This window comes from Nonomuraea turkmeniaca (assembly GCF_005889735.1).
In the GTDB taxonomy this organism is placed as follows: Bacteria; Actinomycetota; Actinomycetes; order Streptosporangiales; family Streptosporangiaceae; genus Nonomuraea; species Nonomuraea turkmeniaca.
This window is the reverse complement of record NZ_VCKY01000026.1, coordinates 1-56,979: the sequence shown is the minus strand read 5'-3', so window position 1 is coordinate 56,979 and position 56,979 is coordinate 1. Positions and strand designations below refer to the sequence as shown.

Here is a 56,979-nt window from a genome sequence, read left to right as displayed (position 1 = left end):
GCCGAAATAGTGGGTGTCCATCTCCAGGCGGATGTCGTCCAGGTCGCCTGCGAGCAGGTCGCTGCCGGTGGCTGAGCCGGCGTTGTTGATCAGGACCGTCACGTCGCCTGTGGCTTGGGCGGCGGCCGCCACGGAGGCGGGGTCGGTGACGTCGAGCGCGATCGGCTTGGCGCCCGGCAGGTCGACCTGGCCGGGGTTACGGGCGCCGACGTAGACGGAGGCGCCGCGGCCGAGCAGCTCGGCAGCGAGCGCGCGGCCAAACCCCCGGTTGGCTCCGGTGACAAGAACGGTGCTGGTGGACAGATCCATGGAAGGCTCCTGGTGAAAATGAGATGGTGTCGGTGGCGTAGGCGAGGTCAGGCGGCGAGGAAGTGGGTCACCTCGGTGGCGAATGTTTTGGCGTGCTGGAACAGGAAGGCGTGGCCGGCGTCGCTGTAGAGGATGAGAGTGCCCGAGTCGAGGTGCTGGACCGCGACGTAGGAAGCGTCTGCGGGCAGCATCACGTCATGCACGCCGTTGGCGTAAAGGACGGGCTGCTTGATGGCTTCCAGTTCTGCTCGCGCCTGTTCGAAGGGGCGCTCCAGGAGCTTGGCCACCGCGGTGAGCAGGCCCTTGGCCGCTGCCTCGGAGATGCCGGGGCCGCCGGCGGCAAGCCGGGTCGAGACGTGGGCGAAATGCTCGCGTGCGGCGACGCGGCCCGCGTCGGTTTCGGGATAGAACAGGTACGTCGTGTCGTCAAGGTCGCCGCCGTCGGGCTTGGACATGATGCCCAGGACCTTCTCGCTCATGGGCGGCGCCCCGGGCACCCAGGCGGCCGGGCTGCTGCCCGCCACGATGAGCTTGCGCACCAACTCGGGGCGTCGCAGGGCCACGTGCTGGGCCACAATGCCACCCAGCGACCAGCCGAGCAGGTCGGCCTGCGCAAGACCGAGTGCCTCGATGAACTCGATGGCGCCCTCGGCGAATCCCTCCAGGGAGTCGCGCGGCTCGCCGGTGGCGTAGCCGATCCCGACATTGTCGAACACGATCACGTCGTGCTCGGCGGCCAGGTAGTCCAGGAACTGCGGGTCCCACCAGTCGATGGTGCCGCGGAAGCGGTGCAGCAGGACCAGCGGGACACCGCGCTGTTGTCCCATCCGCCGGTAGGTGAACCGGGCGGACGGTTCTCGGCTGCGTCGCCATATACGTGCTCATGATGTGCTCTCCTGCTTGTCGGTGTGTTCGCGGGTGCAACCCCCGGAGCCCGCGGCCGGATGTTCATCGCACCTTGACGACGACCTTGCCTTTGGCGCGTCCTGTTTCGAGGTAAGCCATGGCTTCGTTGGTCGATTCGAACGGAAAGACCCGATCCACGACCGGGCGTATGATCCCCGAATCGATGAGAGCGCTGATCTCGCGCAGCTGATCTCCGCTTGCTCTCATGAACAGAAACGAATAGCTGACGTGCTGACGTTTCGCCGCCTGCCTGGCCCGATAGCTCAAGACGCGCATTACCGGCCGCAAAATCCATGGCGCCCCGACCTGTTTCGCGAAATCGTGATCAGGTGGGCCTGAGATCGAGATGAGCTTTCCACCGGGTTTCAGCACTCGTAGAGAATTTTTGAGCGTCTCGTCGTCCAGGCTGTGCAAGACCACATCGTAGCCATGCAGAATTTTTTCGAAGTCGTCTTTCCTGTAGTCGATCACGACATCTGCGCCGAGGCGCTTGACCAGATCGATGTTCGCTGTGCTGGTCGTCGCAGCCACGGTCGCGCCGACATGCTTGGCCAACTGGATGGCAAAGGTTCCCACGCCGCCGGAACCTGCTTGAATGAGGACTTTCTGTCCGCTCTTCAGCTTCGCTTTCTCGATCAACGCTTGCCAGGCGGTCAAGCCGACCAGTGGGATGGAGGCCGCTTCTTCCATGGTGAGGTGCGTTGGCTTCAGCGCCAGATCGTCTTCTTTTATCGAGATGAGCTCCGCGAAAGCACCGATTCGATCTTGGCCCGGCCGTGAGTAGACCTCGTCGCCGGGTTTGAATCGCCGCACTCGAGACCCGACCCGGACCACGACGCCGGCCACATCGTTGCCTAGAACGACCGGCAGGTGATAGGGCAGAATGAGTTTGAACTCTCCGTTCCTGATTTTGGAATCGAGAAGGTTCACGCCTGCGGCGTGGATCTGGACCAGGACGTCGTTCTCCCGTACCTCCGGGTCCGGCATTACGCCCGCGCGCACGCTGTCATTGTTTCCATAGCGGTCGAGGATGAATGCTTTCATGATATTTCTGTTCCTGATTTCTTGCTGAATGAGAATGAAAGGAAATGTCCGAGGCAAGTGCCGAACAGAACGTGCGCAACGGCCATGGTCAGGAACTCAGCGTCGCCGCGAACAGATCTTCATGTCCCTTCGCCTGCGCCCGCCCTCGGGCCCGTTGGGAACCTGCTCGTCCAGAAGGTCTACGGCGGGCCGGTCGGCTTGGCGCGCTCGGCTGGGGTCAGCGCCCTCGGGATGCACCAGGGGGCGGGGACGCCGTTCGCGTCCACTTCGGCGTAGGTCGCGCCTTCCGGCTCGGTCGACTCCCGATGGTTTGTCTCGACGATGGCCAGGTCGAGGCCTGGCGTCGAGGACTTCCCGCTCGCGCTCTCAAGGAACTGCGCGAACCGCTGTGCCTGAGGGCTTACTCCCATGGTGACGCTCCTGCTCAGTGCTGCGCACGCTGCTCGTGCATCGCCTTTAGATTATGACCATACGACCATAGGATGAGACGCCGCCCGAGCACAAGGGTTCCGCCGAATTTAGATTATGATCGTACGAAGATGGGGTATGGGGAGGCGCGTGGGACCTCCCGCCGGAGGAGGAGCGCGTGGTGCGGTACAGCAAGGAGCACAAGCAGGCGACGAGGCAGCGGATCATCGAGACCGCCGGCCGCCGGCTCAAGAAGGACGGCATCGACGGCTCCGGAGTCGCCACGCTCATGGCGGACGCGGGACTGACCAATGGCGCCTTCTACGCCCACTTCGCATCCAAGGAGGAGCTGGTCGCCACCACCGTCGCCGACCAGCTTCGCGAACAGCGCGAAAACCTCAGCGCGGTGGCGCCGGGACGCGCCGGAGTCGAGCAGATCGTGCGTCAGTACCTGTCGCCCGAGCACCGCGACAACCCCGGCGAAGGCTGCCCGTCAGCCGCCCTGCTCGACGAGATCGGCCGCTGCACGGACGTGACCAGGCAGGCCTACACCGCCGGTGTGCTGGACATCATCGACGACTTCGCCGCGCGTCTGGCGCCGCACGACCCGCAGTCGGCACGCGTCAAGACGCTCACCGTCTATGCGGGAATGGTCGGCACACTGCAACTCTCCCGCGCCCTGGCCGACCGGCAACTCGCCGACGCCGTCCTCGAGCAGGGCATCCACAACGCCCTCACGCTGCTGGACGCCACACAACAGAGCTGACGCGCCGCATCACCCGACGGCGACACGCCCCCGGAACCGCCGTACCCCGCTCCGTCGGGTCACCCCCTGTCCCGGACCGGAGGGATTTTCCACGGACATACCGCTGACCTGCGACGGTGGGCCTCGCGGTCTGCGGCGCGACCCCGATGCCACCCCAGTTCATCACCGCGTTTGAGGAGCGGTATCTCCGGTGATGCTCCGCGGTTCGATGGCAGGGCGCCCCGGAAGGTGCGCCGGTAGGTAAGCGGTGAGACGCCGATGGCGGCGTGCAGATGCTGGCGTAGCGACGTGTCGGCGGCGAAGCCGACGTGCCCCCGGCGACGTCGATCGCTCCGGGCGGGCAAGGACCTGTCCGCCGTCGACAGGTACGTGGGCCCCGAGTGCCACGAGCACAGCCCGAACACCCCAGCGGAATGCCGGGCGTGAAGACGGAACTGGGCGCATACTTCGAGCAGTTCCGCAGATGAGCGTCGAGCCGAACCGGGTCATCGCCGAGGGCGACCTCCCGGTCCGCATGAGAGGCGCGCAGCTCGGGCGACGAGCCGAGCCGGAGCGCTTCACGGTGGGCAACAAAATCTCTCCCGACATCTTCCGTCCTGGTCCTGTCGAACCTCTCCGCGCGACGCAGCAGCGGCGCGAGATCGCGGCATGGATCTCGGCTCGGCACCATCACGGGTCACCCTCGATTCACGGCATGCGGCATCGCGGTCGCGAGCAGCAAGAAGCCCGAAGGACGCAAGTATGAAGAAAATTAAGATCAACTTCTTGAAAGTTGATAACTGGTCCGATATATCTTTAGGTATGACAGATCAGGCGATGGACTGGCAGGAGCTCACGAACCTGACCCGGGGCCAGCCGTTCCTCGTCGAGCGGGTGCGCCTGACAGGCAACGGCGTCGCTATCGAGGGCGAGTTCGAGCTGCCGCAACTGGCTCAGCTCAGCGTCGAGGATCAGGTCTTCGTCACGGCGTTCGTGCGGTGCCACGGTTCCATCAAGCAGATGGAACGGATCTTCGGGGTGAGCTACCCGACGATCAAAGCACGACTGAACCGGATCACGCAGATGCTCGACTTCGTCGAGACCGATCCGGCGCCGTCGCGGGCCGACATCATCGATCGGTTGCGCCGCGGCGAGATCACCGCACAGCAGGCGTTGTCCGAACTGGAGGGGCCGACGTGATGCCGCAGTTGCTGACCGTGCGGGTAAAACGCCCGGGCCGTCGTCCGATCCGGGTGTGGGTCCCGGTGCTTCCCATGGTGCTCGTGCTCTCGCCGGTCGTGGTCCTGGTCGTAGTGGGGGCGGCTGTGGCCTGCCTCGTGTTCAGCGTCAGTGTGGTGCGGGCACTCGGCACCGGCTGGCGCATCGTCTCCGCGTTGCCCGGTACCCGGGTCGACGTCGAGTACAGCCGTACGGCTGTGCTCGTAGCCATCCGATAGGAGAGGTTGCGATGAACGAACAGCGCAAGGACATCCTCGACATGCTCGCCGAGGGCAAGATCACCGCAGAGGAGGCGGAGCGGCTCATCGCCGCACTCGAACGAGCCCAGCCGCCGGCGGCCGCCAGTCCCGCCGCCCGGCCGAAAGGCAAGGCGAAGTACCTGCGGGTGGTGATGGAGTTCCTCGAGGACGGCGAGTCGGGGCGGCTCAACGTGCGGGTGCCGCTGCAGCTGCTGCGGGCCGGCGTGCAGCTGGCGGCCCTGATCCCGCCGCAGGCACTGCAGCGGGCCAACGCCGAGCTGAGCAAGTCGGGTGTGCCGTTCGATCTGACGCAGCTCAAGCCAGAACACCTCGAGGCGCTCGTGGAGCACCTCGACGAGGCGGTCGTGGAGCTCGAGCAGTCCGATGGCCACTTGCGTGTCTTCTGCGAGTAGGCGCCGTCCGGTTGGACAGGCCCCCGGGAGGATGCTGGAACATCTCTCCGAGGCCGCGCCCGTTACAGCAGAGCGCGGCGAATCGAACCCCCGATCCGCGAAGCCGTCGGGGAGGACCCTGTGGAGTTCGCCGAAGCACCCCGAGGGTCAGTGGATCATCCGCAAGCGGAACGGCTGACCGACGCCATCGATCGCGTGACGGGCGACGAGCCGTGGCGACGGGCCCGCGACCCACGTGCAGGGGCCTGGGGAAGCCAGGCGACGCTGCAGCGCTGTGCGCTGCCGCATCGGGAGGCGCCCCAGGCCGGCGGACGTCCCGGCGGCGATCGGGTCTGCCGCGGTGTCGTGTCAGCACCGCAACAGCCCGGTATCAGCGCGACCGGCGATGGTGGATGCCATGAACAGTTCAGCGCTCGCGGCGCTCGCACCCACATGCTCACGATCCCCGATCGCACCCTAGCTATTCGGTGTTGCTAAGTACCAGTAGTCAGTGTTACTTTGTACCGGTAGTTAGCGTTATGGAGTAGCTGAAGGGGGGTTTCCATGGGCAAGCAGATGACGGAGATGCTCAAGGGAACGCTGGAGGGCGTCGTCCTCGCGATCCTGTCCGCCCGGCCCGCGTACGGCTACGAGATCACGGCGTGGCTGCGGGATCAGGGCTTCTCCGACATCGCCGAGGGCACCATCTACGCGCTGCTGGTCCGGGTCGAGCAGCGCGGCCTGGTCGACGTGGAGAAGGTCCCGTCCGAGAAGGGGCCGCCGCGCAAGGTGTACTCCCTGAACGCTCAGGGACGGGAGTACCTCGAAGAGTTCTGGAGGACCTGGAGCTTCCTCGCCGAGAGGCTCGAACAGCTCCGCAAAGGAGGCAATTAGACATGGCCACAGGGTCGGGCGAGCCGAAGAGCCGCTACCTGCAGTACCTGGAGATCATCACGGGGTCGCTCGAGGACAAGCGGCGCTACCGGCAGTACAAGGCGCGCATCAAGCAGCTTCCCGAGAACTATCGCACGGCAGTCGAAGCGCTGGAGCGGTACCTGATGCACTTCGGACCGGCGGACGGCGCCGGCGCGATGGCGATGTACGAGGACCTCGCCGATCTGTTCGAACAGAGCGTGGCGGACGGCACCCCGATCCGCGACATCTTCGGGGAAGACCCCGTGGAGTTCGTCGAGGCGTTCGTGGCCAACTACCCGATCGGGCAGTACAGAGCCCGGGAGCGGAACCGCTTCACCAGCGCCGTCGAGCGCGCCGCCGGCGAAGACACCGCAAGAAAGGACAGGACAGACTGATGACGACACAGCAAGCTCCGGCGATCCAGGTGCAAGGCCTGGAGAAGTCGTACAAGGAGCTGCGGGTGCTGCGCGGCGTGGACTTCGACGTGGCGCGGGGCAGCATCTTCGCCCTGCTCGGCTCGAACGGGGCGGGCAAGACCACGGCCGTGAAGATCCTGTCCACGCTGCTCAAGGCCGACGCGGGCATGGCCCGCGTGAACGGCTTCGACGTCGCCGCGCAGGCGGCGGACGTGCGGGAGTCGATCAGTCTCACCGGACAGTTCGCCGCCGTCGATGAGATCCTCAGCGGGCGGGAGAACCTGGTGCTGGTCGCCCGGTTACGGCATCTCAAGAATCCCGGCAAGATCGCCGACGACCTGCTCGAGCGTTTCTCGCTGACCGACGCGGGCGCGCGGAAGGTGTCGACGTATTCGGGTGGCATGCGCCGCCGCCTCGACATCGCGATGAGCCTCATCGGCAACCCGCCGGTCGTCTTCCTCGACGAGCCGACGACCGGGCTCGACCCCCAGGCGCGCATCGAGGTGTGGCAGGCCGTCAGGGAGCTCGCCGGCCGGGGTACGACGGTGCTGCTCACGACGCAGTATCTGGACGAGGCCGAACAACTCGCCGACCGGATCGCGATCCTCCACGAGGGCCGGATCATCGTCAACGGCACCCTCGCCGAGCTCAAGCAGCTACTCCCGCCCGCGAAGGTCGAATACGTCGAAAAGCAGCCGACCCTCGAGGACGTCTTCCTCGCGCTCGTCGGTGCCGACGGCAAGAACCGCAACGCCGGCACGAACGCGTAAGGAGCAACGATGAGCAAGCATTTCTTCGGCGACACCGCCGTCCTACTGGGACGCTCCCTGCGCCACATCACCCGCAGCATGGACACCATCGTCACGACCGCGATCATGCCGATCGCCATGATGCTGATGTTCGTCTACGTGTTCGGCGGCGCGATCAACACCGGGTCGGTTTCGTATGTGAACTACCTGCTGCCCGGCATTCTGTTGATCACGGTCGCCTCGGGCATCGCCTACACCGCATTCCGGCTGTTCATGGACATGAAGGGCGGCATCTTCGAGCGCTTCCAGTCCATGCCGATCGCGCGGTCGTCGGTGTTGTGGGCGCACGTGCTGACCTCGCTGGTCGCCAATCTGATCTCACTCGTGGTCGTCGTGCTCGTGGCCCTGCTCATGGGCTTCCGCTCGGGGGCGGGAGTGCTGGCGTGGCTCTCGGTCGCCGGCATCCTGATCCTGTTCACCCTGGCGTTGACCTGGATCGCCGTCATCCCTGGTCTCACCGCGAAGTCCGTGGACGGCGCGAGCGCGTTCTCCTACCCGCTCATCTTCCTGCCCTTCCTCAGCTCGGCCTTCGTGCCCACCGACACCATGCCCGGCCCGCTGCGCGTCTTCGCCGAGCACCAGCCGGTCACCTCTATCGTCAACGCCCTTCGCAACCTGTTCAGCCAGCAACCGGTCGGCACCGACATCTGGATCGCCCTCGCCTGGTGTGTCGGCATCCTCATCGTCGCCTACGTCTTCGCCATGAACACCTACCGCCGCAAGATCTCCTAGGTCGTACCGGTCGGGCTTGTCCCTGATCCCGATGAGCAGGGCGAACAGGCAGATCGCGGCGCGGTCGCCGGAGCGACCCCCGCACCGCCGCCGACACGGGTCGGCATACCCGCCAGAGCATGTGGCTCGCTGCCATCCCTTGCAACGCACCCTTCGAGCTCCACACAACACGTCCTATCGCGAGACAAGGAAAGATCATGAGTGAATCCCTCCACACCGTCACCACGATGCCGACGGCGCGTCAGGCCGGCTGTCCCTTCGACCCGCCCAAGGAACTGGTCGAGGCCCGTGAGCACGGCCCGATCAGCCGCTTCCCCTTCCCTGACGGACACCAGGGCTGGTTGATCACCGGCTACGAACTGGTCCGGTCGGTCCTGGCCGACCCTCGGTTCAGCTCGCGCAGGGAGCTCATGCGCCACCACCCGCTGGTCGACTACGGCGACATCGAGGTCCCCCCGGCGCCGCCCGGCGAGTTCCTGCTGATGGACGAGCCTCAGCACAGCCGCTACCGCAAGCCGCTGGTGGGCAAGTTCACCGTGCGGCGGATGCGACTGCTCACCGAGCGCGTCGAGCAGGTCACCGCCGAGCACCTGGACGCGATGGAGAAGGCCGGGCCGTCGGCGGACCTGGTGACCGCGTTCGCCAAGCCGATCCCCGCCATCGTGATCTGTGAGCTGCTGGGGGTGCCGGACGCGGACCGGGGCTTCTTCCAGGAGAACATCGACAAGTTCCTCGGCGGGGAGGTCAGCGACGAGGAGCTGATGGCGGCCTACATCGCGACCCAGCAGTACCTTGCGGAGCTGGTGGCCGCCAAGCGCGCCAACCCCACCGACGACGTGCTCAGCGACCTGCTCGACAGCGATCTGACCGATGAGGAGCTGCAGGGGATGGCCCTGATCCTGCTGTCGGCCGGATTCGACACCACCGCGAACATGCTGGCGCTGGGCACCTTCGCGCTGCTGCAGAACCCGGACCAGCTTGCCGCGCTGCGCGCCGAGCCCGCGCTCACCGACCCGGCCGTGGAAGAGCTGCTGCGGTATCTGAGCGTCGCCAAGCAGTTCTTCCGGGTCGCGCTGGAGGACATCGAGCTGGGCGGCCACACCATCACGGCCGGTACGACGGTCATCCTGTCCCTCCACACCGCCAACCGCGACCCCGAGCGCTTCCCCGACCCCCACGCGCTCAACGTGCACAGGCAGGACGGCGGTCACCTGGCCTTCAGCCACGGCATCCACCAATGCCTGGGCCAGCAGCTCGCCCGCGTCGAAATGCGAGTCGCCCTCCCCGCACTCCTCAACCGCTTCCCCACACTGCGCCTGGCCGTACCCGCCGAAGAGATCGCCCTGCGCCCGGAGAGCGCCGACATCTACGGGGTCAAGAGCCTCCCCGTCACCTGGGACGCGTAACCACGAACCAATGACAGGCGAGGGCGCGTACGGGCCGCCCGCCACCGCTGTGACTGCTCGCCTGCGGCGATCGCGTCCGCGGCCCGTTTGTGCCCCGTACGCTCCTCGCACACCACACTCTGGCGAGGGTTCTCGACGTCGGCGAGGCCGGCACCAAGGTGCAGGTGTTCTGCGAGTGACACCGTCTGGGCCAACGAAGAGACCCCGATGAACGACACAGGAGATCCACGTGCAGGGTCTTGAGAAGTCCTCCGCACCCTCGCTGCGCGCGTCCGACGAGGACCGCGACCGGGTCACCGAAGTGCTGCGCGCCGCCGTCGCCGACGGCCGGCTCGACCCGGTCGAGTTCGACGAGCGGCTGGACGCGGCGCTGGCCGCCCGCACCATCGACGCGCTGGCCCCGCTATTCACCGATCTGATCGCGGTGCCAGGCAGGGATGGCGCACTCACGCTGCCGTTCACTGGGACGCCGGCCGCCGAACTGCTCACCATCAAGGAGCGGCACGGCTCGGTGCGCCGTGACGGCCGGTGGACGCTGCCGTACCGGCTGGCGCTGCGCACCGCGTGGTGCGACGTGATGCTGGACCTGACCAGCGCGGTGCGCAGCGCGCCCGAGCCCCGCGTCCCCGCTGATCGCCACCATGCTGTGCCGTACCGAATGCGGCACGGCCGGCTCGACACGCGGTGGCAGGCGCCGCGCCGGTGACGCGGCAGAGCCCGGATATCGCGGTATCCGGGTCCTGCCATCTCGCGCGTGGTGCGACTTCGTAGTGCGCCATGACGTGGCCGCCGTCCGGTCGTGAGGCCCTGCGCAGCTTCCACCAGGAGGGCCTGTCCGGGCGGCATCAGCGCGAAGGTGTAGGTGCCGATCACGTTGATGTGCTGGCGGCCGAACGGCGAGGCGAGGCCTCGGGCGGGTGCGCCGTTGACGAAGGCGATCAACACGCTGCGGCGCCGTCGTCCGGCCCCCGTAGGAACGGCGTCAATATTCGGGACGCGGCCGTATGGAATCCGTCAAGAACGACAAAACGCCACAAAATCCGGGATTTGCTGGTCGTACGGCCGCCTGGTTAGGCGCGGCCGTAACCAACATGTCTTGTACCTGAGGAGTGGAGATGACGGACGTCGTCTTCGTAGCCCTGACGATCGCGGTCTTCGTGGTCTTGGGGTTGGTCGTCAAGGCGGTGGAGCGGCTGTGAGCGAGCGAAGCGAGCGAACCGTCAGACACAGCTGCCTGGCACTCATAGGGCCGACGGAGTCGGTCCTATGAGTGCCGTCAACGCCGCCGGCCTTGTCGTGGTCGTCGGCCTGGTGGTCTTCATGGTCGTGGCCCTGCTGTTCCCGGAGCGTTTCTGATGTCCCCGACCCTGGCCGGGATCCTGTTCATCGCGTCCCTGCTGCTCGCCCTGGCTCTGTGCCACAAGCCGCTGGGCGACTACATGTATCGCGTCTACACCGGCACCAGGCACAACGCCGTCGAGCGGGTGATCTACCGGCTGCTCGGCGTCCAGCCCGACAGCGAGCAGCGCTGGGGCGTCTACGCGCGCAGCGTGCTGGCGTTCTCGATAGTTTCGATCTTGTTCCTGTACGCGCTGCAGCGCCTGCAGAGCCACCTGTTCCTGGCCCTCGGGATGGAGCCGGTGGAGCCGGCGCTGGCCTGGAACATCGCGGTCAGCTTCGCCACCAACACCAACTGGCAGGCGTACTCCGGCGAGTCGACCATGGGCCACCTGGTGCAGACCGCGGGTTTGGCCGTGCAGAACTTCGTCTCCGCGGCCGTCGGCATGGCGGTGGCGATCGCCCTGGTACGCGGCTTCTCCCGCAAGAAGACCCACACGCTGGGCAACTTCTGGGTGGACCTGGTCCGCGGCACGATCCGCATCCTGCTGCCGATCGCGTTCGTCGCCGCGCTGGTGCTGGTCGCCGGCGGCGTGATCCAGACCTTCGCCGACCACAGCACGTGGACCACTCTGACGGGTGGCCGGCAGACGTTCACCCCGGGCGCGGTCGCCTCGCAGGAGGCGATCAAGGATCTGGGCACGAACGGCGGTGGCTTCTTCAACGTCAACTCGGCCCACCCGTTCGAGAACCCCACGTCGTGGACGAACTGGTTCGAGATCTTCCTGCTGCTGGTGATCGCGTTCTGCTTGCCGCGCACGTTCGGCCGCATGGTCGGCGACAACCGGCAGGGCTACGCGATCGTCGCCGTCATGGGCGTGATCGCAATGATCAGCGTCGGTCTGACGAACTGGGCCGAGCTGAGCGCGGGTGGCACCGTTCCGCAGGCGATCGGCGCGGCGCTGGAGGGCCGCGAGGCGCGCTTCGGCACGTCCAACTCGGCCATGTTCGCCTCGGCGACCACGCTGACCAGCACCGGTGCGGTGGACTCGTTTCACGACTCCTACACTGCGCTGGGCGGCGGAATGCTGATCTTCAACATGCTGCTCGGCGAGGTGGCCCCCGGCGGGGTCGGCTCCGGCCTGTACGGCATGCTGATCCTGGCGGTGATCACGGTGTTCGTGGCGGGCCTGATGGTGGGCCGCACCCCTGAGTACCTGGGCAAGAAGATCGGCGCCCGTGAGATCAAGCTGGCCTCGCTGTACTTCCTGGTCACCCCGGTGCTGGTGCTGGTCGGCACGGCCGTGGCGATGGGCACCGAGGTCGGCCGTTCGGCGATGCTCAATTCCGGTCCACACGGGTTGTCGGAGATCCTCTACGCCTATACGAGCGCGTCCAACAACAACGGCTCGGCGTTCGCAGGTGTCAGCGCGAACACCGTCTTCCACAACACCACGTTGGGCCTATGCATGGCCTTCGGCCGGTTCGTGCCGATCGTACTGGCCCTGGCGCTGGCGGGCTCGCTGGCTCAACAGGCACCGGTCCCGGCCTCGGTGGGCACGCTGCCGACACATCGGCCGCAGTTCGTCGGCCTGGTGGTCGGCGTCACGATCATTCTGGTCGCCCTGACGTTCCTCCCGGCGCTCGCGCTCGGCCCGCTCGCAGAAGGAATCCGCTAGACATGTCAACGCACGTGCTCGAATCCTCGAGCCAGGCGCCGACTCCCAAGAAGAACGGCCGAGTCGGCGGCGGACTGCTCGACCCCAAGCAAATGATCAGGTCGCTGCCTGACGCGCTGAAGAAGCTCAATCCGGCCACCATGTGGCGCAACCCGGTCATGTTCATCGTCGAGATCGGCGCGGTCTTCACGACCGTCCTGGCGATCATCGACCCGTCGTGGTTCGCCTGGGCCATCGTCGTATGGTTGTGGATGACCGTGGTGTTCGCCAATCTGGCCGAGGCCGTGGCCGAGGGCCGCGGGAAGGCGCAGGCCGCGACGCTGCGTGCGGCCAAGCGCGACTCGACCGCCCGCCGCCTCAAGAGCCGTGACGATCACGCCCAGTGGGACGTGATCGGCGCGGCCGAGCTTCAGCAGGGGGACTACGTGATCGTCGAGGCCGGTGAGATCATACCCGGCGACGGGGACGTGATCGACGGCATCGCGAGCGTGGACGAGTCAGCCATCACCGGCGAGTCCGCGCCGGTCATCCGCGAGTCCGGCGGCGACCGCTCCGCGGTCACCGGCGGCACGAAGGTGCTCTCCGATCGCATCATCGTCCAGATCACGCAAAAGCCCGGCGAGAGCTTCGTGGACCGCATGATCGCCCTGGTGGAGGGCGCGAACCGGCAGAAGACGCCGAACGAGATCGCGCTCAACATCCTGCTCGCCGCTCTGACGATCATCTTCCTGGTCGCCACGGCCACGATGCAGCCGCTGGCGATCTACTCCAAGGAGATCAACCCCGGCGTGCCGGACTCGCTCGCGCTGACTGGCGACGGCGTGACCGGCATCGTGCTGGTGTCGCTGATCGTCTGTCTGATCCCGACCACGATCGGCGCACTGCTGTCGGCCATCGGCATCGCCGGCATGGACCGGCTCGTCCAGCGCAACGTCCTGGCAATGTCCGGCCGAGCGGTCGAGGCGGCCGGGGACGTCTCCACGCTGCTGCTGGACAAAACCGGCACCATCACCCTGGGCAACCGGCAGGCATCGGAGTTCGTCCCCGTGCCGGGCGTCAGCGAGCATGAGCTGGCGCAGGCGGCGCAGCTGTCCAGCCTGGCGGACGAGACCCCCGAAGGCCGATCCATCGTCGTCTATGCCAAGCAGGCCTACGGGCTGCGCGAACGTCAGCCGGGCGAGCTGTCCCACGCCGAATGGGTGCCCTTCACCGCCCAGACCCGCATGTCCGGCGTCAACATCGCGCCGGACTCGGGCGCATCCGGTGGGGACGGCAGGGAAGTGCGCAAGGGCGCCGCCACCGCCGTCATGAAGTGGGTACGCGATGCGGGCGGTCACCCGACCGACGAGGTCGGCCATCTTGTGGACGGCATTTCGGCCTCCGGCGGCACTCCGCTGGTGGTGGCCGAGAAGGGCCGCGTGCTCGGCGTGATCCATCTCAAGGACGTGGTCAAGGACGGCATGCGGGAACGGTTCGACGAGATGCGCCGGATGGGCATCCGCACCGTGATGATCACCGGTGACAACCCGCTGACCGCCAAGGCCATCGCGGACGAGGCCGGGGTGGACGACTTCCTGGCCGAGGCCACCCCCGAGGACAAACTCGCGCTGATCAGGAAGGAGCAGGAGGGCGGCCGGCTGGTGGCGATGACCGGCGACGGCACCAACGACGCTCCCGCCCTGGCGCAGTCTGACGTCGGCGTGGCGATGAGCACCGGCACCTCCGCCGCCAAGGAGGCAGGGAACATGGTCGACCTGGACTCCAACCCGACCAAGCTGATCGAGATCGTCGAGATCGGCAAACAACTCCTCATCACGCGCGGGGCGTTGACGACGTTCTCGATCGCCAACGACATCGCCAAGTACTTCGCGATCATCCCGGCCATGTTCGCGGCGGTCTACCCGGGTCTGGACGCGTTGAACATCATGCGTCTGGCCAGTCCGCAGTCGGCGACCCTGTCGGCCGTGATCTTCAACGCGCTGATCATCATCGCGCTGATCCCGCTCGCGCTGCGCGGGGTCATGTATCGACCGTCCAGTGCGTCCAAGCTCCTGTCACGCAACCTCTACGTTTACGGCCTGGGCGGGATCGTCGTCCCGTTCCTCGGCATCAAGCTCATCGATCTACTGATCCAGTTCCTTCCGGGGATGTCATAAATGGACCGCATGCCCAGCTGGGTCCGCCAGCACATCGCCGCGCTACGCGCGCTGCTCGTGCTGACGGTGGTCACCGGCGTCATCTACCCGCTCCTGGCCACCGGAGTGGCCCAGGCGTTGTTCAACGACAAGGCCAACGGCTCTCTCGTCCAGAAGGACGGCAAGGTCGTCGGCAGCGCGCTCATCGGCCAGTCCTTCACCGACGCCGAGGGCAACCCGGTCAAGAAGTACTTCCAGTCGCGGCCCTCGGCGGCCGGTGACGGGTACGACCCAACCTCCACGGCGGCCAGCAACCTCGGCCCCGAAGACATCATCGACACGCCTGATAGAAAGTCGCTGCTCACTCAGGTCTGCGCCCGGTCCAGAACGGTCGGGGAGCTGGAAGGCGTCAGCGGCGCTCGCCCATACTGCACCCCTGACGGGCTCGGCGCGGTGCTCAAGGTCTTGCCTGACCGGGCTGCCAGCGTCAACCAGGCCTGCCCCGCCACCCCCTTCATCGCTACTTACCAGGGACTGCAGGTCGAATGCGCCCGGCCCGGGGAGGACTACTCGGCCGGCAGGACCGTGCCGATCCGCGGGAACGTGACCACGGTGGCGGTGCCCCCCGACGCGATCACGGCCAGCGGCTCTGGCCTCGACCCCGACATCTCCGTCGCCTACGCCGAGCTCCAGGCGCCGCGCGTGGCCAGGGAACGCGGGCTGCCGCTCGATCGGGTGAAGGCCCTGATCGCGGAGCACACCACCGGGCGGGCCCTCGGCTTCATGGGCGAGCCGGCGGTGAACGTGCTCGAACTCAATCTGGCTCTGGATCGGTCATGAAGAGGGGGCGCTTGCGGGTCTACCTCGGGGCGGCCCCCGGGGTGGGCAAGACGTACGCGATGCTCGGTGAGGGCCGCCGCGGGCTCGAGCGGGGCCGGGACGTGGTCGTCGGTTTCGTCGAGACTCACGGCCGCGCCCGCACCGCCGCCCTGTTGGAGGGTATGGAGATCATCCCTCGCAAGACGCTGATCTACCGTGGGGCCACCTTTACCGAGCTGGACGTCGAGGCGGTCATCGCGCGCCGGCCGACGGTGGCGCTGATCGACGAGCTGGCCCACACCAACGTGCCCGGCTCGAAGAACGCCAAGCGCTGGCAGGACATCGATGAGATCCTCGACGCCGGCATCGACGTCGTCTCCACCGTCAACATCCAGCACCTCGAATCGGTCAACGACGTCGTCCACCAGATCACCGGGATCCCGCAGCGCGAGACCGTATCCGACGAGGTGGTGCGGCGGGCGAACCAGATCGAGCTGGTCGACATGTCCCCCGAGGCGCTGCGCCGCCGCATGGCCCACGGCAACGTCTACGGCCCCGAGAAGGTGGACGCGGCGCTGTCGAACTACTTCCGCGTCGGCAACCTCACCGCGCTGCGCGAGCTGGCGCTGCTGTGGGTCGCGGGCAAGGTGGATGAGCAGCTCGACCGCTACCGCGCCGACCACGGCATCGCCACAACCTGGGAAGCCCGCGAGCGGGTCGTCGTCGCCCTGACCGGCGGGCCCGAAGGCGACACCCTGGTACGCCGGGCCGCCCGCATCGCCGCCCGCACCAAAGGCGCCGACCTGCTGGCCGTCCACGTCACCAGAGCCGACGGGCTTGCCAGCGGCGACCCAGCCAGCCTGGCCCGCCAGCGTGCCCTGGTCGAGAGCATGGGCGGTACCTACCACCAGGTCGTCGGCGATGACATTCCCCGTGCACTGCTCGACTTCGCCCGCGGCGTCAACGCCACCCAGCTCGTCCTCGGCGCCTCCCGCCGCGGCCGCTTCGCCCAGATCCTCTCGCGCGGCGTGGGGGTGGAGACCACGGCCTTGTCCGGCCCCATCGACGTCCACCTCGTCACTCACGAGGAGGCCAAGAGGGGCCGCAGGCGGCCCGAACACTCCCGAGCCGCCCTGACCAGGAAGCGCAGGCTCACCGGGTGGGTGGTTGCGGTGGCGGGCCTGCCGCTGCTGGCCGCCGCGCTCGCCCCGTCCCGTGACGCGCTCTCACTGACCAGCGAGATCCTGCTCTTCCTATGCCTGGTCATCGGCGTCGCACTGATCGGCGGCATGTGGCCGGCGATCGTCGCCGCCGTCGGCGGATTCCTGCTGCTCAACTGGTTTTTCACGCCACCGCTCGGGCGGCTCGCCATCGCCGAGCCCGAGAACCTCCTCGCGCTCGTCGTATTCCTGCTGGTCGCCGCAGCCGTCAGCACGATCGTCGACCTGGCCGCCCGCCGTACCAGAGAGGCCGCCCGCGCTCGCGCCAACGCCGAAGTGCTGTCCACGTTGGCCGGGCATGTGCTGCGAGGAGAGGCCGCGCTGCCCTCACTACTTGGCCGGCTGCGGGAGACGTTCGCCCTGGACTCGGTCACCCTGCTCGAACGCCTCGGCGAGCCTACCCCCGACGACATTTCCGAACCCGCCGCCTGGCGCATCATCGCCACCGCCGGCGCCGCTCCCTGCACCGCACCCGCCAAGGCCGACACCGACGTCGCGATCGACGACCGACTGGTCCTGGCTGCCCAGGGTCGACTGCTGGACGCCAGCGACCGAGGAGTGCTGGAGGCCTTCGCCGCCGAGGCCGCCGTCGCGCTGCGCCAAGAACGCCTGCAGGAAGAAGCCGAGCTTGCCAAGCCCCTGGCTGAGGCCGACAAGATGCGCACCGCGCTGCTCGCCGCCGTCAGCCACGACCTGCGCACCCCACTGGCGGCCGCCAAGGCCGCCGTCGAGAGCCTGCGCAGCCGCGACGTCACCTGGACCACCGAGGACCGCAACGAACTGCTGGCCACCGCCGACGAGTCCCTGGACCGGCTGGACCGTCTGGTGGAGAACCTGCTCGACATGAGCCGCCTGCAGGCCGGGGTACTCGGGCTGGCACTCCAGCCCGTCGCCCTGGAGGAGATCGTCCCCCGTGCCGTCGACGACCTCGGGCCGCTGCGCGACCGCGTTGAAGGCGACATCTCCTTCGACCTGCCCGAGATCATCGCCGACCCGGCGCTGCTGGAACGGGTCCTCGTCAACCTGATGACCAACGCCGTTCGCCACAGTCCCGCGGATCAGACGGTGCTGGTCACCGCCAGCACGCACGACGACGTGGTCGAAATCCGCGTCATCGACCGCGGTCCCGGCATTCCCGCTGAGGCCCACGAGCGGGTCTTCCAGCCGTTCCAGCGGCTCGGCGACCGTCACAACGGCACCGGCGTCGGACTGGGACTCGCGCTTTCACGCGGGCTCACGGAGGCCATGGGCGGCACCCTCGAACCCGAGGAGACACCCGGGGGCGGCCTTACCATGATCGTCCAGATGCCCATCTCGTCGAAGGCGGTGGCGCCATGACCAAGATCCTCGTCGTGGACGACGAGCCGCAGCTCCTCCGCGCACTGCGCATCAATCTGGTCGCCCGCCACTACGAGGTCGCGGTCGCCGGCGACGGCGCCTCCGCCCTGCGCCAGGCCGCCGAATGGCATCCCGACCTGGTCGTGCTCGACCTCGGTCTACCCGACATCGACGGCGTGGACGTCATCCACGGCTTGCGCGGCTGGACCCAGACACCCATCGTGGTTCTGTCGGGCCGGTCCGGAAGTCAGGACAAGATCGACGCTCTGGACGCCGGTGCCGACGACTTCGTCACGAAACCGTTCAGCATCGAGGAGTTCCTCGCCCGCATCCGCGCCGTCTCCCGGCGTTTCACCGTCCAGAAGACGGAGCCGGCCCGCGTCCAGCTCGGCGATCATTCAGTGGACCTCATCGGCAAAACCATCTCGGGCGGCGTGCGGTTGACGCCTACCGAGTGGCACATGCTGGAGATCCTGGTGCGCAATCCCGGCAACCTCATCACCCAGCGTCACCTGCTGACCGAGGTGTGGGGCAGCGAGTACGTCAAGGAGACGCACTACCTGCGCCAGTACATGACGCAGCTGCGCAAGAAACTCGAACGCGACCCCGCCCACCCGGTACATCTGATCACCGAACCGGGCATGGGCTACCGGTTCGTCCCATGACTTCCGCCCTGTCTGGGCATCCGGCCTCGCCCTGTGGGAGGGATCGGCGCTGTTCGCGGCCATCGTGGCCGAGCCGCCCAGAAGCCCGCATGCTCGCGTAGGCGCTGCTGATCAGCGCCTGTCCCAGAAATCAACGGTCTCGTCAAGCAGATGATCCACTGACGCCGCCGAAATATTGACGTTTTCTTGACGCCATGATCACGCGGGCACGGCTCTTGGCCTCACTAGGGTGCATTCGTCTTGACGATTTCTTGTGGAGGGCCAGTGGCCGAGGTGGGGCAACGTTCGGCAATGCCGGGAACGGCACTGCGGCGGTGGCTGCTGAAGGGCTTGCAGCGCCCGGAAGGCCTCGTGAGCCATCCGCCGCAAGAGGAGACTCCAGGCCATCAGCACAGATGGTGGCAGGTGATGTGCCTGACAGGCGTGGACTACTTTTCCACTCTCGGCTACCAGCCCGGTATCGCCGCCCTGGCCGCCGGCGCCCTGAGTCCCGTGGCCACGCTCCTGCTCGTCGCGCTGACGCTGTTCGGTGCGTTACCGACCTATCGGGCGGTGGCCGAGCAGAGCCAGCATGGACTGGGGTCGCTGTCGATGCTGGAGCGGTTGCTGCCCGGCTGGCGGGGCAAGCTGCTGGTGCTGTTCCTGCTCGGTTTTGTGGCCACCGCCTTCATCGTCACCATCACCCTGTCGGCGGCCGACGCCACCGCGCACATCCTGCACAACCCGTTCGTCCCCCATGCGTGGGCGAGTTGGCAGGTGCCGGTCACCTTGGTGCTGATCGCTGCGCTGGGAGGGGTGTTCCTGGTCGGCTTCAGCGAGGCCATCTCCATCGCGGTCGTTCTGGTCGCCGTCTACCTCCTGCTGAATGTGGTCGTGGTGGCCACCGCAGTGCAGCGCGTGCTCACCCACCCCGAGCAGGTGACGAACTGGCAGAACACTCTCACCGCCGACTACTCGAGCCCGATTGCGATGGTGGCGGTCTCCCTGTACGTGATGCCGAAGCTCGCCCTGGGCCTGTCAGGCTTCGAAACCGGCGTGGCCGTCATGCCTCTGATCAAGGGCGAGTTGACGGAACGGATCAAAGGTGCTCGCAAGCTGCTGACCACCGCCGCGCTCATCATGAGCGTCTTTCTGATCACCTCCAGCTTCGCCACCACAGTGCTCATTCCTGCCGAGGAATTCGCCGAGGGCGGCGCGGCCAACGGTCGCGCCCTTGCCTATCTTGCCCACCTGTACCTGGGCGACTGGTTCGGCACCGCCTACGACCTGTCCACCATCGCCATCTTGTGGTTCGCCGGGGCCTCTGCCCTGGCCGGACTGCTCAACATCGTGCCGCGCTACCTGCCCCGCTATGGCATGGCCCCGGACTGGACCCGCGCCATCCGCCCCATGGTGCTGGTCTTCACCGGCATCGCCTTCCTGATCACCTTGATCTTCGACGCTGAGGTGGAGGCCCAGGGCGGCGCCTACGCCACCGGGGTCCTGGCCCTGATCCTGTCGGCCGCCGTCGCGGTCACCCTGTCTGCCCGGATCAAGCGTCACACCAGAGCCGCCGTCTTCTTCGGCCTCATCACGCTGATCTTCGCCTACGCCACCGTCGCCAACATCATCGAGCGGCCCGACGGGCTCGTGATCGCCTTGCTTTTCGTGCTGGCCATCGTGGTCATCTCGCTCATCTCCCGAGCCACTCGGTCCACGGAGTTGCGCGTCACCCACATTCACCTGGACGATCACGCCCGCCGTTTCATCAACGAAGCAGGCGAGATCTACCTCATCGCCAACGAACCGCACGCCCGCGATGCCAAGGAATACATCGACAAGGCCCGGGAAGCGTGGGAGCTACACCGCCTGCGTACCAGAGAAGGCCTGCTCTTCCTGGAGGTCACCATCCCGGATGCCTCCGAATTCGCCGGCGAACTCCGCATCACCGGCGAGGAACGTCACGGCTTTCGCGTCCTGCGTATGCAGAGCACCACCGTCGCCAACGCCGTCGCCGCCCTGCTGTTGCATCTGCGCGACCAGACCGGCAAAACCCCGCACGTGTACTTCCACTGGGCCGCCGAAGGCAACCCCATCGGCGCCCTGCTGCGCTACCTGATCTTCGGCGGCGGCGACATCCCGCCCCTGACCCGCGAAGTCCTCCGCCAAGCCGAACCCGATCCGGACCGGCGTCCCATCGTTCACGTCGGCTGACAGGACGTGGTCGACGTCGACTGGCCTAGCCGCCAGGTCCCCTGACGAAAGCCCTCGCCGTGGAGGCCGGAGTCGGAGTTCGGCGCCTCGGGCGTATCCAAGCCGGCGGAGCCGATCTTGTAGTGTATTTCCGCAGTTCGGGCCCCGGCTTCGGTCAATAGGCGGCCAAGAACAAGAGCCCCGGTGGAGGCCCTCATCTCAGCTGTTCGGTCAGGCGCTCCAGGCCACTCTTGATGAGCTGCGCGTACTCGTCGTCGCCAAGCGCGTCGATCGTGCTTTGTGCCTGCTGGAGGTGCTCACGAGCGCGGCCGAGATCGCCCAGCTTGCGGTAGCACTCGCTCAAGTTGAGGTGCAACGACGGGTACAAGCCGGCCGCCGAAAGCGTCACCCCGGCTTGCGCCACCCGCTCATCGGTGAGCAGGTCGGCGGCGTCAAGCGCGCGCAGGTCCCAAAGCAGCTCTTGGTGTACGTCGTCTTGCACATCCGCCATCGCGTGGGCAAGGACGCAAACATGCAGCGGGTCGCCTTGTTCGCCGCCGATGTCATCCCAGATCTGCGCGAACAGGTCGCGAGCGGCCTCACGCTGACCTCGGTGGTGGTGCAGCTCCACCCCCTCGCCGATCCGGGTGATCGTCGGGTCAGTGATCATCGGCGGCTCCCTCTTCGGTGTCGGCTCACCCTCACAACAGTGCCAGTAACGTCGCTACGGCGACCCCACACTGGCCAACTTTTCGGTCACATTGGCTGGCATGCGGGCGGTTCGCGTGTCACCTGACGCTCTGGGTGTGGTTGATACACACCCAGAGCTTCGGAGGCGAAGATCGCTTCTGCTGGCGCGTTGCTGGCGGCCGAGGCCGAGGAGTAGGGCGGATCAGTGAGCGGTGGCCCGGACGGCGTCGACGATCAGATCGGCGACACGTTCAGGGTGGGCGAGCATCACGAGGTGCGAGGAGTGCACGTCGACGGTGGTCATGCCGGCTCGTTCGTAGCCGTAACGCTCGACGTCGGGGTTGATGGTGCGGTCGGCCGTGGCGACCAAACCCCAGGAAGGCTTGGTCTTCCAGGCTGCGGCCGGGGCTTTCTCGGCGAAGGCCTGCGCGGCCAGCGGGCGCTGGGAGACGGCGAGGACAGAGGCGAGGCCTGGGTCGACGTCGGCGGCGAAGACCGCCGGGAACTTGTCGATCTGGACCGACACGTCGGTGCCGGCCTCGGTGGAGCCCTCGATCGGGAAGGGGGTGTAGACGAGGACACTGGCGAGGTCGGAGTCGGGGAAGCGGCCCTGCAACTCGCCCAGGCTCTCGCCCTCCTCCAGGGCGTAGCCGGCCAGGAAGACCAGTGCCTTGACGTTGTCTTCCATTCCGGCGACGGTGATGACCGCGCCGCCGTAGGAGTGTCCGACCAGGATGACCGGACCGGGCAACTGGCGGACGATCGAGGCGATGTAGGCGGAGTCGCCGAGCAGACTGCGGTTGGGGACCGCAGGGGCCACCACGTTGAGGCCGCGGGCGATCAGTTCGGGGATGACGCGAGCAAAGCTGGACGCGTCGGCGAACGCGCCGTGGACCAGGACGACGGTCGGGCTGTCAAGACGGGACATGACGCAACTCTCTCTGTGTTGGCGTGGTTCGATCGGCCGACGCCGACCCGAGGTCAGGGGTCCGCCGGCTGCGGTGGTGTCTGAGGCGCGGACGGCTGCCCTCGGGTCAGCTCATGTGGGCAGGGAGTGCCCCTGCGATGCGCATGCGGGATACGCATGGTCATACGGATCGTGCGAGGTCCGGCTAGTCGGCCGGCGCCGCCGGGCGGTGCAGCAGGAGCCGGGCCAGCAGCCCGCTGCCCAGCCCGACCGTCACAGCGACGGCGGACCACCATGCCGAAACCGGCAGCAGGCCGATCACCTGGTCGGCGGACCACTGCCCCGGCCCGGTGGCGGCGAGGACGGTGGCCGTGGTGATGAGGAACAGCGGATACTCGTAGCCGTCGTTCTGCACCCACAAGCCGTGGCGCCATTTGACGGTGAGCGCCACCGTCATGACACCGATGACGCCGGCGGCGGCGAGCGGGGTCGCCAAGCCGGCCGCCAGTAGCAGGCCGGAGCCGATCTGGCCCGCCCCGGCGGCCAGAGCGGTGAGGGGGCCGCCGCGGAAGCCGTCTTCGCGGAACTCGCGGGTGCCGCCCTCCAGCCCTTTGCCGCCCAGGTGGAAACTGATCTTCTGGATGCCGTGCGCGGCGATCAGCAGCCCGGTCACCAGGCGCAAGATCAGCAGACCGAGGTTCAGCAGCGTGGGGCTCACCGGCCACCCCGTGGTGCGGTGCGGCCGCAGTGGCGGGGCATGGGTCAGCCCGCCGCGTGCGCGCCAATGACGGTCTGCGCGTACAAGACCCCGAGGCCATAGGCGCCGGCGTGTTCCTTGACGATCTCCATGACCGTCCCGTACGTCTCCTGACGGGCCCAGTCCCGCTGCAGCTCCAACAGGACCTGAACCCAGGTCACCGGGACCGCGCCCGCGGCGGTCATACGCTGGATGGCGTGCCCGTGCGCCTCGGAGCTCACACCGCCGGAAGCGTCGGCGACGACGTAGAGCTCGTAGCCCTGGCCGAGCGCCGAAAGCGCCGGAAGCACCAGGCACACCTCGGTCCACAGGCCGGACAGGATGATCTTCTTACGGCCGGTCGCCTTGATGGCCTCGACGACCGAGGCGTCCTCCCACGCGTTCATCGTGCTGCGGTCGAGGACCTCGTTCAGGGGGAAGACCTCGGTCAGCTGCGGCAGGATCGGGCCGGAGAAGGACTCCGCGGCGACGGTGGTGAGCACTACCGGAACGTCGAAGGCCCGAGCGGTTTTCGCCAGACCAACCGTGTTGTTGATGATGGCGGCGCGGTCGCCGCTGGCCACGCCGAAGAACATCTGCGGCTGGTGGTCCACGAAGAGCATGACCGCGTTGTGCGGAGTGAGCAGGTCCGGGCTGGGGACGGGCTTCACCTGGGCGAAGTCGACCATGACGATTTCCTCTCTGGCAGGGCGTGATCCCGCCCGCACGGAATGCGGGGCGGGGGGAGCGGCGCCCTCTCGGGTTGCCGCGGATAGGGGGCGGACCACTCCCTGCCGCACCGGAGGGGGCGGGAGTCGATCTGGCGCCGTGCCGATCACGCTAGCCCGGCTCGGCCGGCCGTTTCTTTCCTCATGGTGGCCTTTGTTGTTCCCGGACTGCACGGCACAGGACGTGTCCGCCCGCCGCCGTGGTCTCCGCGCGAGAGGCGAGCTGAGTGGCGACACACCCGCGCCGACCTCCGGTTATGTGCGGTTGTACGCTGTGCTGCGGTGTTCGGGCGGCGGTGACCGCATCGCAGGGCGGAGTGGTATGGAGCGGTCCAGTTGTGATCTTCGTTTCGCGGTGCTCGGGCCCGTACGAGTCTGGCGGAACGGGTCGGAACTCGAGCTCGGGCCTCCACAACAGCGGGCCTTGCTGGCGCTGCTGCTGGCAGGCTCGGACCGGGCGGTGACCGTTGAGGACATCGTGGACGTGCTCTGGCGGGACGATCCCCCGGCGAGCGCGGTCAACATCGTGCAGCGCTACGTCGGCAAACTGCGCAGGCTGCTCGACCCGGAGTTGCCGCCGCGTTCGGAGGGGACTCTGCTGGTGCGCAGCGGGGGCGGATACCGATTGGGGGCGGCCGCCGACGACGTGGACCTGCTGGTCTTCCGGCGCGGTGTGGACCAGGCCCTGCGCGCGGATGCGGCGGGGGACTCCGAGCTGTGCGTGCGGTTGCTGGTGGAGGCGCTCGGCCTGTGGCAGGGGCCGGTGGCGGCCAACGTGGAGGTGGACGTTCGCATCCATCCGGTGTTCGTCGCGCTGGAGCGGGAGTATGTGAGCGCGGTGCGCCAGGCTGCGGACGTGGCGCTGCGCGCCGGTGCTCCGGGGCGGGCGTTGGTGGCGGTGCAGCGGGCGGCTGAGGCGTATCCGCTGGACGAGTCGTTGCAGGCCAGGCTGATCCGTATGCTCGCGGCCACCGGACAGCAGGCGGCCGCGTTCACCGTCTTCCACGCCCTTCGAGAGCGGCTCGCGGACGAGCTGGGCGTCGACCCGGGTCCTGAGGTGCGTGCGGCGCACGACGCCGTCCTGTCCGAGTCCGCCACACCTCCCGCGCAGCCCGCACAGCCTGTACGTCCCGCGCCGGGGCTTCCCGCGGTGGTGCCGGCCCAGTTGCCCGTGGACGTGGCGGCCTTCACCGGCCGCCACGAACAGGTCGCGGAGCTGCTCGAACGGGTGCCCGGCGCACACCAGACCGTTCTCATCAGCGCGATCGGCGGCATGGCCGGAATCGGCAAGACCACGCTGGCGATCCACGTCGCGCACCGGCTCGCCGGCCGCTTCCCCGACGGCCAGCTCTACGTCAACCTGCGCGGCTTCGACCCGACCGAAGAGGCCCTGGGCCCGGCCGACGTGCTGCGCGGATTCCTGGAAGCCCTCGACGTGCCGCCTGAACGCGTGCCGTCGGGCCTGGACGCGCGCGCGGCGCTGTTCCGCAGTTCGCTGGCCGGGCGGCGGATGCTGATCCTGCTCGACAACGCGCGCGACACCGCGCAGGTGACGCCGCTGCTGCCGGGCACCCCGGGCGCGCTCGTCCTGGTCACCAGCAGGAACCACCTGCTCGGGCTGGTCGCCATGCACGGGGCGCATGCGCTTGCCCTCGACGTGCTGCCGGTCGATGAGGCACGCGACTTCCTGGCCCGGCGGCTGGGCGAGGCCCGGGTGGCGGCCGAGCCGGACGCGGCCGAAGAGATCATCGCCCTGTGCGCGCGGCTGCCGCTGGCGCTGGCGATCGTGGCGGCCCGCGCGGCCGCGAACCGCGCCTTCACCCTGTCGTCCATCGCGGCCGAGCTGCGCCACACGGACGGCAGCCTGCACGCGTTCACCGGCCCCGACACGGCCATCGACGCCAGGACCGTCTTCTCCTGGTCCTATAGGACGCTCAGCGAGCCCGCGGCCCGGCTGTTCCGGCTGCTCGCCGTTCACCCCGGCCGCGGCGAGGTGGGCCTCGACGCAGCCGCCGCGCTCGCCGGCGCCCCGGCCAGGACGCTTCTGGCCGAGCTGGTCGCGGCCAACCTCCTTACCGAGACATCGCCAGGGCGGTACGCCTTCCACGACCTCCTGCACGCCTACGCCGCCGAACTCACCGACGAGGGCGAGGGCCGGAAGGCCCTGCAGCGCGTGCTGGACTACTACCTGCACACGGCCCATGCCGCCCACCTAGCGATCGCGCCGTTGACTAAAGGGATCACGGTGGAGCCGCCCGTGCCAGGCGTCCCGGAGACCCGCTTCGCCGACGAGGAGCGGGCGGAGACCTGGCTGCGTACGGAGCATCGCGCGCTGGTCGCCGCCATCCAGACGGCGGCGCGGTCGGGGTTCGACAGGCACGCCTGGCAACTGGCCTGGGCGCTGACGGAGTTTCTTGAGCGGAGGGGCTATCGGGAGGAGGCGCTGGCCACTCATCGGACGGCGCTCCAGGCCGCCGAACGGCTGGGGGACGTCGGCGCGCAGGCTCACGCGTATCACAGCCTGGGCGGCGCAGCGAGCGACCTGGGGCGCACGCACGAGGCGCTCGAATACGTCTACCGCGCGGTCGAACTGTTCGGCAGAGTGGGCGATCTCGACAACCAGGCGCAGGCCATGCGCTACGTCTCCTACGAGCTCAACAGGCAGGGACGGACGACGGAGGCGTTGGCCCTCACTGAGCAGGCGCTTGAGCTGTTCACCGTCAGCGGCGACGCTCGCGGGCAGGCGGCCACGCTCAACGACGTCGGCTGGTACCACATGCAGCTCGGTCACTTCCAGCAGGGCCTGGAATGTTGCCAGAGCGCGGTCGAGCGACTGGCGGAGCTGGGATTTCGCCGGGGCGAGTCCGCGGCGTGGGACAGCGTCGGGTACGCCAGGCACCGGCTCGGGCAGTTCCAGCAGGCCATCACCGCCTATCGGCGCGCGGCCGAGCTACGCCACAGCATGGGTGCCCGTCATCCCGAGGCATCGTCGCTCCGGCGACTGGGGGATGTGCACATGGACGCCGGAGAGCGCGAGGCCGCGCGCGAGGCGTGGCAGGCCGCCCTGACGATCCTCACCGACCTGCGCCATCCGGCGGCAGACGAGATCAGCGCCAAGCTGGCAGCTCTCTGAACAGCCCTGTCACAGATCTCGCACAGTTCATACACAGGGTCCTTCCTAGGCTCGGTACGCCAAGGAAGGACCTACTTCATGATGGATGCCGCCTTCCGGGCAGGCATAGCAGTCCGCCCTGTTCCGGGTCTGTTGCGGGTGCGTGTCACTCTTGCTGAGGGGAGCGCAGGTTGAGCATGGTGTTGACGACCGCTTCCGTTCCTGACCGGGACAAGGTCGCCTACTGGAACGACGCGGTGAGCAGAACACTGGTGCCGATGACCGTCGTCCCGCAGGGCGACGGGCCGTTCGACGGCCGGATCACGACCGACCGCCTCGGGTATCTCCGGGTCTCGACCATGGAGGCGGACGCGAAGCGGATCAGCCGCACGCCGACGCTGATCGCGCGCTCGTCGGAGGCGTACGTGGCCATCGGGGTCCAGGTGTCGGGCCCGGCGACCTTCATCCAGGATGGCCGGCGGGCCGAGGTGGGCGAGGGGGATCTGGTGGTGTACGACACGACGAGGCCGTACTTCTTCGACTATCCGCAACGGTTCTCCACGCATGTCTTCCAGCTGCCCCGCCGTGTCCTGGGCGTTCCGGAGGCCGACATCCGGCGGGTCACCGGCACCGCCATCGGCACCACGGACGGCTTCGGCTCGATGCTGGTGCCTTTCCTGGCCACGCTGGCCGCCTCGGCCCACGCCTACACGCCGGCCGTGGCGGACCGATTGGCGGGCAACGTGGTCGACCTGTTCTCCACCCTGGTGGCCGAGCGGACCAACCAGGTCACCCTGGAGGCGGACACCGCCCGTGCCCACCTCGTCCTGCAGGTGCGCGATCACATCAACCGGAATCTGGGCGATCCCGATCTGTCGCCGGAGAGCATCGCGCAGGCGCTCCGGATCTCCATCCGCTACCTGCACCGGGTCTTCGAGGGTGAAGGGATCACGGTCGGCCGGCTCATCCAGCACAGGCGCCTGGAGGAGTGCGGGCGCGAGCTGGCTCGCCGCGGCAGGACGGTGCCCACGGTGTCAGTCGTGGCCCAGCGATGGGGATTCGTCAATCCCGCCCACTTCAGCCGTGCCTTCCGCGCCGTCTACGGGGTTTCCCCTCGTGAATGGCGCAGCCTTCGCACCGTCGAAGCAGAAGGCAGGCCGGGGCCGGACCCCTCTGCGGAGGCCCGCCTGCCCAGCGCCGATCAGCGGTGATCTCCGCGCCCGGCTTGAGTGAACGGCAAGGGGCCGCGACGATGTCCAGCCGCGGACGACGATGGTCTGCCGAGCAGATAAGGTGCCTGTTCGAAACATTGAGGGCCGCCACGTGCTCCCGGCGGCGCTGCCCCGGTCCCGCCACCGGTGGCATCGCGACCGCCGCCGGCCGGGCACACGGTGGCGGGCTCCCACCGTCCGCCGACCTGGCACCTGGAGAGCCCGTCCGCCTCAGGCCTTCATGGCCTTCTTGGCAGGAGACCATGTGAGCGACACAGCTTCGCCGTTCGATCGGCACCCGGTCCTGGATCGCCCATCCCGGGCATTCCTGGACGGCCACGTCGGTCCGTCGTCACTGGGGGGCGCGGATCTGGACCTGGAGCGGGCGCGACTGGCCCTGGTCGAACTGCAGGGCGGAGACCGTCTCCCCGAGGACGCGGACACGTCGGCGGAGTGGTTCGCCCTGCCGGGCGGGCCGACCGGACATGTGCGGGTGCAGGTGGTCAAGCCCGCCGACAGCGTCGGCGACATCCCCGTCGTGCTGTTCCTGCACGGCCTGAGCTGGTCCCTGGGGGACGCCGGCACACACAAACGCCTGGTACGCGAATTCGCTCTCGGCACGGACGCGGCCGCGGTATTCGTGGAGTACGAGCGTGCCCCGGAGGCCCGCTATCCGGTTGCCCTGGAGCAGTGCTACGCCGCCGCGAAGTGGATCTACGACCGAGGTGGCGAGATCGGCCTGGACGGACACCGGATGGCCGCGGTGGGTGACTCGGCCGGGGGCAACCTCGTGGCGGCTCTGACCCTGCTCGCCAAAGAACGGGGAGGAGTACGGCTGGTGCAGCAGGTGCTGTTCTGCCCGATCACCGACGCCGACTTCGACACCTCCTCCTACCGGGAGTTCGCCGAGGGATACTTCCTCAGCCGCGAGACCATGCGCGGGTTCTGGGACCAGTACCTGCCGGACATACAGCGGCGGAGCGAGGCCACCGCGTCACCGCTGAGGGCTTCCCTGGAACAGCTCACCGGCCTCCCTCCGGCGCTGGTGGTCACCGGCGAGGCCGACGTGGTCCGCGACGAGGGCGAGGCATACGCGGCCAAGCTACGGGCGGCCGGAGTGCCGGTGGTGTCCATGCGCTACCACGGAACCATCCACGGCTTCATGGTGCTCGATCCCCTGCACGGCACGGACGCCGCCCGCGCCGCCGTCATCCAGGCCATCGACACCCTCCACGTCGTCCTGCACCGTTTCCGCGGCTGACTTCTCGTTACCCGGGCACGGGCGGGACGCGTGACATCCCGCCGCACGGATGACCCGCCGCCGTACGCTGCTGACCTGACGAAACCGACGCCTGCTCGTCCTTCTCCTGGTGCGGCACTTCCGGGCAAGAAGCAGTGCGCTTCCGGGCAACAGGCGGCAAGAGATCCCCTCTAACGTCATGGGCATACGGGCCGGCACATGTCACCAACGCCCGGCCCCGGCCACCGACAGCCGATGCGGTCTGCCCGGCGCCCTTCCTCCTACCGGCCTGGGCGTGGTCCCGAGCGCGCGCACCCGCTACCACCATTGACATCTAAGGAGCACGTCCATGCCGTACATCACCGTTGGTCAGGAGAACTCCACCTCCATCGACCTGTACTACGAGGACCACGGAACCGGGCAGCCGGTCGTCCTCATCCACGGGTTCCCGCTCGACGGACATTCCTGGGAACGGCAGACCGCCGTGCTGCTCGATGCGGGATACCGCGTGATCACTTATGACCGCCGTGGGTTCGGCCGTTCCAGCCAGCCGACGACCGGCTACGACTACGACACCTTCGCGGCCGACCTGAACACCGTGATGGAGACCCTCGATCTGCGGGACGCCGTCCTGGTCGGCTTCTCGATGGGCACCGGTGAGGTCGCCCGGTACGTGTCCGCCTACGGCACCGCCCGCGTGGCCAAGGCCGCCTTCCTGGGCGGGCTGCCTCCCTTCCTGCTCAAGACCGACGACAACCCCGCCGGGGCCGCCCCGAAGGAGTTCTTCGACGGCGTGATCGCGGCCGTCAAGGCGGACCGCTACGCGTACTACAGCGACTTCTTCAAGGACTTCTACAACCTGGACGAGAACCTCGGCACCAGGATCAGCGACGAGGCGGTCCGCAACAGCTGGAACGTCGCGGCGGGCGGCGGCTCCTTCGCCGCCGGCGCCGCACCCTCGACCTGGTACACCGACTTCCGGGCCGACATCCCGGCCATCGACGTGCCGGCCCTGATTCTGCACGGCACCGCCGATCGCATCCTGCCCATCGAGGCCACCGCCCGCGCCTTCCACCGCCTGCTGCCCGCCGCGACGCTCGTGGAGATCGAGGGCGCCCCGCACGGCCTGCTGTGGACCCACGCCACCGAGATCAACCAGGCCCTGCTCGACTTCATCAAGTGAGCCGGCAGCACATCCGTACGTCGCCGTCTCACGACAGTAAGGGACCCACGATGACACGGCGCACCCGGCGTCAGGCCATCGGCGCTGTTCGGCACCGGGGACAAGAACATCCCGCCGGCCGCGCTCAGCTTCATGGCCGAGCGTGCCGACGCGCGCGCCACCGTCACGGTCAAGGGCGCTTCTCACGCCGTGCCGGTCTCCCACCCCGACGCGGTGACCCACCTGATCGAGCGCGCCGCCACCAGCCGCTGATCCCGCGGATTCCCTTCTCACACGTGGAGCAACCATGAACAAGCCTGTCCTCGAACCCGCCGCGCGAGCCTTCGCCGAAGCCACCGCGCAGCCTCCCTTCCTGTTCCAGCTGCTGCCGAGCGAGGGCCGCAAGGCCGTCGACGACGTGCAGTCCGGCCCGGCCGACAAGCCGGCCGTGGACGAGGAGTGGGTGACGATCCCCGGCGGCCCCACCGGCCAGGTCAAGGCCCGCATCGTGCGGCCCGCGGGCCGCACGGGCGACCTGCCCGTGATCATCTACATCCACGGCGCGGGCTGGGTGTTCGGCAATGCGCACACCCACGACCGGCTGGTGCGCGAGCTCGCGGTCGGTGCGGACGCCGCCGTGGTCTTCCCCGAGTACGACCTGTCGCCCGAGCACCGCTACCCGGTCGCGATCGAGCAGAACTGGACCGTGGCGCAGTGGATCGTCACCGAGGGCGCCACCAAGAACCTGGACCCCACCCGGATCGCGGTGGCCGGCGACTCCGTCGGCGGCAACATGAGCGCCGCCCTGACGCTCATGGCCAAGCAGCGCGGCGGACTGCCGCTGCGTCAGCAGGTGCTGTTCTACCCGGTGACCGACGCCTCCTTCGACACCGACTCCTACCACCAGTTCGCCGAGGGCTACTTCCTGCGCCGCGACGGCATGCAGTGGTTCTGGGACCAGTACACCACCGACGAGGCCCAGCGCGCCGAGATCACCGCCTCCCCGCTGCGGGCCTCGCTGGAGGAACTGGCCGGGTTGCCGCCGGCGCTGATCATCACTGGCGAGGCCGACGTGCTGCGCGACGAGGGCGAGGCGTACGCCAACAAGCTGCGCACCGCCGGGGTGCCGGTGACCGCCGTGCGCTACCTGGGCATCATCCACGACTTCGTGATGCTCAACGCGCTGCGCGAAACCCACGCGGCCGAGTCCGCGATCGAACTGGCCGTCGGCACGCTGCGCCGCGCCCTGGCCAAGAGCTGAGACGGGGCCCGCGGGCCCATCCACCTCGAACGCGGCCCGCGTGGGGCGGACGTCGCCCCACGCGGGCCAGGGAGACCTCGCTATGAACACCCCTGACCCCCAGCCCGGCGGCGAGCAGGCCGCACCCGGCGGCCGCTACCACGAGCCGGATCTGCGCCGCATGACGCGCATCAACCTGCGGCCGATCGCCTCCCCGATGCCGCTCGGCTTCTACTCGGTGGCCATCGCGTCGGTCATGATCGCCACCCTCCAACTGGGCTTGTTCCCTCCCGGAGCCCACCGTGCGATCGCCATGACCATCCTGCCGGCGTTTGTCCTGCAGCTCGTGGTGGCGGTTTTCGCCTTCGGCGCCCGCGACGTGATCGCGGCCACCCTGATGGCCTGCTTCTCCGGCATGTGGCTGGCCAGTTCCCTGGTGCTCGCCCTCGACTCCCCGCCCGGCACTTCCGTGCTCGGAGTACTGAACCTGGTCTTCGCCCTGTTCGCCGTCCTGATGGCGAGCGTGGCCAAACCCAAGCGGGCGCTGTGGCTGGTGCTGTGCACGGCCGTGCCCCGCTTCGCCGTCGGCGCGGCCGCCAACCTGACCGGGACGCCGTGGCTGGCCACGATCTCCGGTGTACTCGGCCTGCTGCTGGCCACCGTGGCGCTGTACGCCGCCTTCGCGCTGATGCTGGAGGACATGCGCGGCCAGGAAGTGTTGCCGATCGGCCGTTCTGGCCCCGCGCACCATGCCGTCGAGGGCGACCTGGCGGTCCAGCTGCGCAACCTCGAACGCCAGGCGGGCGTGCGCCGCACCCTGTGATGCACCCCGCTGCTCCCAGATTTCGTGACGTGTGAACGAGAGAGAGCCATGACCTCGATGCCAGTCGCCGGTGTGATCCCTGCCCCCGGCAGTGACGATGGGCCGGTCGCCGACCTCATCGTCCGTAATGCGAAAGTTTTCACCGGAGATCCGCGTACACCCGTAGTCTCGGCGATCGCCGTACGCGGGGGCAGGATCGTCGCCCTCGGCGACGACCGCGACATCGCCGAACACGTCGGAGCCCGCACACGAGTGGTGGACGCTCTGGGACGGCGGCTGATACCCGGGCTGAACGACTCCCACCTGCACGTCATCCGCGGCGGCCTCAACTATGTGCTGGAGCTGCGCTGGGACGGCGTCCGCTCGCTGCGGCAGGCCCTGGCCATGCTGCGTGAGCAGGCGGCCCGCACGCCCAAGGGCCAGTGGATCCGGGTCGTCGGAGGCTGGACGGCCGAGCAGTTCGCCGAACGGCGGATGCCGACCGCGGCCGAGCTGACCGCCGCCGCTCCGGACACGCCCGTCTTCGTCCTGCACCTGTACCAGTCGGCCATCCTGAACCGGGCCGCCGTGCGCGCCGCCGGTTTCACCCGCGACACCCCCGACCCCAAGGGCGGGCAGATCGTGCGTGACCGGGCCGGCGAGCCGACCGGTGTCCTGCTGGCCGCCCCCAGCGCGCTCATTCTGTACTCCACCCTGGGCGGCGCGCCCACGCTCGACGACGCGGACAAGAAGATCTCCACCCGGCACTTCCTACGCGAGCTGCACCGCTTCGGCCTCACCTCGGCCATCGACGCGGCCGGCGGCTTCCAGAACTTCCCCGACAACTACCAGACCGTCATCGAACTGGCCCGCGCCGGCGAGTTGTCCCTGCGCATCGCCTATCACCTCTTCCCCCAGACCGCCGGGCAGGAGCTGGCGGACCTGAAGCGGTGGATCGAAACGGTGCGCCCCGGCGACGGCGACGAGTGGCTGCGGCTCAACGGCGCGGGCGAGAACCTGACCTGGGCCGCCGCCGACTTCGAGAACTTCTCCGAACCACGCCCCGACCTCGCCCCCGGCTACGAGGCGGAGTTCGAGCAGGCAGTACGGCTGCTCATGGAGAACGGCTGGGGCTTTCGCCTGCACGCCACCTACGACGAGACGATCCGCCGCGACCTGGCCGTGTTCGAGAAGCTCGCCGCCGACGGCCTGTTCCCGGCCGGGAACCGGTGGCTGTTCGACCACGCCGAGACCGTCTCAGCCGAAAGCCTGGAGCGCATCGCGGCCCTCGGCGGCACCATCAGCGTGCAGAACCGGATGTCCTTCCAAGGCCGGGCGTTCGCCGAGCGGTACGGCGCCGCGGTCGCCGCACGCACCCCGCCCATTAAGGAGATGCTGGAACAGGGGCTTGCCGTGGCGGCGGGCACCGACGCGACCCGGGTCTCCTCCTACAACCCGTGGGTGGCACTGCACTGGCTGGTCACCGGACGCAGCGTCGGCGGACTCCACCTCTACCCCGCCGACCGGCGCCTTTCCCGAGAGAAGGCGCTTGAACTGTTCACCCGCGCCGGGGCGCGTATCACCGGCGAGCAGGACGTCAAGGGCACCCTGCGGAAGGGGTACTTTGCCGACTTCACTCTGCTCAGCCACGACTACTTCTCCGTCCACGACGACGACATCCCGCACATCGAATCGGTGCTGACCGTGGTCGGCGGCCGCGTCGTGTACGCCGCGGCAGAGTACGAGAGCATGGACGAGCTCATGCCGTCCATCAGCCCTTCGTGGAGCCCGGTCTCCCACTTCGGCGGTTACCAGGCCAGCCCGCCGCCGAGCACCACGGGCGCCCGCCAGGCCGATCGGCTGGGCGAGGCCGTCGCCGATGCGGAACACCACCACCGCTGGCGCGTTACCCGTGGGCTCGCCCCCGAGTCCGCGCCCACGATCTTCGACCCCTGCTTCACCCTCTGACACCACACCGCGTCGGCTCTCGCGCGGCCACATAGTCCAGCGCACGGGCACTTCGCCGCAGGCATCCGGCAAGGCCGTGGCGCGCAGGCCAGACCCGGTAGCGACCACTCTCAGGACGACACTCCGTAGCGGGTGGCCATCGCGGCGGCGCGGTTGCGCAGCGAGGTGCGCAACCACTGCGGGGCCAGGGCTTCCGCGTTCGTGGTGAGCTGCCACAGCGCCCATTCGGCGTGCCTCGGATCTTGGAAGGTCACCTCCAGCCGCAGCCAGCCGTCTGCGTCGGCTTCTTCGGCGCGGACGGCCAGCGCGGTGCCCACCAGGTCCTCCCGCCGCGCCGGGTTCACCCGTACCAGCACGGTGACTTGGTCGCCGCCGGTCCGAAACCGGGTGCTGCGTTCCTGCCAGGCCCGGTCCAGATCGACCCGGTCCGGTCGCTGTGCGGGTTCGGCGAGCTCCTTGGCGGCCAGGACCCGGGACAGCCGGTAGGTGCGGTCCGCGCCAGACCTCGTGGCCAGCAAATAGCCCCGGTCGCGTACGGTGACCAGGCCGATCGGGTCCACCGTACGCCACTTCGGGGTCTGGTCCACGGCCGCGTAGTGGATGCGCAGCTTGTGTCCGGCGAACACCGCGCGCAGGACCTCGGCGACTATGGCGTCTGGCACCTCCTCATCGACCAGCCGACGCGAGAGGAGGTCGGTCTCCGGGTCGATGAGCAATCGCTCGGCCGCGCCGGCCGCGGTGTCCCGATAGCTTTCGGGCAGCGCGTCAACCACCTTGAGCATCGCCGAAGCGAGCGCCGAGCCGAGGCCGAATGCCTGCGCGCCGCGCCGCGATCCGGCGACCAGCAGGGCCAGGGCCTCGTCGTGGTTGAGTCCGGTGAGCTCGGTCCGGAAACCGGGCAACAACGCGAAACCGCCGTGCCGGCCGCGTTCGGCGTAGACCGGGACGCCGGCCGCGGACAGCGCCTCGATGTCGCGCAGCACGGTGCGGGTGGATACCTCCAGCTCGCGGGCCAGCGCGGTCGCGGACAGCCGACCGTGCCGGCGCAGCAGCAGCACCAGCGAGACCAACCGGTCGGCGCGCATGCGAGAACCCTACCGAAATACACGACACAGGATGTCGTGATTTGTTGGGAGGCTCATCAACACGACCAGGGCGGCTACCGAGCCGATGGACGTGCGCAATCACGACGAAACGAATGGAGCTGATGTGGCAATGGAGCGAACGGCGGTCAACCCGTGGGCGTGGTCGGTGGCGATGGGGTACAACCAGGGTGAGATCGTCTCCGGGCACACCCGGACCCTGTACTGCGCCGGGCAGACCGCGATGAGCGGCGACGGCAAGCCCCAGCATGCCGGTGACATGGCGGCGCAGCTGGCGCTGAGCCTCGACAACCTGGAGGCCGTGCTCGGCGAGGCCGGCATGTCCCTCGCGAACCTCGTCCGGCTCAACGTCTACACCACCGACGTCGATCGGCTCTTCGAGCACTACGGCGTGCTGGCGTCGCGGTTGGGCGCCGCCGGGGCGGCACCGTCCACCACGATGCTCGGGGTGGCACGGCTGGCGATCCCCGACTTGATGGTCGAGCTTGAGGGGACCGCCGTCGCATGATGCGACCTCGCCGCCTCCGGCAGGGCTGCCGGTCGAACCGGCACGAGTGTGAGGCGGGTGGGTGATTTCCGGTGCTCAGGGTGGTGACCATCGGCGTCTACGGCGCCCCAACCACCGAGCTACGCCGGCTCCAGTACGCCGAGGATGACCGCCAAGGGGTCGGCAAGCGCTCGCGCCGCGAACTCGCTGCCGAGTACACCCGCCGCTACGTCACCGAGATCCTCGACCGCGCCGACCTCACGCCGATCGTGTCGGAGCTGCCGAGCAGTGGGACCGCAGCGCTGCTCTGTGTCGAGCGCGACCCCGAGGCCTGCCACCGCTCGTTGATCGCCCAGCGGCTGACCGAGCAGCACCACGTCACGATCGAGCACCTGCGCCCGTTGTGACGCGTGAATTCCTGCTCGACCAGATCCGCGCGGATACCCGTGACGCCCTGCCCGCGCAGGGTTCGGTCCGTTCGTTACCTTCTGGCGCCCGCGCCCGTCATACGAGCGACGGCCGTGTACGCCCACGGTCGTCGGACCGACAACGAGATTGGAGACCAGGGTGCTGACGAACATTATGTATGTGACGGTCTACGTCACGGATCAGGACCGCGCGCTGAAGTTCTACACCGAAGGGCTCGGCCTGGAGAAGCGCATCGACTACCCGGGGCCGGAAGGACGCTTCCTCACCGTGGGCGTTGCCGACAGTCCGGTCGAGATCATCCTCTGGTCGCCTGCGCCGGCCGTGGGACAGCCGGTCGAGAAGCGGCCGGGTGTCGCCTCCGGTCCGCTCATCCTCGAGTCGGACGACCTGAGGAAGGATTTCGAGGTGTTTCGCCAGCGAGGCGTAACATTCGATCGGCCCGAACCGGAGGACTACCCGTTCGGCGTGCGCATCGAGGCGGTGGATCCGGACGGCAACCAGATCTCGCTCCGCCAGCAGCGCCGCCGAAGCCGTGCCGATGTCTGACCGGCCGTAGACCGTGCGACGATCCAGGCCCGTCATCACCCATGAGCAAGCAGATCCGAGGAAAACCACAGGATGACTGATACCAGCCGGACGGACCTGCTGGCCGAAGCGTTCGAGGCCCAGCGCGACCGGCTGAGCGCGGTCGCCTACCGCGTGCTCGGATCGCACGCCGACGCCGAGGACGTGGTCCAGGAGGCCTGGATGCGGCTCGCCCGCCAGGACGCGACGACCATCGAGAACCTGGCGGGCTGGCTGACCACGGTGGTTGGCCGGATCAGCCTGGATGTCCTGCGGTCCCGCCAGACCCGCCCCGAGGCGTCCTACGGAGACGGGCTGTCCGAGCTCGTGATAACGGTCGACGACAGCGCTGAGCCCGAGGAAACCGTGTCGCTCGCCGACACGGTGGGGCTCGCGCTGCTCGCCGTCCTGGACGCGCTCGGACCCAGCGAGCGGCTGACGTTCGTGCTGCACGACCTGTTCGCGGTGCCGTTCGCCGAGATCGGCCAGATCCTCGGCAAGTCCGCCGACGCTACCAAGATGATCGCCAGCCGCGCTCGCAGGAAGGTACGGGCAACCGAGCGGCCGTCGATCGTCGGACGAGAACAACGACAGGTCATCAAAGCCTTCCGCGCGGCTGCGACGGGCGGCGATTTCGAGGCGCTGCTGCGCGTGCTCGACCCGGACGTGAGGCTGACCGTCGACACTCCGAGCGGGGTGGTCGTCACCCTCGGCGCCACCCAAGTCGCCACCGGTGCGCGGATGGTCTCCGGCGCAGTCGCACGACATCAAGCGGTGCTCGTCAACGGCCTGCCCGGGTACGTCTCGTGGCGCGAGGACGGAACCCCGCTCTCCATCATCTCGTTCACGGTCACCGGCGGCCGGATCGCCGCCATCGCGATCGTGGCTGATCCCGCCAGGCTGGCATCGATGCACCTGCCAGGCCATGCGTGAGTAACGCTCACCGATTGGTGGAAGGCGGCAGAGCCGACATGTTGCCCCACTTCGGGGCGAACGGGGTCCGGCGCGCTCTGCGCGGATCACGTTGTGGAAGCGGGACCAGGCGGCAGGTGGACCGTCATGATCATGCTGCAGGTTTCGGTGCCCGCGCCGCGATAGACGTGCAGGGTGTCGCCGTGGAACGTGGCGGTCTGTCCGGCTTCGACGGCGTGTTCGGTGCCGTCGAGGGTCAGCGTCATCCGGCCGGAGGTGACACTGACGGTTTCCACGACTCCGGCCTGGTGGGGCTGGCTGGAGTATTCCTCTCCCGGTGCCAACTGCCAGCGCCAGACCTCGACAGGGGCGGGGCCTGAGGTCGTCAGCATGAGCCGGGCCTCACTTCCGCGCTCTCCGGTCCACAGGGGTGCCGCGGCGTCGGCGGCCACGACGCGGATGTGGCCTTCGGGCGGTCCCTGCATCAGGGCGGACACCGAAACGCCGAGGGTGTCGGCCAGGCGGACCAGTGTGGCCAGGTTGGGGTTGCCCTGGGCTTTCTCCAGAGCGACCAGGGCTCCCTTGCTGACCTGGGCGCGCCGGCTGAGCTCCTCCAGGGACAGGCCTGCGCGGGTGCGGGCTGCCCTGACGTTGTGCGCGACCGTACGCAAGGCCGCGGCCGTCTCGGCCATCTGATCATCATCCTCTCCAGCTGGACTAGTGCAATGTACCGTGCGGTCGTTTGATTGGCATGTGGCGGTCGTTTTATTGTACTGTTTGGTCGTTCTAGCGGATAGTAAGGGATGTGCTGTGATCGCTCTGCTGCTGGCCCTGGGCAGCTCACTCGCCTACGGGTGCGCCGACTTCCTTGGCGGCCTCGGCGCCCGCAAGGCGCATGTGCTGCGTACCGTGATGATCGCGGCCCCGGCCAGCCTGGCGGTCGAGCTGCTGCTGTGGCCGTTCCTCGGCGCCTCGTTCAACGCTGCGACCCTCGGCTGGGGCGCCGCCTCGGGGGTCGCCTCGGCCGCCGCGTTCGCCCTGCTCTACCGCACCCTGGCGATCGGTCCGATGAACGTGCTGTCGCCGGTGACCGCGCTGGTGTCCGCCGTGCTGCCCGTCGGTGTGGGTCTGCTGCAGGGCGAGCACCTGTCCGTCGCCGGACTGCTGGGTCTGCCGCTCGCCCTGGTTGCGGTGGTGCTGGTCAGCGCCGGACACGGCGCTGGGTCGGCGCGCCCCTCACGTGCTGCGCTGCTGCTGGCCTTCGGTGCGGGCGCCGCCATCGCCCTTCAGCTGATCTTCTTGCACCAGGCGCCGTCCGACAGCGGGGTGGCTCCACTGATCATCGGCCGGGCGGTCTCCTCAGCCGTCACCCTGGTCGCGGCGGGACTGATGCACCGCAAGCTGGGCCCTGCGCGGCCCGCGTACGCGATGTCGGCAGCCGCGGGTGTGCTGGACTCCGTGGCGAACCTGCTGTTCCTGCTCGCCGCCCGCAACGGGGACCTCGCCGTCGTCGCCGTGATCGTCGCCCTCTACCCAGCCGGTACGGTCCTGCTCGCCCGCGGCGTGCTCGCCGAACGCATCGGCCGCGGCCAGCTCGCCGGCCTGGGCGCCGCCGCCGTCGCCGTCAGCCTCCTCGCCCTGACCTGAGCCAAGCCCGCGTTCGAGCGGATGAAGGCCGATTCGACGTTCTCGCCGTTCGACCGGTTCACCCGCTGACCGGAACCGGCCTTCGTGCCCGGGCTCAGAAGCACGCTTGAGACGGGCGCGCGGCCGCTCCTTGTAGGTGTGCGACCTGCGGTCGGGTCGAGGCGGCTACGCCAGGAGGCGCAGCCACGGGGCTGCGATGGCGAAGGCCGACATGGCAAGCGGCCCGGGCAGGCCGGCCAGGTCACGGACGCGCAGGAGTGACGACGGCACCCAGGAAGTAAACGATCAGGCCGATGGCCGCGGCCAGCTGACGCCGCCCCAGATCGCGATGTGGCCGTCGCCTCTCCCTCCATCCCTCAGTTGGCGGCGGGCCAGTCCAGGAGATCGCCAGGTGTACCGTTTTGACACCTCCCACGGCTAACCGCTATCTATTGGCCAACCGTTAGGGGGTGACATGCAGGACGCAGTGCTGGCGATGCTCGCCAAGGAGCCGTCGCACGGGTACCACTTGCACGCTCGGCTGCGGCGCAGTCTTGGCCCGCTGGGCGAGTCGATGAACCGCGGTCAGATTTATGTGACGTTGGCCCGGTTGGAGCGAGCGGGGCTCGTTGTCGGTGAGCGGGCGGACGGCCTGCCCGAGCGGCCGGAGCGCAAGGTCTATGCGCTGACGCCGGCCGGGCAGCAGCGGGTGGCCGCCTGGCTGGCCGAGGTGGGCTGGCCGAAACCGGATCTGGCGGAGTTTCATCTCAAGCTCGCCGCTGCCGCCGCGGCCCGGCTGGCCGATCCGGTGGAGCTGGTGGCGGCGCAGCGCCGTGAGTTGCTGCGCCGCTTGCGTGAGGCGCAGCACGCGGCTCTGGCCGAGCCGGCGGGGTGGGGCGCCGGCTTGCTGCTGGAAGGGGTCGTGTTGCGGTTGCAGGCGGACCTGCGCTGGCTGGATGCCTGCGAGCGGGCCTGGTCCAAGGTCGATGACGAAGTTGAGGGTGGATGAACGTGTCAAGTGCCGCGGTCCGGGCCTGCGGCCTGGTGAAGACGCATGGTCAGGGGCAGGGCCGGGTCCGCGCGGTGGACGAGGTCGACCTGGAGGTGCCGCAGGGGCAGATGCTGGCGGTGATGGGGCCCAGCGGCTGCGGGAAATCCACTCTGCTGCACCTGCTGGGTGGCCTGGAGCGGCCCACCGATGGAGAGGTGTGGCTGGCCGGGCGGCGCATCGACACGCTGAGCGAGCGCGCTCTGGCGCGCATGCGGCGCCGGTCGGTCGGGTTCGTCTTCCAGGCCTTCCATCTGGTGGAGGAGCTGTCCGCGGCCGAGAACGTGGAGCTGCCCGCGCTGCTGGCCGGGCGCTCGCGGCGCGAGGCCAGGCGGCGCGCGAGCCTGCTGCTGGAGCGGGTCGGGCTTGCCGACCGTGCCCGGCACCTGCCGTCCCAACTGTCGGGCGGGCAGCGTCAGCGGACCGCCATCGCCCGCGCGCTGGCCAACGACCCGCTGGTCGTCCTGGCCGACGAGCCGACCGGCAACCTCGACACCGCGGCGACCCTCGATGTGCTGAGAATCTTCGAGGAGCTTCGTACGGCGGGGCAGACCTTCCTGATCGTCACGCATGACGAGCGGGTGGCGGCCACGGCGGATCGGCTGGTCTCGATGCGCGACGGGATGTTCGTCGACGACACCCGGCTGGCCGGCTCCCACACGCGCGGGCTCGGCGGACTGATCGGGCTGGAGGGCTGAACGTCATGGGCTCCATCGTGCTCGTCGTGCGCCTGGTGCTGGCTGACGTGCGCCGGCACAAGGTCCAGGCCGCGATGCTCCTGCTCGCGGTCACCGTGGCCACCGCCACGATGGCCCTGGGCCTGTCCCTGCGTGGCGTGAGCGACGGGCTGTACGAGCAGACCCGCGCGGCCACCGCCGGTCCGGACGTGGTGGCACTCTCCGGCGACACGGGCCCCGCCGTGACCTCGGCCCTGGCCTCGCTGGCGAAGGTTCCCGGAGTAATCGCCCACCATGGCCCCTATCGCATCGTCTACGCCGTCCTCACCACGCGCGATTCCACGTCCTCCCCCGTGGTGGTGCAGGGCTTCGGCGGGACGCCCGGCGCGGTCAACCGGCCACTGGTGACCTCGGGTCGTTGGGTGCGCTCCGGCGGCGCGGTTCTCGAACGGGGCTTCGCCACCGCGCTGGGCGTCGGCGTCGGCGACCGCGTCACCATCGCCGGCCGGTCGTACCCCGTCGTCGGGATCGCCGTCACCGCGGCCACCTCCATCTACCCCTGGGCGGCGCAGATCGGCCCGGGCGGCGGCCCCAGCGACTACAGCGGCCTGGCCTGGATGACCCGATCAGATGCCCGTGCCCTGGCGTCGTCCCAAGATCTCCCGGTGGTCTCGGCCCTGGACCTCAAGCTGCGCGACCCCGCCGCGACCGAGGCCTTCCTGGACGCCTACCGCGTCCCCACCCTCAGGGTGAACTTCCGCTCCTGGCAGTTCACCGCCAAACAGGACATGGTCATCCTCAGGAACAGCCAGCCCATCCTGGTCGTCGGCAGCTGGCTGCTCAGCTTCCTGGCCGTCACCGGAGTGGCGGCGCTGGCCGCGGGACGCGCCGTCGAGCAGACGCGCCGGGCCGGGCTGCTCAAGGCCGTCGGCGCCACCCCGGATCTGATCGCCGCCGTCCTGCTCACCGAGTACCTGGCGCTGGCGCTGGTCGGCGACGCGCTGGGGCTGGTGATCGCGCGCCTGAGCGCGCCCGCCATCGCCAGTCCCACCGCCAGCCGGATCGGCGACGCCGCCGGGCTGACCGGCGCCACCGTTGCCATGGCGACCGTCCTCGCCGTGGCGGTGGCGGTGCTGTCCACGCTCCGTCCCACGCTGCGGGCCATGCGTACGGCGACCGTCACGGCGCTGTCCGCCACCGCGCACCAGCCCCGTCACCGACCCTGGCTCACCGCGCTGTCCGCGCTGCTGCCCACGCCGCTCCTGCTCGGGCTGCGGCTGACCGCCCGACGGCCGGGCCGCGCCGTGCTGCAGGCGTGCTCCACCGCCACCACGATGATCGCGATCGTCGCCCTGCTGACCCTCTACGCCCAGCCGGAGAGGGGCTACGGCCTGGCTGGCTCCTCCGCCCTGCCCAACCTGCGGGGCGAGCACGACCGCCAGCTGATGCTCGCCGTCACCATCCTGCTGATCGCACTCGCCGTCGTGAACACCATCACGCTCACCTGGACCACTGCCATAGAGGCCCAGGCGAACATGGCCATCGCCCGTACGCTCGGCGCCACCCCAGGACAGATCTCCGCCGGGCTGTCCATCGCCCAGCTCCTGCCCAGCCTGCCCGGCGCCGTCATCGGCGTCCCTCTGGGCGTCGGCCTGCTCTCGCTCTTCGCCGCCAGGAATTCGGCGGAACCCCCCACCTCCTGGCTGCTCGGCGCCGCACTCGCGGCTCTCCTGGCAACGGCGGCACTCACCGCCCTGCCCGCACGACTGGCGGCGCGCCGGTCCGTGGCGCAGGCCCTCAGCGCCGAAACAGCGTGATCGGCCCCGCTCAGCAGGCGTCGGCAGCAGCGGCGCTCAGCGGACCGAGGCCCGTCCTACGCACCGTGCACGCTCGCACGAAGCAGCCTGTATCGGACGTGGCGTCCGTGTCGTGAGGGCGGTTGACTCGTGGCCTAACATGCGGGCATGCAGACTGCTGCGGGGATTGTGCTGGCGGGCGGCCGCTCCACACGGATGGGGAAGCCGAAGGCCTGGCTGGAGTGGCACGGTTCGACGTTGCTCTATCGCACCGCTGCCGTGCTCGCCAGGACGGTCGGTGGCCCCGTGGTCGTGATAGCCGCTCCTGGGCAGGAGTTGCCCCCGCTTCCCTCGGAGGTCACGGTGGTCGAGGACCCCGTGGAAGGGCTGGGTCCCATGCAGGGCTTGGCCGTGGGGCTCGCGGCGGTAGCCGACCAGGCCGAGACGGCATTTGTGTGCTCCACCGACTTGCCATTCCTTCATCCGGCTTTCGTACGGTGTGCGCTGCGAGGGCTGAGCCCGGGAACTGACATGGTGTTGCCGGTGGCGCGCGGTTTCCGGCAGCCATTGGCCGCCGCCTACCGGACCTCCCTTGCCGGGTTGATCACGGATCTCCTCGCCGAAGGCGACCTGCGGCCGGGCATGCTCGTCAAGCACTGCCAGGTGGCTCAGTTGAGCGAGGAGCGGTTGCTCGCCGACACCGCTCTCGCGCGGCATGATCCGACGCTGGAATCTGTGGTGAACGTCAACACCCCGGAGGAGTACGCGGCGGCACATGACCGGCTGCCGCCGGAGATCGTGGTCGAGTGTTTCGGCGCGTTGGCGAAGAACGGCGGGCACCGGCCGCGCAGTGTCCAGGCCGCCACGCTCGGAGCCGCGGCCGCTGCTGCGGGGCTGGCGCTGGACCGCCATGTCGTGGCCGCACTCAATGGTGATCAGGTGACCCGGGACGAATTGCTGCCTCTGGTGGCGGGGGACACCGTCGCCTTCCTGTCCGCGGACGCCGGCGGCTGAGAGGCTGAGTGGCTGAGCGGCCGAGAGGCTGAGAGGTTGAGAGGTGGAGCGGCCCGGGGCTTAGAGTCGGAGCATGACGCCTGGTGGTTTCTTCGGGAGAGCGTTGCTCGTCGATGTCGACGGCGGGGAGGCGACAGGCGCTGCTTTCGAGCTGAGTGAGCGCGTGTTGCGCTCGTATTTGGGCGGAGTGGGGCTCGGCACATGGTTGCTGCACCGGCTGGCACCTCCCGGTGTCGACCCGCTGGCTCCTGAGGCGCCCTTGGCCTTCGTCTTCTCCTCGCTGGTCGGGACTCCATTGACGACCAGTGCGAAGTTCGCGGTGGTGGCCAAGTCGCCGTTGACCGGACTGCTGACCGATGCCCTCGCATCCAGCCAGTTCGCTATTGCCGGCAAGCTCACCGGGCATGACGCGATCGTGATCCGTGGCCGTGCGAACGAGCTCTCGGTGCTCTTGATCGACGGCAACGGCGTACGTCTCGAACCGGCGCCGGAGCTGACCGGTCTGACAGCCGCAGAGGCCGAAACCGCGGCGAAGGCGCGGTTCGGCCGTAACTGGCGGACCGCGGCGATCGGCCCGGCCGGCGAGCGCCAGGTGAGATACGCGACGATCAGCCACGACGGCCGCCATGCCGGCAGGGGTGGCTTGGGCGCGGTGCTGGGGGCGAAGAACATCAAGGCCGTACTGGTCAGATCGGCGACCAAGGTGGCGGTCGCCGATCAGGCCGGTGTCCTCGCCGCCGCCCGTGACCTGCGTAAGCGCAGCTTCGGGCCGGCTACCGCGAAGTACCGGGAACTGGGCACACTGGCCAACCTCCTGGCCTTCAACGCCGTCAGCACCTTGCCCACCCGTAACTTCACCGCGGCGACCTTCGAGGGCGCCCATCAGCTGGCCGCCGAAGAGCTGCACGAGTTGCGCGGAGTGGCGCGCAACAGTTGCGCGTCGTGCTCCATCGGGTGCGAGCACATCTACTCGCGCAAGGGTGGCGGACGCCAGCGTATGGAGTACGAGAACGTCTTCGCGCTCGGCCCGCTGTGCGGGGTGTCCGATCCCGACGACGTGTTCGCCGCCAGCGCGCGCTGCGACGAACTCGGAATCGACACGATCTCTGCGGGCGGCACGATCGCCTGGGCCATGGAGTGTGTGGAGCGTGGCCTCATCGATGAGCCGTGGCTGCGGTTCGGCGACGGCGCAGCGCTGTTGCGCGCGCTGGAGGCGATCGGGTCGCGGTCGCCGGGCCTGGGAGCGTTGCTGGCCCAGGGTTCGCGCCGGGCGGCCGAGGTGGTCGGGCACGGCTCGATCGACTTCGCACCGCAGGTCAAGGGGCTGGAGCTGCCCGGCTACGAGCCGCGAAGCCTCCAGTCGATGGCACTCGGGCTCGCGGTGAACGCCAGGGGAGCCGACCACAACCGATCCGGTGCCTACGAGGCCGACCTTTCGGGCGAGCTCGACCGGCTGGATGGCGGAGCGGCACACGTCGCCGCCGCGGTCGGCACCGAGGATCGAGCTGCCGTCATGGACTCGATGATCCTGTGCAAGTTCCTGCGCGGTGTCTTCGATGACCCCTTTACGGAGTGGGCCAGACTGCTCGCGCTGGTCACCGGGTGGAGGTTGGACGCCGATGAACTACGGGACACCGCTCGGCGGATCGTCCGGGCGAAACGCGCGTTCAACCTGCGTGAGGGCGCCACCGCGGCCGACGACACGTTGCCGGCCCGGATGCTGGAAACGCCGCTGGAGCTCGGTTCCGGCCGTAGTGCGGTGCTTGACGCCGGTCGCCTCCGGTCGATGATCGCCGGATACTATGCCGCGCGCGGCCTGGACGAGGAGGGGCGCATCCCGGCGGCCGATCTTGAGGATCTGCTGCTCGATGCTTAGCTCGATGCCATTCATGTGCGGGCGAACTGGCAAGGGGTCCTGGTCTGACTGCGCAAGGGTCAACGAGGACGTACATGCGCAAACCTTGACAATCTGGTCATCCTGGCACTAGCACCGATGGTGAGTAGGCGACTGGTGGCAAGATGATACAAGGATGACGGCGGTAGACTGTATGTCGTATTCTGTATACGCTCTAAACCGCTCGACAGACGGGGTTGAGATGACGACTCTCCATGAGCCGGTGGCGGCCGTGCAGACCGTGACAGCCGAGATCGACGGCCGCACGGTGACCGTGCCGGAAGGCACCAGCATCTACGAGGCTGCGAAGCAGGTCGGCATCGACATCCCGGTGTTGTGCCACGACGAGCGCTACGACCCCGTGGGCGTGTGCCGTATGTGCGTGGTGGACACCGGCGGCCGGGCCTTCGCCGCGGCGTGCGTGCGCCCCTGCGAGGACGGCATGCAGGTCAAGACCAGCACTCCGGAGTTGGAGCGCAACCGGGCCACCTTGACCGAGTTGCTGATCTCCGACCAGCCACCGCGTGCGGAGGATCCGAAACAGACGACCACCGGCGACAACCTGCTCCTCGACCTCGCCGACCGGTTCGACGTGGCCAAGGAGTCGACCGACCTGCCGTGCGGCTCGGGCCGGGGTGTGGACACCTCCAATCCGGTGATCGCGGTCGACCACGACGCCTGCATCCTCTGCGACCGCTGTGTCCGCGCGTGTGACGACATCCAGGGCAACGATGTCATCGGCCGCTCGGGCAAGGGCTACTCGACCAGGATCGCCTTCGACCTCAACGATCCGATGGGCGCCAGTTCGTGCGTGACCTGCGGTGAGTGCGTGCAGGCCTGTCCCACCGGCGCCCTGACCAACAAGGCGATCAACGACGTCCCCATCCGGCCCCGCGAGGAGCTGGACGCGGTCGACAGCGTGTGTCCGTACTGCGGCGTCGGCTGTGCTCTCACCTACTACGTCGACCGGTCACGCGGCGCGATCGCCTTCGCGGAAGGCCGCGACCAGCCCGGCTCGAAGAGCCGGCTGTGCGTGAAGGGCCGGTACGGCTGGGACTACGCGGCGTCGCCGCAACGCCTGACCGTTCCTCTGATCCGGAAAGAGTCGTCCTATCCCAAGGGCCCGCTGTCGGCCGACGTGCGCGGCGACGCCGACAACGACCGAGGGCGCGCCGGCGCCGGCGGCAACCGCAGTGGTGGCGGCCGCGGCGCCAAGCTGAGCAAGAACGGCAAGGACGGCCGGCGCAAGCCCGGCGGCCTGGTCGACTACGACGAGGTGCTGCCGCACTTCCGCGAGGCCACCTGGGAGGAGGCACTCGACCTCGTCGCCCGGCGACTGAGGGAGATCCACGCGGAGAAGGGGCCCGGCGCCATCGCGGGGTTCGGCTCCGCGAAGTGCTCCAACGAAGAGGCCTACCTTTTCCAGAAGCTGATCCGGGCCGGCTTCGGCACGAACAACGTCGACCACTGCACCCGGCTCTGCCACGCCTCGTCGGTGGCCGCGCTCTTCGAGGGAGTCGGCTCCGGTGCGGTGTCGACCACGTACGGTGACGTCGCCAACGCCGACGTCGTCATCATCACCGGGTCCAACCCGACGGCGAACCACCCTGTCGCCAGTTCCTTCTTCAAGCAGGCCCGGCGACGCGGCACGAAAATCATCTATGTCGACCCCCGCGCCAGCACCGTGGCCGAGCACGCCGACTACTACTGCCAGGTCAAGCCCGGCACCGACGTGGCCTTCTACAACGCGGTCATGCACGAGGTGATCCGGCTCGGCCTGATCGACAGGGAGTTCATCAAGGCCCGGGTCTCCGGCTTCGAGGAGCTGGTTCGCACGGTCAACGATTACCCGCCGGAGCGCGCCGCGCAGATCACCGGCGTCGACGCGGACCTGATCCGTGAGGTCGCGCGAGTCTGGGGTGAGGCGAAGGCAGGCGTCATCTACTGGGGGATGGGCATCTCCCAGCACACCACCGGCACCGACAACGCCCGCTGCCTGATCGCCATGTGCTCGATCACCGGCAACGTCGGCAAGCCGGGGTCCGGCCTGCACCCGCTGCGCGGGCAGAACAACGTCCAGGGCGCCTCCGACGCCGGACTGATCCCCATGTTCTACCCCGACTACCAGGGCGTCGACCGGGAGGGCACCCGCCGGCGGTTCGAAGCGGCCTGGGGCACGGAGCTCGACCCCAACCGCGGTCTCACCGTCACCGAGATCATCGGCTCGGTGCTGAAGCCCGACGGCGTCCGCGGCATGTACATGCTGGGCGAGAACCCGTTCCTCTCCGACCCCAACATCAACAAGGTGCGCAAGGCCCTGGGCGCGCTGGACTTCCTGGTGGTGCAGGACATTTTCCTGACCGAGACCGCGGAGTTCGCCGACGTCATCCTGCCGGCGTCGTCGTACCTGGAGAAGGAGGGGAGCTACACCAACACCGACCGCCGGGTGCAGCTCGGCCGCAAGGTGATGGACCCACCGGGCCAGGCGCGGGTGGACTGGGAGATCATCCAGGACATCGCCCAGCGGATCGGGCTGGACTGGTCGTACTCCTCTCCCAGCGAGGTGTTCGACGAGATGGTCGCGCTCATGCCCTCGTACGCGAACCTGCGCCACGACAACCTCGGGCTGACCGGGAAGCTCTACCCGAATGAGGATCCCGAGCACTCCGACGGGACCGCGGTCCTCTTCGACGAGCGGTTCAACACCGACGACGGCCTCGCCCACCTCGCACCGGCGCACTGGCTCCCGGCGAAGGAACTACCGGACGCCGAGTACCCGCTGGTGCTCAACACCGGCCGGCTGCTCGAACACTGGCACACCGGGTCGATGACCCGCCGGTCCTACGCGCTCGACACGATCTCGCCGATCGCCGAGGTGTACATGCACCCCAAGGACGCCGCCGATCGGGGACTGTCGCACGGTCAGATGGCCCGGGTGCGTTCCCGGCGCGGGGCCATCACGCTGCATGTCCGCGTCTCCCACCGGGAGCAACGGGGCAACTGCTTCATCCCGTTCCACTTCCGGGAGGCGGCGGCGAACCTGCTGACGATCGACGAGATCGACCCCTACGGCAAGATCCCCGAGTTCAAGTTCTGCGCGATTCAGGTCGAGGCGCTGAGCGTGGAAGACGCGGAGCCCCTCAGCAACATGGGAAGTGTCTAGATGACCCTGAGTTTCGAGTTGGGACGTTCCCGGGTGCCGGGTGTGGAGGCACGGGCCGGGAAGTTCCCCGGGCCGTCGCTGATCCCGGCGCTCAACGCCATCCAGGCACGACTGGGCTGGTTGCCGCGAGAGGAGCTCGAAGAGCTCGCCCGCACCATGCGGCGACCGCTCTACGAGATCGAGGGCCTGATCTCGTTCTACCCGCACTTCCGCACGACCCCGCCCGCCAAAGTCGCGATCAACGTGTGCCACGACCTGTCGTGCTGGTTGCGGTCCGCGGATGATCGGATCGCGGAGGTGCGTGACCGCTATGGCGACGACACCGAGATCGAGCTGGTCGAGGTGTCCTGCCTGGGCCGCTGCGACATTGCCCCGGCCCTGGCGGTCAACGAACGCCCGGCGCCGGTCGCCGACGTCGATGCGCTGGTCAGTGCCGCGCGGGACGACGAACTCGCCGAGGCCACCGTTACGGGACGGACCGAGCCCTGGCCGAACGACCCGTACCCGGCGGGATCGGATGTCTCGACGCGGTACGCGAGCCTGCGCGCGTTGCTGGCCGGCGAGATGAGCGCTGCCGGCGTGGTGGCCACGCTGGAAGCCTCGGGCCTGCGCGGGATGGGCGGCGCCGGGTTCCCCACGGGCAAGAAGTGGGGCCTGGTCGCCTCCGCCGAGCCGGCCGGCGTCAAGTACGCGATCTGCAACGCCGACGAGTCGGAACCGGGCACGTTCAAGGACCGCCAGATCCTGACCGATCAGCCGCACCTGGTGATCGAGGGCCTCCTGCTCGGCATGGCGGTGGTCGGAGCCGAGCAGGGCTGGATCTTCATCCGTCACGAGTACGGTCCCGAGGAGCGCGTGCTGCGTGCGGAGATCGCGGCACTGCGCGAGGCGGGGATGATCGGCGAGAACGCCTGTGGCAGCGGCCGCCGTCTCGAACTGGACATCTTCGTCTCGCCCGGCGGCTACATCCTCGGTGAGGAGACGGCGCTGCTGGAGTGCATGGAGGGGCACCGCGGTGAGCCGCGCAACAAGCCGCCCTTCCCTGGCAACTATGGGCTGCACGGGCGTCCGACGTTGATCAACTCTGTGGAGACCTTCGCCGACGTGCCGGTGATCCTTCAGCGTGGCGCCGGGTGGTGGGCGGAGCAGGGCGCGGGCGACTCCGTCGGCTGGAAGTTCTTCGCCGTGTCCGGGCACGTGGAGAACCCTGGCGTGTACTGCGTGCCGATGGGCACGACGGTACGTGAGTTGATCGACATAGCCGGTGGCGTGCTCGGCGGCGCCCGAGTCGGCGCTGTGCAGCCGGGGGGCGCGTCCTCCAACTTCATCGGCCCCGACAAACTGGACCTTGCCCTGGACTTCGGGACGCTCGCCGACGCCGGGACCATGCTGGGCTCCGGCGCCCTTGTGGTGCTCGCCGAGGGCACCGATCTGCTGGCCGCGTCGACGAACGTGCTGCGCTTCTTCCGCAACGAGTCGTGCGGTAAGTGCGTGCCCTGCCGGGTAGGGTCCACCAAGGCCCACGAGCTGCTGCGCGGTGTGCTGGACTCGGGTTCCTCGACCCTGGATGAGGCGCAGAGCGGGCGGATAGTGCAGTTGGAGGAGACCATGCGGAAGACGTCGATCTGTGGGCTCGGACAGGTCGCGCTGGGGCCGGTGGTGTCCGTGCTGGGACTGAACAAGGGCGCCGCGGCGGCTCGCCCGCAGCCCCGCCCCGAAGGCTCGACGGGACAACCGGATCGTTGAGCGGCAGGGAGTTCTTCACCGCTCGCACCCTTGCCGAGGTCCTGTCCGGGTTCCGGCCCGTCCACCGCACTCCCGCGGAGGACGTGCCGCTGTCGGCGGCGCTGCACCGGGTGCCGGTCGCGGACATACCTGCGCCCGCTGCCCTGCCCGGGTTCGCACGTTCCACCGTGGACGGCTTCGCGGTCCGCGCGGCGGACACCTATGGAGCCTCTGACGGGCTTCCGTCCTACCTCGACCTGCTGGGCGCGGTGCGGATGGGCGCCGAGCCCACCGTGGCGGTCCGGCCTGGCGGATGCGTCGCGATGCCGACCGGGGGAGTGCTGCCGGCCGGCGCCGACGCGGTGGTGATGGTCGAGTACACCGCGGAGACGATGCCGGGCACGATCGAGGTCACCCGGCCTGTGGCACCGGGCGGTGGCATCGTGCGAGCGGATGATGACATCGCGGCCGGTGCCCCGCTGGTGCCCGGTGGCCGGCCGCTGCGGGCACCGGACCTCGGCTTCCTCGCCGCCGCCGGGGTGACCTCGGTCGCCGTGCACGCCCGTCCCCGGGTGGCGATCATCTCCACCGGTGACGAGGTGGTGCCGCCCGAGACCGTGAACCTCGCGCCCGGCCAGGTGCGAGACGCCACGGCCTCCGCCCTGGCCGGGCTGGTCGTCGACGCGGGTGGCGAACCGATCATCGCGGGCATCGTCCCGGACGAGCCCGGCGCGCTCAAGGAACGGCTGGCCGCGGTCGTGGCCGAGTCCGACCTGGTCGTCGTTTCGGCAGGCTCGTCGGTCGGGGCGAGGGACGAGACCGCGGGCGCGGTGGCGGCCATCGGTCAGATCTGGTGCCACGGGATCGCCATCAAACCGGGTAAGCCCACGCTGCTGGCCGAGTGTTCCGGGATCCCGATCATCGGGCTGCCGGGCAACCCGCTGTCCGCGCTGGTCGTCTTCGGACAAGTCGGGGTGCCGCTGCTGTGGCGTGTCGCCGGTTGCGAGTACGCGCCACCGCAGCCGAGTACCCGTGCGCGGCTCTCGCGTGATCTCCCCTCGGCCGCAGGCCGGCTTGACGTGGTCCAGGTCAGGGTCCGGGACGGGGTGGCGGAGCCGCTCTTCGGCCCCTCAGCGCTACTGTCGGTGCTGACCCGCGCCGACGGATACTTGATCATCCCGGAGCCGGCCACAGGCCTGGACGCGGGCACCGATGTAGAGGTCGTCCTGTACCGATGAACGCAGAAAGTCCCTTTGTCTCCGACGTCCCCGCGGCGCAGGCCCTCACCGTCTGGCGCGAGGCGTGTGGCACGGCCGGGTGTCCCACCCGGGTCGACGCTGTCCGCGTACCGGTTGGAGACGCTGTGGGCCGGGTGACGGCCGAGCCGGTCTGGGCCCGGCGGTCCTCACCCGCCTTCGACTCGTCGGCCATGGACGGCATCGCCGTACGTGCGGGCGACACCGTAGGCGCAGCCGAGACCAGCCCCATACTTCTCGCTGCCGGTGACTTCGAGGTCGTCGACACCGGCGATCCGCTGCCCGACGGGTACGACGCCGTGGTCATGCGTGAACACGTGCACCGAACCGCGGACGGCAAGGCCGAGCTCCGGGCGGCGGTTCCGCCCTACCAGCACGTCCGGTCGATCGGCGAGGACATCAGCGCCGGGGAGTTGCTGCTCCCGCAAGGCCACCGGCTGCGCCCCGTCGACGTCGCCGCCTGCGCCGCGGCGGGCGTGCTCGAACTCGGTGTCCGCCGTGCGCCTCGCGTGGTCATCGTGCCGACCGGGGACGAGATTCGCCCGATCGGAGCAGACCTGGCCTCCGGTGACATCCTCGACACCAATTCGATGATGCTGGCCGCGCAAGCGCGGGAGGCGGGATGCGAGGCGCGCGTCACCGAGATCGTCCCCGACGACCCCGAGGCCATCACCGCGGTGCTTCGCGAGGCCACCATCGACGCCGATCTCGTCCTGCTCATCGCGGGTTCGAGCGCCGGCCGGGACGACTACACCGCTCGAGTGGTCGCCGGCGCCGGCGTGGTCGCGGTCCACGGGGTCGCCGTGCGCCCCGGCCACCCGGTCGTCCTGGGGGCGGTCGCCGCGACACCGGTGATCGGAGTTCCCGGCTATCCGGTATCGGCGGCACTGACCTTCGACATCTTCGCGGCTCCGCTGCTCGCCGAGCTGGAGGGTGCCGCGCCGCGTGAACGGCCGTCGGCTTCCGCACGCCTGGCGAGGAAGCTGCCGTCCGCCATCGGCATGGACGACTGGGTGCGGGTACGTCTGGGGCGGGTGCGCGACCAGCTCGTCGCCACCCCGTTGCCCCGGGGGGCCGGCGTGCTCACTTCGCTCGTACGCGCTGACGGCCTGCTCGTGGTGCCCTCCGGGGTGGAGGGCCACCACGCCGGCGAGCAGGTTCGGGTCGAACTACTGCGCGGCCTGTCCGAGATCGGCCGTACCATCGTCGCGATCGGCTCGCACGATCTGGTGCTCGACCTGGCGGCGTCCGCCCTGCGCGCCGCCGACCCGCTGATCACTCTGGCGTCATCGAACGTCGGGTCGCTGGGCGGCCTCGTGGCGCTGCGCGACGGCCTGTGCCACATCGCCGGATCGCATCTGCTGGACCCGTCGACCGGCGAGTACACGCTGCCGTATGTGGACAAGCTGCTGGGATCTGACGCGGACGTGGCCGTGATCCGGCTCGTCCACCGGGACCAGGGATTGATCGTCGCACCCGGTAATCCTCTCGGTCTGACCGGAGTCAAGGACCTGGCCAGGCCTGACCTGCACTACGTGAACCGGCAGCGGGGCGCCGGCACCCGTGCGCTGCTGGATCATGAGCTGGCAGGCCTCGGCATGGACGCGAGCGAGGTGCCCGGCTACTCCCGTGAGGAGCACACCCATCTCGCGGTGGCCGCGGCCGTGGCCGCAGGCCGGGCGGATGCCGGCATGGGCATCCTCGCCGCCGCTCGCGCGTTCGGGCTCGACTTCGTCCCGGTGGCTCAGGAGCCGTACGACCTGGTAATTCGCGCCAGCGAGATCTCCGAGGAACTACTGGCTCCGCTGTGGGCACTTCTGGAGCGCCCGGACTTCCGCGCCAGCGTGGAAAGGTTGGGCGGCTACTCCTGTGCCGAAACAGGACGACGTATCCGCTGACACGGTTCATCCGCGAATCGCCCGTGGCGCCTGCTTCCGGCATACCCTCAGGACAATTCCGGACGGGCTAACTGGTCGGACACGGACATCAAGATCCGCTCCGGCTTCCCCGGGGGCCTTTCGACGTGCGAGAGATCATTGTTATCCCCCGGCGCTCCGGGCGGCCCGGCTCTGCCGCCACTGCTCCATGACCTGCCGGAAGGCCTCGCTCACGAGGAGAAGAAGTTCGGCGGAGGACTCGAAGCGGTCGCCCGCCGGGGTCGTTGACCCGAGAATCTCGGCTCCGCGCCGCGATGCGGCCGCCAGGGCGTCGTTCATCTGCAGAGCTGCAAGGATGGACCGGAGCCAGATCTCATCGTCGAGGACATAGCGTTCGCGGCGCCCGCCGGGAACGCGTTCCCGCCTGAGCATTCCCTGCTGCTCGAGGAAGGCGACGGCGTGCGAGACCGACGCCGGGCTGACGCGAAGCCGCTGGACCAGGTCGGCGGCGGTGAGGGTGCCGGAGTCGGTGATGTACAGGCAGGCCAGCACCCTGGCCTCCATCCGAGGCAGCCCCTGCTGAACGAGGAGAGCGATGAAGGACTCCGTGAAGTCCTGCACCGCTTGGGGGTCACGCCCATGGCCGCTGTCGGGGACCGGCGGCGCCGGAGGCTGAGCCTGCTTGCGTCGACGCGCACGATGCCGTGTGGCCTCGTGCGCCCGGTCCGCCCCGTAATCGTCGGGTCCGCCGTTGCGGGTGACCTCCCGCATGATGGTCGAGGCGGGCCGCCCTAGACGCCGGCCGATCTCTGCGTATCCGAGACCCTCGGCCAGCCACGCAGCGATGTGCTGACGGTCCTCATTGGTGAGCCTGCCTCCGGGCATCGATGCTCGTCTCCGATCTGCCGACATGCGCGAAGCTCGGCGCCCCGGGCACACTCCGCTGCACAGTATGCATTCACACCCAGCCCATTGCAATCGTCATCCCGGCCGCCCATTGCGTTTAGCGTCATACTCATTGCAATGACAGCTCGAGAAGTGGGATCTAACAGGCAGATCGCATCTCGCTTATCCGTTGACGACTTTATAAACGCAATGTACTGTCACAGACGTTCAGGAATTTCCGAACGTTTGTAGGTCCCGGTGGCGCCACAGAGGGAGTCCCGCGACCGAGCTCCAGCTCGCCGAGGCCAGGAGCGCCACGCCGGGAGGGGGCTCGCGGAGATCGAACACTGTATGCAAGGAGATTCATGATGGGACACGGCAACAGCGGCTTCTCCGAGGCAGGGCTGCGCAGACTGCGTGACGTGCTGACACGGCATGTCGAGTCGGGGAGGATTCCCGGGCTTGTCGCCCTGGTCGGCCGGGGCGATGAGACGTACGTCGAAGCGATCGGGACGATGCGCCATGATGGTGGCACGCCGATGCGCCGGGACACGATCTTCCGGATGGCGTCCACGTCCAAGCCTGTTGCGATGGCGGCGGCGATGGTCCTGCTCGATGAGTGCCGGCTGCGGCTGGACGACCTGGTGGATCCGTGGCTGCCCGAGCTGGCCGACCGGCAGGTGCTGAAGCGGATCGACGGCCCGCTGGACGAAACCGTGCCGGCGCGGCGGCCGATCACCGTACGCGACCTGCTGACCTCCACGTTCGGGCTCGGCATGGACATGACGGCGCTGGGCACTCCGATCATGGGCGCGATCTTCGAGCAGGGGCTCACGCCCAATCTGCCGGAGCCGATGCCCGAGCCGGATGAGTGGATGCGCCGCCTGGGCGCGCTTCCGCTGATGCACCAGCCCGGAGAGCGCTGGCAGTACCAGATCAGCCACGACGTCCTCAGCGTGCTCGTCGCCAGGGTCACGGGCCAGTCGTTCGAAACGTTCCTGCGTGAGCGCATCTTCGATCCGCTGGGGATGAAGGACACCGCCTTCCACGTGCCCGCCGACAAGATCGACCGGCTGCCGACCCTGTATGCCCCCGACCCGCAGACCGGCGAGTTCCACGTGTGGGACGAGGCCAAGGGGGGACGGTGGAGCCAACCTCCGGCGTTCCAGGGTGGCGGCGGTGGGCTGGTATCCACCGCCGATGACTACCATGCCTACTTCCGGATGTTGCTGAATGGCGGGATGCACGGGAGCGACCGGATCTTGTCCCGGCCCGCCGTCGAGCTGATGACCACCAACCGCCTCACGCCCGAGCAGCAAGCCGCCCGACACGCCATGGCCGTCAACAACGTCCACGTGTCCTTCGGCCAAGGGCAGCACGGCGGGTGGGGCTTCGGGATGGCGGTGCGCACCTACCGCGGCGACTACGCGCCGGTCGGCCAGTTCGGCTGGGACGGCGGAAGCGGCACCTCGACCTACGCCGACCCCGGCAACCAGCTCACCGGAATCCTGCTCACCCAGGTCGGGGCTTCCGCCCCGGATTCGATCCGGCTGATGCACGACTTCTGGACCACGCTCTACCAGGCAATCGATGACTGACACCGAGCCCGGGCCCGGTAGGCCCGGGCGAACCGTCGACATCTCCGCCGAGGTTGCTCTTGGCCCTGTCTGCCTAAGTGGTTCTGCCTGTAAGTCCTTCGAGGGTCAGTGGCTGAGGTAGAGGTCGCAGGCGCAGTCGAGGGCTTCTTGGGGCGTGCCTGCGGACATGCCGGTGGGCAGGATCTGGTTCTCGTACTTGCCGC

Annotated in this window: 51 protein-coding genes and 1 pseudogene (1 of these 52 only partly in view); 40 read left to right on the top strand and 12 right to left on the bottom strand. The window is 68.8% G+C overall.

Annotated features, from left to right (window positions below; translation table 11 throughout):
- From ETD86_RS10730 to ETD86_RS10715, 4 genes are all read right to left on the bottom strand, one after another.
- Positions 1–309: the 5' portion of an SDR family oxidoreductase gene (locus ETD86_RS10730; protein WP_138665975.1), read on the bottom strand. The gene continues 390 nt to the left of window position 1, outside the view; the window shows 309 of its 699 coding nt (coding positions 1–309); its start codon is at positions 307–309; the stop codon falls past the left edge of the window.
- Positions 310–356: 47 nt separating this feature from the next.
- A complete protein-coding gene (locus ETD86_RS10725; protein WP_138665974.1) occupies positions 357–1,136 on the bottom strand; it encodes an alpha/beta fold hydrolase in 780 nt (259 codons plus the stop codon).
- A 121-nt stretch (positions 1,137–1,257) separates the two neighbouring features.
- Complete coding sequence (locus tag ETD86_RS10720) at positions 1,258–2,259, bottom strand: NADP-dependent oxidoreductase (RefSeq protein ID WP_138665973.1); 1,002 nt, start codon at positions 2,257–2,259, stop codon at positions 1,258–1,260.
- Between the two features lie 179 nt (positions 2,260–2,438).
- Positions 2,439–2,669 (bottom strand): hypothetical protein, encoded by a 231-nt coding sequence (locus ETD86_RS10715; RefSeq protein ID WP_211369965.1) that lies wholly within the window; start codon positions 2,667–2,669, stop codon positions 2,439–2,441.
- A gap of 179 nt (positions 2,670–2,848) precedes the next feature.
- Here ETD86_RS10715 and ETD86_RS10710 point away from each other — a divergent pair, with 179 nt between their 5' ends.
- Positions 2,849–3,433 (top strand): TetR/AcrR family transcriptional regulator, encoded by a 585-nt coding sequence (locus ETD86_RS10710; RefSeq protein WP_211369964.1) that lies wholly within the window; start codon positions 2,849–2,851, stop codon positions 3,431–3,433.
- A gap of 215 nt (positions 3,434–3,648) precedes the next feature.
- On the opposite strand, the pseudogene ETD86_RS59995 reads toward ETD86_RS10710, so the two are convergent.
- Positions 3,649–3,747: pseudogene (locus ETD86_RS59995) on the bottom strand (AraC family transcriptional regulator); the annotation flags it as partial.
- A 427-nt stretch (positions 3,748–4,174) separates the two neighbouring features.
- On the opposite strand from ETD86_RS59995, the gene ETD86_RS10700 reads away from it, so the two are divergent.
- The 16 genes from ETD86_RS10700 (at position 4,175) to ETD86_RS10620 (ending at position 20,947) form a co-directional block, all read left to right on the top strand.
- Entirely contained in the window at positions 4,175–4,612 is a 438-nt protein-coding gene (locus ETD86_RS10700; RefSeq protein ID WP_211369963.1) for a DUF2089 domain-containing protein, read from the top strand.
- Entirely contained in the window at positions 4,612–4,869 is a 258-nt protein-coding gene (locus ETD86_RS10695) for a hypothetical protein (protein WP_211369962.1), read from the top strand. Before ETD86_RS10700 ends, ETD86_RS10695 begins: the two co-directional genes overlap by 1 nt.
- 11 nt (positions 4,870–4,880) lie before the next feature.
- Entirely contained in the window at positions 4,881–5,303 is a 423-nt protein-coding gene (locus tag ETD86_RS10690) for an SHOCT-like domain-containing protein (protein WP_138665970.1), read from the top strand.
- Between the two features lie 543 nt (positions 5,304–5,846).
- On the top strand, positions 5,847–6,176 hold the full coding sequence (locus tag ETD86_RS10685; protein ID WP_138665969.1) for a PadR family transcriptional regulator: 330 nt from the start codon (positions 5,847–5,849) through the stop codon (positions 6,174–6,176).
- Between the two features lie 2 nt (positions 6,177–6,178).
- On the top strand, positions 6,179–6,592 hold the full coding sequence (locus tag ETD86_RS10680; RefSeq protein WP_138665968.1) for a DUF1048 domain-containing protein: 414 nt from the start codon (positions 6,179–6,181) through the stop codon (positions 6,590–6,592).
- Positions 6,592–7,383, top strand: coding sequence for an ABC transporter ATP-binding protein (locus tag ETD86_RS10675; RefSeq protein ID WP_138665967.1), 792 nt, complete (start codon positions 6,592–6,594; stop codon positions 7,381–7,383). The genes ETD86_RS10680 and ETD86_RS10675 overlap by 1 nt, the downstream gene beginning before the upstream one ends.
- Before the next feature lie 9 nt (positions 7,384–7,392).
- Positions 7,393–8,154, top strand: coding sequence for an ABC transporter permease (locus ETD86_RS10670; RefSeq protein ID WP_138665966.1), 762 nt, complete (start codon positions 7,393–7,395; stop codon positions 8,152–8,154).
- 197 nt (positions 8,155–8,351) lie between these two features.
- Positions 8,352–9,560: a cytochrome P450 gene (locus tag ETD86_RS10665; protein ID WP_138665965.1), complete on the top strand. Its 1,209-nt coding sequence runs from the start codon at positions 8,352–8,354 to the stop codon at positions 9,558–9,560.
- 229 nt (positions 9,561–9,789) lie between these two features.
- Entirely contained in the window at positions 9,790–10,266 is a 477-nt protein-coding gene (locus ETD86_RS10660) for a DUF1707 SHOCT-like domain-containing protein (RefSeq protein ID WP_138665964.1), read from the top strand.
- Positions 10,267–10,826: 560 nt separating this feature from the next.
- Entirely contained in the window at positions 10,827–10,916 is a 90-nt protein-coding gene (gene kdpF / locus ETD86_RS10650; RefSeq protein ID WP_138665963.1) for a K(+)-transporting ATPase subunit F, read from the top strand.
- On the top strand, positions 10,916–12,577 hold the full coding sequence (kdpA, locus tag ETD86_RS10645) for a potassium-transporting ATPase subunit KdpA (protein WP_138665962.1): 1,662 nt from the start codon (positions 10,916–10,918) through the stop codon (positions 12,575–12,577). The genes kdpF and kdpA overlap by 1 nt, the downstream gene beginning before the upstream one ends.
- 2 nt (positions 12,578–12,579) lie before the next feature.
- Positions 12,580–14,733 carry a potassium-transporting ATPase subunit KdpB gene (gene kdpB / locus ETD86_RS10640; RefSeq protein ID WP_138665961.1) on the top strand — a complete coding sequence of 718 codons (2,154 nt, stop codon included), beginning with the start codon at positions 12,580–12,582 and terminating at the stop codon, positions 14,731–14,733.
- Positions 14,734–15,552, top strand: coding sequence for a potassium-transporting ATPase subunit C (locus tag ETD86_RS10635; protein ID WP_138665960.1), 819 nt, complete (start codon positions 14,734–14,736; stop codon positions 15,550–15,552).
- Positions 15,549–18,089, top strand: coding sequence for a DUF4118 domain-containing protein (locus tag ETD86_RS10630; protein WP_138665959.1), 2,541 nt, complete (start codon positions 15,549–15,551; stop codon positions 18,087–18,089). The genes ETD86_RS10635 and ETD86_RS10630 overlap by 4 nt, the downstream gene beginning before the upstream one ends.
- Complete coding sequence (locus ETD86_RS10625; protein ID WP_138665958.1) at positions 18,086–18,754, top strand: response regulator; 669 nt, start codon at positions 18,086–18,088, stop codon at positions 18,752–18,754. Before ETD86_RS10630 ends, ETD86_RS10625 begins: the two co-directional genes overlap by 4 nt.
- A 408-nt stretch (positions 18,755–19,162) precedes the next feature.
- On the top strand, positions 19,163–20,947 hold the full coding sequence (locus tag ETD86_RS10620) for an SLC5/6 family protein (RefSeq protein WP_246147835.1): 1,785 nt from the start codon (positions 19,163–19,165) through the stop codon (positions 20,945–20,947).
- A 193-nt stretch (positions 20,948–21,140) separates the two neighbouring features.
- Here the strand turns inward: ETD86_RS10620 and ETD86_RS10615 are convergent, their stop codons facing one another.
- From ETD86_RS10615 to ETD86_RS10600, 4 genes are all read right to left on the bottom strand, one after another.
- Positions 21,141–21,596: a hypothetical protein gene (locus ETD86_RS10615; protein WP_138665956.1), complete on the bottom strand. Its 456-nt coding sequence runs from the start codon at positions 21,594–21,596 to the stop codon at positions 21,141–21,143.
- Between the two features lie 222 nt (positions 21,597–21,818).
- Positions 21,819–22,544: an alpha/beta fold hydrolase gene (locus tag ETD86_RS10610; RefSeq protein WP_138665955.1), complete on the bottom strand. Its 726-nt coding sequence runs from the start codon at positions 22,542–22,544 to the stop codon at positions 21,819–21,821.
- A 184-nt stretch (positions 22,545–22,728) separates the two neighbouring features.
- Positions 22,729–23,241, bottom strand: a complete 513-nt coding sequence (locus ETD86_RS10605; RefSeq protein ID WP_211369961.1) for a DoxX family protein — start codon at positions 23,239–23,241, stop codon at positions 22,729–22,731.
- A gap of 44 nt (positions 23,242–23,285) precedes the next feature.
- Complete coding sequence (locus ETD86_RS10600) at positions 23,286–23,948, bottom strand: hydrolase (protein WP_138665954.1); 663 nt, start codon at positions 23,946–23,948, stop codon at positions 23,286–23,288.
- Between the two features lie 361 nt (positions 23,949–24,309).
- Between ETD86_RS10600 and ETD86_RS10595 the strand changes: the two genes are divergently transcribed.
- From ETD86_RS10595 to ETD86_RS10560, 8 genes are all read left to right on the top strand, one after another.
- The gene (locus ETD86_RS10595) at positions 24,310–27,120 is read left to right on the top strand and encodes an AfsR/SARP family transcriptional regulator (RefSeq protein WP_138665953.1); all 2,811 of its coding nucleotides are present in this window, start codon (positions 24,310–24,312) and stop codon (positions 27,118–27,120) included.
- A gap of 176 nt (positions 27,121–27,296) precedes the next feature.
- On the top strand, positions 27,297–28,310 hold the full coding sequence (locus ETD86_RS10590) for an AraC-like ligand-binding domain-containing protein (protein ID WP_246147836.1): 1,014 nt from the start codon (positions 27,297–27,299) through the stop codon (positions 28,308–28,310).
- Positions 28,311–28,575: 265 nt separating this feature from the next.
- Positions 28,576–29,571 (top strand): alpha/beta hydrolase, encoded by a 996-nt coding sequence (locus tag ETD86_RS10585; protein ID WP_246147834.1) that lies wholly within the window; start codon positions 28,576–28,578, stop codon positions 29,569–29,571.
- A 328-nt stretch (positions 29,572–29,899) separates the two neighbouring features.
- Positions 29,900–30,733 (top strand): alpha/beta fold hydrolase, encoded by an 834-nt coding sequence (locus tag ETD86_RS10580; protein WP_138665950.1) that lies wholly within the window; start codon positions 29,900–29,902, stop codon positions 30,731–30,733.
- 132 nt (positions 30,734–30,865) lie between these two features.
- Positions 30,866–30,985, top strand: a complete 120-nt coding sequence (locus ETD86_RS58045; protein WP_138665949.1) for a S10 family peptidase — start codon at positions 30,866–30,868, stop codon at positions 30,983–30,985.
- Positions 30,986–31,019: 34 nt separating this feature from the next.
- Positions 31,020–31,973, top strand: a complete 954-nt coding sequence (locus ETD86_RS10570; RefSeq protein ID WP_138665948.1) for an alpha/beta hydrolase — start codon at positions 31,020–31,022, stop codon at positions 31,971–31,973.
- A gap of 82 nt (positions 31,974–32,055) precedes the next feature.
- Complete coding sequence (locus ETD86_RS10565; RefSeq protein ID WP_138665947.1) at positions 32,056–32,775, top strand: acetate uptake transporter family protein; 720 nt, start codon at positions 32,056–32,058, stop codon at positions 32,773–32,775.
- 48 nt (positions 32,776–32,823) lie between these two features.
- Complete coding sequence (locus ETD86_RS10560; RefSeq protein ID WP_138665946.1) at positions 32,824–34,722, top strand: amidohydrolase; 1,899 nt, start codon at positions 32,824–32,826, stop codon at positions 34,720–34,722.
- A gap of 110 nt (positions 34,723–34,832) precedes the next feature.
- On the opposite strand, the gene ETD86_RS10555 is transcribed toward ETD86_RS10560, so the two are convergent.
- Complete coding sequence (locus ETD86_RS10555) at positions 34,833–35,807, bottom strand: helix-turn-helix transcriptional regulator (protein WP_138665945.1); 975 nt, start codon at positions 35,805–35,807, stop codon at positions 34,833–34,835.
- A 130-nt stretch (positions 35,808–35,937) separates the two neighbouring features.
- Between ETD86_RS10555 and ETD86_RS10550 the strand changes: the two genes are divergently transcribed.
- The 4 genes from ETD86_RS10550 to ETD86_RS10535 all read left to right on the top strand — a co-directional run bounded on the left by ETD86_RS10550 (position 35,938) and on the right by ETD86_RS10535 (position 38,238).
- A complete protein-coding gene (locus ETD86_RS10550; protein ID WP_138665983.1) occupies positions 35,938–36,333 on the top strand; it encodes a RidA family protein in 396 nt (131 codons plus the stop codon).
- A 71-nt stretch (positions 36,334–36,404) separates the two neighbouring features.
- Complete coding sequence (locus tag ETD86_RS10545; RefSeq protein WP_138665944.1) at positions 36,405–36,719, top strand: DUF488 family protein, N3 subclade; 315 nt, start codon at positions 36,405–36,407, stop codon at positions 36,717–36,719.
- Positions 36,720–36,900: 181 nt separating this feature from the next.
- The gene (locus ETD86_RS10540) at positions 36,901–37,287 is read left to right on the top strand and encodes a VOC family protein (RefSeq protein WP_211369960.1); all 387 of its coding nucleotides are present in this window, start codon (positions 36,901–36,903) and stop codon (positions 37,285–37,287) included.
- A gap of 72 nt (positions 37,288–37,359) precedes the next feature.
- The gene (locus tag ETD86_RS10535; protein ID WP_138665943.1) at positions 37,360–38,238 is read left to right on the top strand and encodes a sigma-70 family RNA polymerase sigma factor; all 879 of its coding nucleotides are present in this window, start codon (positions 37,360–37,362) and stop codon (positions 38,236–38,238) included.
- 86 nt (positions 38,239–38,324) lie between these two features.
- Here the strand turns inward: ETD86_RS10535 and ETD86_RS10530 are convergent, their stop codons facing one another.
- A complete protein-coding gene (locus ETD86_RS10530) occupies positions 38,325–38,909 on the bottom strand; it encodes a helix-turn-helix domain-containing protein (protein ID WP_138665942.1) in 585 nt (194 codons plus the stop codon).
- Positions 38,910–39,027: 118 nt separating this feature from the next.
- On the opposite strand from ETD86_RS10530, the gene ETD86_RS10525 reads away from it, so the two are divergent.
- The 10 genes from ETD86_RS10525 to ETD86_RS10480 all read left to right on the top strand — a co-directional run bounded on the left by ETD86_RS10525 (position 39,028) and on the right by ETD86_RS10480 (position 54,314).
- On the top strand, positions 39,028–39,864 hold the full coding sequence (locus tag ETD86_RS10525) for an EamA family transporter (protein ID WP_138665941.1): 837 nt from the start codon (positions 39,028–39,030) through the stop codon (positions 39,862–39,864).
- Between the two features lie 454 nt (positions 39,865–40,318).
- The gene (locus ETD86_RS10520; RefSeq protein ID WP_138665939.1) at positions 40,319–40,852 is read left to right on the top strand and encodes a PadR family transcriptional regulator; all 534 of its coding nucleotides are present in this window, start codon (positions 40,319–40,321) and stop codon (positions 40,850–40,852) included.
- Complete coding sequence (locus ETD86_RS10515) at positions 40,849–41,589, top strand: ABC transporter ATP-binding protein (RefSeq protein WP_138665938.1); 741 nt, start codon at positions 40,849–40,851, stop codon at positions 41,587–41,589. Before ETD86_RS10520 ends, ETD86_RS10515 begins: the two co-directional genes overlap by 4 nt.
- Positions 41,590–41,594: 5 nt before the next feature.
- Entirely contained in the window at positions 41,595–43,385 is a 1,791-nt protein-coding gene (locus ETD86_RS10510) for an ABC transporter permease (RefSeq protein ID WP_138665937.1), read from the top strand.
- 147 nt (positions 43,386–43,532) lie between these two features.
- Positions 43,533–44,378 (top strand): NTP transferase domain-containing protein, encoded by an 846-nt coding sequence (locus ETD86_RS10505; RefSeq protein ID WP_138665936.1) that lies wholly within the window; start codon positions 43,533–43,535, stop codon positions 44,376–44,378.
- Positions 44,379–44,451: 73 nt separating this feature from the next.
- On the top strand, positions 44,452–46,254 hold the full coding sequence (locus tag ETD86_RS10500) for an aldehyde ferredoxin oxidoreductase family protein (RefSeq protein WP_138665935.1): 1,803 nt from the start codon (positions 44,452–44,454) through the stop codon (positions 46,252–46,254).
- A gap of 220 nt (positions 46,255–46,474) precedes the next feature.
- On the top strand, positions 46,475–49,435 hold the full coding sequence (gene fdhF, locus ETD86_RS10495; RefSeq protein ID WP_138665934.1) for a formate dehydrogenase subunit alpha: 2,961 nt from the start codon (positions 46,475–46,477) through the stop codon (positions 49,433–49,435).
- Positions 49,436–51,181, top strand: coding sequence for an NAD(P)H-dependent oxidoreductase subunit E (locus tag ETD86_RS10490; RefSeq protein WP_138665933.1), 1,746 nt, complete (start codon positions 49,436–49,438; stop codon positions 51,179–51,181). It abuts the gene before it with no gap.
- Positions 51,178–52,398, top strand: coding sequence for a molybdopterin molybdotransferase MoeA (locus ETD86_RS10485; RefSeq protein ID WP_138665932.1), 1,221 nt, complete (start codon positions 51,178–51,180; stop codon positions 52,396–52,398). The genes ETD86_RS10490 and ETD86_RS10485 overlap by 4 nt, the downstream gene beginning before the upstream one ends.
- Positions 52,395–54,314, top strand: coding sequence for a molybdopterin biosynthesis protein (locus tag ETD86_RS10480; RefSeq protein ID WP_138665930.1), 1,920 nt, complete (start codon positions 52,395–52,397; stop codon positions 54,312–54,314). The genes ETD86_RS10485 and ETD86_RS10480 overlap by 4 nt, the downstream gene beginning before the upstream one ends.
- A 141-nt stretch (positions 54,315–54,455) precedes the next feature.
- Here the strand turns inward: ETD86_RS10480 and ETD86_RS10475 are convergent, their stop codons facing one another.
- Complete coding sequence (locus ETD86_RS10475) at positions 54,456–55,178, bottom strand: GbsR/MarR family transcriptional regulator (RefSeq protein ID WP_138665929.1); 723 nt, start codon at positions 55,176–55,178, stop codon at positions 54,456–54,458.
- Positions 55,179–55,546: 368 nt separating this feature from the next.
- On the opposite strand from ETD86_RS10475, the gene ETD86_RS10470 reads away from it, so the two are divergent.
- Positions 55,547–56,776, top strand: coding sequence for a serine hydrolase domain-containing protein (locus tag ETD86_RS10470; protein ID WP_138665981.1), 1,230 nt, complete (start codon positions 55,547–55,549; stop codon positions 56,774–56,776).
- Positions 56,777–56,979 lie beyond the last annotated feature (203 nt).

What these genes read in the sequence shown, in the direction of transcription:
- ETD86_RS10725 (WP_138665974.1), bottom strand. Translation starts at nt 1,136, where the DNA reads ATGGGACAACAGCGCGGTGTCCCGCTGGTCCTGCTGCACCGCTTCCGC.
- ETD86_RS10720 (WP_138665973.1), bottom strand. Translation starts at nt 2,259, where the DNA reads ATGAAAGCATTCATCCTCGACCGCTATGGAAACAATGACAGCGTGCGC.
- ETD86_RS10715 (WP_211369965.1), bottom strand. Translation starts at nt 2,669, where the DNA reads ATGGGAGTAAGCCCTCAGGCACAGCGGTTCGCGCAGTTCCTTGAGAGC.
- ETD86_RS10700 (WP_211369963.1), top strand. Translation starts at nt 4,175, where the DNA reads ATGAAGAAAATTAAGATCAACTTCTTGAAAGTTGATAACTGGTCCGAT.
- ETD86_RS10695 (WP_211369962.1), top strand. Translation starts at nt 4,612, where the DNA reads ATGCCGCAGTTGCTGACCGTGCGGGTAAAACGCCCGGGCCGTCGTCCG.
- ETD86_RS10690 (WP_138665970.1), top strand. Translation starts at nt 4,881, where the DNA reads ATGAACGAACAGCGCAAGGACATCCTCGACATGCTCGCCGAGGGCAAG.
- ETD86_RS10685 (WP_138665969.1), top strand. Translation starts at nt 5,847, where the DNA reads ATGGGCAAGCAGATGACGGAGATGCTCAAGGGAACGCTGGAGGGCGTC.
- ETD86_RS10680 (WP_138665968.1), top strand. Translation starts at nt 6,179, where the DNA reads ATGGCCACAGGGTCGGGCGAGCCGAAGAGCCGCTACCTGCAGTACCTG.
- ETD86_RS10675 (WP_138665967.1), top strand. Translation starts at nt 6,592, where the DNA reads ATGACGACACAGCAAGCTCCGGCGATCCAGGTGCAAGGCCTGGAGAAG.
- ETD86_RS10670 (WP_138665966.1), top strand. Translation starts at nt 7,393, where the DNA reads ATGAGCAAGCATTTCTTCGGCGACACCGCCGTCCTACTGGGACGCTCC.
- ETD86_RS10665 (WP_138665965.1), top strand. Translation starts at nt 8,352, where the DNA reads ATGAGTGAATCCCTCCACACCGTCACCACGATGCCGACGGCGCGTCAG.
- kdpF (WP_138665963.1), top strand. Translation starts at nt 10,827, where the DNA reads ATGAGTGCCGTCAACGCCGCCGGCCTTGTCGTGGTCGTCGGCCTGGTG.
- kdpA (WP_138665962.1), top strand. Translation starts at nt 10,916, where the DNA reads ATGTCCCCGACCCTGGCCGGGATCCTGTTCATCGCGTCCCTGCTGCTC.
- kdpB (WP_138665961.1), top strand. Translation starts at nt 12,580, where the DNA reads ATGTCAACGCACGTGCTCGAATCCTCGAGCCAGGCGCCGACTCCCAAG.
- ETD86_RS10635 (WP_138665960.1), top strand. Translation starts at nt 14,734, where the DNA reads ATGGACCGCATGCCCAGCTGGGTCCGCCAGCACATCGCCGCGCTACGC.
- ETD86_RS10630 (WP_138665959.1), top strand. Translation starts at nt 15,549, where the DNA reads ATGAAGAGGGGGCGCTTGCGGGTCTACCTCGGGGCGGCCCCCGGGGTG.
- ETD86_RS10625 (WP_138665958.1), top strand. Translation starts at nt 18,086, where the DNA reads ATGACCAAGATCCTCGTCGTGGACGACGAGCCGCAGCTCCTCCGCGCA.
- ETD86_RS10620 (WP_246147835.1), top strand. Translation starts at nt 19,163, where the DNA reads ATGTGCCTGACAGGCGTGGACTACTTTTCCACTCTCGGCTACCAGCCC.
- ETD86_RS10615 (WP_138665956.1), bottom strand. Translation starts at nt 21,596, where the DNA reads ATGATCACTGACCCGACGATCACCCGGATCGGCGAGGGGGTGGAGCTG.
- ETD86_RS10610 (WP_138665955.1), bottom strand. Translation starts at nt 22,544, where the DNA reads ATGTCCCGTCTTGACAGCCCGACCGTCGTCCTGGTCCACGGCGCGTTC.
- ETD86_RS10600 (WP_138665954.1), bottom strand. Translation starts at nt 23,948, where the DNA reads ATGGTCGACTTCGCCCAGGTGAAGCCCGTCCCCAGCCCGGACCTGCTC.
- ETD86_RS10595 (WP_138665953.1), top strand. Translation starts at nt 24,310, where the DNA reads ATGGAGCGGTCCAGTTGTGATCTTCGTTTCGCGGTGCTCGGGCCCGTA.
- ETD86_RS10590 (WP_246147836.1), top strand. Translation starts at nt 27,297, where the DNA reads ATGGTGTTGACGACCGCTTCCGTTCCTGACCGGGACAAGGTCGCCTAC.
- ETD86_RS10580 (WP_138665950.1), top strand. Translation starts at nt 29,900, where the DNA reads ATGCCGTACATCACCGTTGGTCAGGAGAACTCCACCTCCATCGACCTG.
- ETD86_RS58045 (WP_138665949.1), top strand. Translation starts at nt 30,866, where the DNA reads ATGGCCGAGCGTGCCGACGCGCGCGCCACCGTCACGGTCAAGGGCGCT.
- ETD86_RS10570 (WP_138665948.1), top strand. Translation starts at nt 31,020, where the DNA reads ATGAACAAGCCTGTCCTCGAACCCGCCGCGCGAGCCTTCGCCGAAGCC.
- ETD86_RS10565 (WP_138665947.1), top strand. Translation starts at nt 32,056, where the DNA reads ATGAACACCCCTGACCCCCAGCCCGGCGGCGAGCAGGCCGCACCCGGC.
- ETD86_RS10560 (WP_138665946.1), top strand. Translation starts at nt 32,824, where the DNA reads ATGACCTCGATGCCAGTCGCCGGTGTGATCCCTGCCCCCGGCAGTGAC.
- ETD86_RS10555 (WP_138665945.1), bottom strand. Translation starts at nt 35,807, where the DNA reads ATGCGCGCCGACCGGTTGGTCTCGCTGGTGCTGCTGCTGCGCCGGCAC.
- ETD86_RS10550 (WP_138665983.1), top strand. Translation starts at nt 35,938, where the DNA reads ATGGAGCGAACGGCGGTCAACCCGTGGGCGTGGTCGGTGGCGATGGGG.
- ETD86_RS10535 (WP_138665943.1), top strand. Translation starts at nt 37,360, where the DNA reads ATGACTGATACCAGCCGGACGGACCTGCTGGCCGAAGCGTTCGAGGCC.
- ETD86_RS10530 (WP_138665942.1), bottom strand. Translation starts at nt 38,909, where the DNA reads ATGGCCGAGACGGCCGCGGCCTTGCGTACGGTCGCGCACAACGTCAGG.
- ETD86_RS10520 (WP_138665939.1), top strand. Translation starts at nt 40,319, where the DNA reads ATGCAGGACGCAGTGCTGGCGATGCTCGCCAAGGAGCCGTCGCACGGG.
- ETD86_RS10515 (WP_138665938.1), top strand. Translation starts at nt 40,849, where the DNA reads ATGAACGTGTCAAGTGCCGCGGTCCGGGCCTGCGGCCTGGTGAAGACG.
- ETD86_RS10510 (WP_138665937.1), top strand. Translation starts at nt 41,595, where the DNA reads ATGGGCTCCATCGTGCTCGTCGTGCGCCTGGTGCTGGCTGACGTGCGC.
- ETD86_RS10505 (WP_138665936.1), top strand. Translation starts at nt 43,533, where the DNA reads ATGCAGACTGCTGCGGGGATTGTGCTGGCGGGCGGCCGCTCCACACGG.
- ETD86_RS10500 (WP_138665935.1), top strand. Translation starts at nt 44,452, where the DNA reads ATGACGCCTGGTGGTTTCTTCGGGAGAGCGTTGCTCGTCGATGTCGAC.
- fdhF (WP_138665934.1), top strand. Translation starts at nt 46,475, where the DNA reads ATGACGACTCTCCATGAGCCGGTGGCGGCCGTGCAGACCGTGACAGCC.
- ETD86_RS10490 (WP_138665933.1), top strand. Translation starts at nt 49,436, where the DNA reads ATGACCCTGAGTTTCGAGTTGGGACGTTCCCGGGTGCCGGGTGTGGAG.
- ETD86_RS10480 (WP_138665930.1), top strand. Translation starts at nt 52,395, where the DNA reads ATGAACGCAGAAAGTCCCTTTGTCTCCGACGTCCCCGCGGCGCAGGCC.
- ETD86_RS10475 (WP_138665929.1), bottom strand. Translation starts at nt 55,178, where the DNA reads ATGCCCGGAGGCAGGCTCACCAATGAGGACCGTCAGCACATCGCTGCG.
- ETD86_RS10470 (WP_138665981.1), top strand. Translation starts at nt 55,547, where the DNA reads ATGGGACACGGCAACAGCGGCTTCTCCGAGGCAGGGCTGCGCAGACTG.